Genomic DNA, 57,671 nt, shown 5'->3' with positions numbered 1-57,671 from the left:
GGCCGTCGTGTGCGGCGGCATCCCCAGGACCGACTCCACCTGTCCCGGCGCCGCGGGCCCGAGCACGACACGCGCGCGTGTGTGCTGCCGTACCGCGTCGCTCAGCGCGTCCGCGCCGTCGATCTGCTCGGCCACCACCACGGTCACGTTCGCCGCGCGGCCGTGCCGCAGTGGCAGCTGGAGCAGTGCCTGCGGGTCCTTGCGGCCGTCCGTCGCGGCGAGGTGCGCGAAGACGCTCGGGCGGTCCAGCACGATCCACAGCGGTCGCCGGGTGTCCTCGGGCGGCGGGTCGCCCGCCTGCCGGGCCAGGTTGATGGCGACGAGCCGCCGCTCGGTCTCCTGGGCGGCCCATTCCAGGCTGGCCAGCGCCCCGGGGAGGGCGCACTCCACGGCCAGGACGCCGTCCCGGCCGGTCAGGCACGCGTACTCACCCGTGCCCCCGCCGTCGACGATCAGGACGTCGCCGTACTCCAGGGCCTGCAGGGCGATGGAGCGCAGCAGGGTGGAGGTGCCGCTGCCGGGGTGGCCCATGGCCAGCAGATGCGGCTCGGTGGAGCGGATGCCGGTGCGCCAGACGACCGGGGGGACGTCGATCTCCTCCTCCGCGAAGGAGAGGGGGAGCGTGCGCTGGACCTCGCCCGGGTCGGTGAAGCCGAGGACGGTCTCGCCGGGCGCGGTGACGAAGCGCTGGGCGGTGATGTCGGTGGGCAGCGGGGCGAGGACGGTGACCGTGAGCTGGTTGCCCTCCTCGTCCCATGAGAAGCGGTACTCGCGGCCCCGCCCGGCCTTCGCGGTGAGCACCTGCTCGACCCGCGCGCGGGCCGCGGGCTCGCCGTCGGGGAAGTAGGCGGGGTAGCGGATCACGAGGTGGCCGATGCGTCCGCCGTCCTCGAACTCGTGCTCGGTGAGGGCCTTCTGCCAGTCCCCGCCGTGCAGGTAGAGCGGCGCGGGGTCCTCGGGGCCGGTGAAGTACGGCACCAGCGCCTCGTACAGCGCCTGGAGCCGCTCGGTCTGCGACTCGTCGGGCCCCTCGGGCTCCGGCGGGGTGCGGTCGCGGCCCTGCCAGGCCGCCGCCGCCATCACGGTGATGACGGCGAGCAGCGGCCCGTACGGCACCAGGGCCACGACCAGGAACACGGAGGCCGCCAGGAACAGCAGGGGCCCGCGTCGGTCCTTCGGGGTGTCCGCCCACCTGCGCCGCCCGGCCGTGGCCAGCCGGCGCAGTCCGCGCGAGACGGTGATCAGCGGGTGGAGGACGTCGGTGGCGCTGTCGGCCGCCGTCCGGGCCAGCTCCCGGCTCCGGGCGATCTGCGTCCGGGCGATCTGCGCGCTGTCTTTGCTCAGAATGCGGGGGAGAGGGCGCCGGGCCACTGCTGTCTCCTGATCGTGCGTGCGGGCGTGACGGTCGGGGTCAGAACTTGAGGCCGCCGAGGAGGCTGGCCAGACTCTCGCCGCCTGCCTTGATGCTCGGGGCGATGGCCGTGCTCGACAGGTAGAAGCCGAACAGGGCCGAGACCGTGGCGTGCGAACCCTTCAGTCCGTCCTTGCGGAAGAAGAGGAAGACGATGACGCCGAGCAGGAACACGCCTGACAGGGAGAGGATCATTTCGGGCCTCCTGGTGTCGAAGGTGGGGGACAGTCACCATGAGTTGTTCCAGGATCACAGCATGTATCCATACGATTAAAGGTGCAACTGGGTGAAATGCGGCTGATTTCCCCCACTCGGCGGAGCCGATCCGACCCGGTTGACCAGGATTGATGCCGCCAACGGAGCCTGTCGGTGATCTTTACCTCGGGCAGATCGGGTCATGTGCCGCGAGAGCCAGTACGCTGGCGATTCACTCGTACGGCGGCGTACGGCCGCGTCCCGCGCGCTGCCGTACGCTGCCTGACGTTCACCGAAGTTCCGAGGAGAGGCGGTCCGGCCGATGAGCGAAGCCCCCGACCCCGAGGTCGTGGAGCTGGCCACCAAGATCTTCGATCTGGCCCGACAGGGGCAGACCGAGGCGCTCGTGGCGTATGTCGACGCGGGCGTGCCGGCCAATCTCACCAACGACCGCGGCGACTCCCTGGTGATGCTCGCCGCCTACCACGGCCACGCCGATGCGGTGAGGGCGCTGCTCGCCCGGGGCGCGGAGGCGGACCGGATCAACGACCGGGGCCAGACCCCGCTCGCGGGCGCCGTCTTCAAGGGCGAGACGGACGTGATCAAGGTCCTTCTCGAAGCCGGGGCGGACCCCGCCGCGGGCACGCCGTCGGCCGTCGACACGGCCCGCATGTTCGGCAAGGCGGAGCTGCTGGAGTTGTTCGGCGTCAACTGAGCCGGACGTCCTGATCAGGTACACACGGAAAACGGGGGAGGCGGTAACAGGCCGCCGTAAATACGGTCGCGGCAGCACACACCGCGGGTCATCATGACGTCGTGATTCACGGACGCGATGGCTGGGCAGGTGTTGCCGCACCGCGCGGGCCGTGATGCGGTCCGCATGGGCCACCGACGAGAGGCAGAGAGAGATGGTCTACAGCAAGCAAGAGACGGCGGGCGCTCCGACGTTGTGTCACGTGGCCAGGTAGTGCGTGTTCCCCGGTTGCGTCGACGCTTGATGTGAGGCTGTTTCCCATGTTCGATCCGGTCATAGCGCCCAGCGGTACGCTGCTCGGGCTGCTCCAGCGCGGTCGCGGCGACGGCACGCTGCACGCGCTCACCGCCCCGCGCGCCGAAGCGCTCGCGGCCCTCAACCACTGTGTGCTGCGCGATCCCCGCCACGACTGGCAGGTGGAGAACCGCTCCCTGTACTACGCCCGGCTCTACCTCGACCTGAACGGCGAGCTGGACGCCGTCGAGGCGCACCTGTTCGACGCCGAGGACGTCCTCGACACCGAGGACTCCCGCACCGGCCTGGCACTGGCCGTCCTCGGGCACCTCGCCTCCTACGGCAGGCGGGACGCCCTGGAGCTGCTGCGCAGGTACGCCGCCCACGGCTCCAACTGGGCCTGGGCCCTGGACGAGCTCGCCCTGCGGGACGACGACGCGGGCCTGCGCGCCCTCGCCGCCCCCGTCCTGGCCCGCTTCCCCGCCGATCCCGAGGGCGACGCCGAGCTGGCCGCCACCGTGCGGGACGCCTTCGAACCGCGGCCCTGGCGGCTGTGGGCCGAGGATCCGCGCGAACCGATCGCCACGCGCGTGCGTGCCGCCCACGAGGCCGGCTGTTTCGACCGCTGGCAGCGGCAGATGCGGCCCACCGGGCCGCGCCCCGGCTGGAGCGTGCGCGCCGTCTTCGAATGGGCCCAGCAGGGCATGGAGCGCGGCGCCGCCCTCCACGTCCCGGCCGCCCGCTGCCTGGTCGCCGTGGCCGGCCCCGAGGACCGGCCCGAGATCCTCCGGGCCGCCCGGGACGGCGACGACGGCGCGCGCTGCACCGCACTGCGCTACCTCGCCGACAGCAACGATCCGGACGCCCTGGACCTCGTCGAGGCCGCCGTCGTCGACGGCACGGCTCCCGTCGTCGAGGCCGCCGTGGACGCCTTCGAGCGGATGCAGAGCGTCGCCGCCGTCGACCGCGCACGCCGCTGGGCCCAGCGCCCCGACGCCCTCGGCGCCGCCGCCGGACGCGTGCTCGCCTGCCGGGGCGGCACCCAGGACCGTGAACTCGTCCTCGGGGCCCTGCGCGAGGCCGTACGCGGCGAGGGCCCCGACGCACCCACCCTGTGGACCCTCGTCGACGGCGCCGGACGCCTCGGCATCGCCTGCGCGGCCCCCGTGCTGCGCCACGTCTACCGCGAGACGGCCTCCTCCCATCTCCGCGGCCGCGCCGCCCGTGCCCTGGCCGCCACCGATCCCTCCTTCGCCACCGGATTCGCCGTCGAATGCCTGTGGGACTGCGAGGAGACCACCCGCGAAGTGGCCGCCCGGCACGCCGAGACCGGCGACGCCCGGGTCGTGGAGCGACTGCGCCGCCTGGCCGTGGACCCGGCCGAGGAGGACGAGGTGCAGACGGCGGTGCGCAGCCGCTTCGGCCCGGACCTCGCCGCCGGCTGACCTCCGCGCACGCACACGGCCGCGGCGCACGACCGCCCGCCGGGTGAACAACCGGTGACCCGCGGGTCAGGCGACCATGACGGCCGTCTGACCCGCTCGGGTGTGCGGTTCAACGCTCATGGGACGTTTCCCGCGCGGAAAGATCGAAGTCGACGCGGCCACGTCCGGCACGGCGACAACACCCGTATGCGTGTCGTCATCGTGACCGAATCCTTTCCCCCCGACGTGAACGGCGTGGCCCACTGCGCGTTCCAGACCGCCCGGCACCTCGTAGATCGCGGTCACCTTCCGCTCGTCGTCGCGCCGGCCACCGCCCCCGGCAGCCCGCCGGACACGGATGCTCCGTGCCCGGTCGTCCGAGTCCCCTCCCTCCCCCTCCCCGGCTACCCCCAGGTCCGCGTCGCCCTGCCGAGCCGGCGTCTCGCCGCAGCCCTCACCGAGCACCGCGCCGACGTGGTCCACCTGGCGAGTCCCTTCGTCCTCGGCGTCCGCGGCATGGCGGCCGCCGCCCGCCTCGGCATCCCCGCCGTCGCCGTCTACCAGACCGACCTGGCCGGCTACGCCCGCACCTACATGGGCGCCGGAGAGGCCGCGGCCTGGCGCCGGATCCGCTCCGTGCACTCCGCCGCCGACCTCACCCTGGCCCCGTCCAGCGCCGCACTCGACGATCTGGAGGCACACGGTGTGCCCCGGGTACGGCTGTGGCCGCGTGGCGTCGACACCGTACGATTCCGGCCAGAGCACCGCGACGAGTCCCTGCGCCGCGAACTCGCCCCGAACGGCGAGCTGATCGTCGGGTACGTCGGCCGGCTCGCCCCCGAGAAGCACGTGGAACTCCTCGCCGGGGTCGGCGCCATGACGGGCGTGCGGCTGGTGGTCGTCGGCGACGGACCCAGCCAGGCCCAGCTGACCGAGGCCCTGCCCGGCGCGGTCTTCCTCGGCCGCCGCACCGGCGGTGAACTGGCCCGGATCTTCGCCTCGCTGGACCTGTTCGTGCACACCGGCCCCTTCGAGACGTTCTGCCAGACCGTCCAGGAGGCCATGGCCAGTGGTGTCCCGGTCGTCGCGCCCGCCGCCGGCGGCCCGCTCGACCTGGTGGCCCACGGCCGCACCGGCCTGCTCGTCCCGCCCCGCGACGCCTCCGCCGTGCACGACGCCGTCCGCGAACTGGCCGCCGACCCCGCGCGGCGGGCCGCCTACGGCGCCGCCGCCCGCACGATGGTCGAGGGCCGCACCTGGGCCGCCGTCGGCGACCGGCTGATCGCCCACTACGACGACGTCCTCGCGACGCGGAAGACGGCGGTGGCGGCATGACCGGCCAGTCCCTGCGCATCGTCCGGCTCGCCAACTTCGTCGCCCCCGCCTCCGGCGGCCTGCGCACCGCCCTGCGTGAACTGGGCAGGGGCTACCGGGCCGCCGGCCACGCGCCCGTGCTGATCGTGCCCGGCGAACGCCACACCGACCGCGACACCGAGCAGGGCCGGGTCATCACTCTCCCCGGCCCCCTGCTGCCCGGCACCGGCGGGTACCGCGTCCTCACCGACAGGCGGCGCGTCGCCGCCCTGCTGGAGGACCTCGCCCCGGACCGCCTGGAGGTCTCCGACCGTACGACCCTGCGCTGGACCGGCCGCTGGGCCCGCCGCGCGCGCGTGCCCTCCGTCATGGTCTCCCACGAGACCGCCGACGGCGTCCTGCGCACCTGGGGCCTGTCCGAGCAGCTGTCCCGCCGGGCCGCCGACGCCCTCAACACCCGTACGGCGCACGTCTACTCACGGGTCGTGTGCACGACGGAGTTCGCCGAGCGCGAGTTCGTCCGCATCGGCGCGCGCAATGTCGTACGCGCCCCCCTCGGCGTCGACCTGATGGAACGCCACCCCGGGCTGCGCGACCCGGGGCTGCGGGGACAGCACGCGCGCGGGGACGAGGCGCTGCTCGTGATGTGCTCCCGGCTGTCCGTGGAGAAGCGGCCCGGCACGGCCCTGGACGCCCTGGAGGCGCTGCTGCGGCGCGGACGACGGGCGGCGCTCGTGGTGGCCGGGGACGGACCGCAGCGAGCCCGGCTGGAACAGCGCGCGCGGGAGCGCGTTCTGCCGGTGACCTTCCTGGGACACGTCTCCGACCGGTCCCTCCTCGGCGCGCTCCAGGCGTCCGCCGACGTCTGCCTCGCACCCGGACCCGCCGAGACCTTCGGGCTGGCCGCCCTGGAGGCCATGGCCTGCGGCACACCGGTGGTCGCCGGCGCGTCCTCCGCGCTGCCCGAGGTGATCGGATCCGCCGGCGTGGCCGCGGCCGGTAGCGGGGAGGCGTTCGCGGACGCCGTCGAATCCCTCCTGGAGCGCGGCGAGTCCGTGCGGCGGGACGCGGCACGCGCGCGTGCCGAGTGCTTCGGCTGGGGAACGGCCGTCGAGGCGTTCCTGGCGGCCCACGACACGGAGGTGGTGCGCCACCCGGAGCCCCGCCGCACCGTCGCGGAGGGCGTGGCATGAGACCCGTCCGCTTCGTGGCCCTCGGCGACTCGCTGACCGAGGGCGTGGGCGACCCCGCCGGGGACGACTGGCGCGGCTGGGCCGCGCTCCTGGCGGCCGCACTGCCCGTGGAGTTCACCAACCTCGCGGTCAGCGGGGCCCAGACCCGGGACGTGCTCGCGTCGCAGACCCCCGCCGCCCTCGACCTGCGGCCCGGCCTCGTCTCCGTGGTCGTCGGCGTCAACGACACGCTGCGGCACACCTTCGACATCCACACCGTCGCCGCCGACCTCGACCAGACCTACGCGGCCCTCACCGGCCAGGGCGCGACCCTGCTCACCGCCTGCCTGCCCGACCCCGGTGCGATGCTCGGGCTCCCGGGCGCGCTGGCCCGCCCGCTGGCCCGGCGGCAGCGGGCGGTCAACGACGTCGTGCACGCGCTGTCCGAGCGGTACGGCGCCGTCCACCTGCACGCGGCGGACGGCGACTGGGTGAGCGACCGCACGCTGTGGAGCGCCGACCGGCTGCACCCGGGGGAGCGCGGTCACCGGCAGTTCGCGGTCCGCTTCCACGCCCTGCTCGCCGAGGCGGGCCGGGCGACCGGGGAGCCGCCCTCGCCCGAACCGGAGTTCCCCGCACCGACCCGGACGGCGAGCCTGTGGTGGCTCGCCACCGCCGGCACCGGCTGGGTGGCCCGGCGCTGCAGGGACCTGCTCCCGCAACTGCTGCGCCTCGCCGCCGACGAACTCCACCACCGCGCCCGGGGCACCAGCTCCCGGCTCGACCTGAGCGCGTCGGCGGCCGTGTCCGCGGCCCTCGCGGCCCTGCCCGAGCGCACCGTCGACGGGGCCGGGGCTCAGCGGCGCCGTACCGGCACGAAGCGCACCGGGGTGCCCGGCAGCGCCTGCGCCACCGCCGGGAGGTCGCCGGCGCGGACCACCGCGATGACCGGGTAGCCGCCGGTCGTCGGATGGTCCGCCAGGAAGACCACCGGACGTCCGTCCGGCGGGACCTGGACCGCGCCGAGGACCATGCCCTCGCTGGGGAGTTCACCGGGCCGGGCCCGCTCCAGCGGGGGCCCTTCGGTGCGCAGGCCGATGCGGTTGCTCGCCGGGGAGACCCGGTAGGCGCTCGTGGTGAGCGTCCGGACGGCGCCGGACGTGAACCAGTCCGCGCGCGGTCCGGGGGTCACCCGGAGCACGAGACCGGCCGGCGGGCGGGGCTGCGGGACGCCGTCCACGCGCGCGGGCGGCCCGGCCGGCGCGCCCAGCGGCAGCACCGTGCCGTCGGTGAGCGGCGCCGGGCCGAGGCCGGACAGCAGGTCCGTGGCCCGGCTGCCGAGGACCGGCTCCACGGCGATGCCGCCGGAGACGGCCAGGTACCCGCGCACCCCGGCGGTGGCCGCCCCCACCTCCAGCAGCTCGCCCTCACGCACCAGGACGGGGGCGCCCCACGCGGCCGGCCGGCCGCCCACCCGGACGGGGCAGGGCGCACCGCCCACCGCCACGGTCACCGTCGAACGGGGGCGCACCGCACAGCCGTCGAGCGTGGTCTCCAGGACGGCCGCGTCCGGCGGATTGCCGACCAGCCGGTTCACGAGCGCGGCCGCCGGCGGGTCCAGGGCGCCGGAGCGCGGCACCCCCAGGTGGGCGTACCCCGCCCGGCCGCGGTCCTGCACGGTGGTCAGCGCCCCGGAGCGCACGACGACGAGCGCACGGTCGGTCATGCGCCCTCCCCTGCCGCGCGGGTGTCACGCGTACGCGCGCGTGGCCGGTCGTGGGGCCCGCCGTCGGTACGCCGTGCACGCGCGCGTGGCCCGTTCACGGGCCCTCCGCCGGGACGAACCGCACGCGCGCTCCCGGTGACAGCAGGGCGGCCGGTACGCGCGTGTGGTCCCACAGCACGGCGTCCGTCGTTCCGATCAGCTGCCAGCCGCCCGGCGAGGAACGCGGATAGACGCCGGTGTAGGGGCCGGCCAGGGCGACCGCGCCGGCCGGGACCGTCGTGCGCGGGGTGGCCCGGCGCGGCACGTCGTAGCGGCCCGGGAGTCCGGTGAGGTACCCGAAGCCCGGTGCGAAACCGCAGAAGGCCACCGTGAATTCGGTGCCCGCGTGGATGCGGCCCACCTCCGCGCGGGGCACACCCCAGTGCGCGGCGACCTCCGCGAGGTCCGGGCCGTCGTAGCGCACGGGCAGTTCGATCGGTCCCCGCGCGCGGGGCGGCGCCGACGGCACCGCGGCGGAGGTCAGTTCGGCGGCCCGGCGGACCGGGTCGTCCAGGCCGTCGAGGAGGACCGTCCGGGCCGCCGGCACGATCTCGCGCACGGCCAGCGAGCCCTCCGCACGGCGCCGCAGCAGCTCCGCATGGAGGGCCTGCGCCTCCTCGCCCGAGGCCACCTCGACGAGGAGCGCGTCGTCGCCGACGGGAAGCGTCCTCACGCGAAGGCCTCCACCCGCACCCCGGCCGCCAGCAGTCGCTCGCGCACCCGGCGGGCCAGGTCCACCGCGCCGGGCGTGTCGCCGTGCAGGCACAGCGAGCGGGCGCGCACCTGGACGCGCGCGCCGGAGTGCGCGGTGACCTCGCCGGAGCGCGCGAGGCCCACCGAGCGCTCCACGACGGCCTGCGGGTCGGTCACCACGGCGCCGTCCCGGCCGCGGGGCACCAGCGTGCCCTCGTCGGTGTACGCGCGGTCCGCGAACGCCTCCGTGACGGCCGGCAGCCCCGCCCCGGCGGCCAGCTCCAGCAGCCGCGAGCCGGGCAGGCACAGCAGGGGCAGTGAGGCGTCCGCGAGCAGCACACCGTCGATCACCGCCCGGGCCTGCTCCTCGTCGTGCACGACCCGGTTGTAGAGCGCGCCGTGCGGTTTGACGTACGCCACGCGCGCCCCGGCGGCCCGCGCGAACACCTCCAGGGCGCCGATCTGGTAGGCCACTTCGGCCGCCAGCTCGGCGGGCGGCACGTCCATGGCGCGCCGCCCGAACCCGGCGAGGTCCCGGTAGGAGACCTGCGCGCCGATCGTCACCCCGCGCTCGGCCGCCAGTTCGCACACGCGGCGCATGGTCGCCGCGTCCCCGGCGTGGAACCCGCAGGCCACGTTGGCGCTGGTGACGACGGACAGCAGCTGTTCGTCGTCGGTCAGCCGCCAGCGGCCGAAGCCCTCGCCGAGGTCGGCGTTCAGATCGATCGCGGTCATGGTGCTCTCGTGTCTCCGGTTCGTGTGCGCTCAGGTGCGGTCGGGCCCGCGGGTCGGCGGCACCGGTGTCAGTCGACGCCGACCAGCCGGTACTGCTCGTCGCGGGCGTCGGTCAGGAACATCTGCCCCGGTGCGTGGGTGATGGCGAACGGCGGCCTGGAGGCCATGACCGCCGCCTGCGGAGTCACCCCGCAGGCCCAGAACACCGGGATGTCGTCGTCGTCGAGGACGACCGGGTCCTCGAAGTCGGGCCGGTCCAGGTCCTCGATGCCGAGGGCGGCGCAATCTCCGCAGTGCACGGGGCCGCCGTGCACGGCCGGCAGGAGGCTGCTCTCCCGGATCGCGGCGCGCAGGTGCTCGGGCGGCACCGGGCGCATCGACACCACCATCGGGCCGCGCAGCCTGCCCGCCTCCCGGCACGCGCGGCCGGTCGCGTACATCGGCACGTTGCGGCCCTGCTCGACGTGCCGGATCGGCACGCCCGCCCGGGCCAGCGCCCACTCGAAGGTGAAGCTGCACCCGAGCAGGAACGACACCAGGTCGTCCCGCCAGTACGCGCGCGCGTCCGTCGGCTCGTCGACGAGTTCGCCGTCCTGCCACACCCGGTAGCGGGGCAGATCGGTGCGCAGGTCCGCGCCCTCGGCGAGGACGGTCGTCGCGGAGCCGGCGTCGGTGACGTCGAGCAGCGGGCACGGTTGGGGATTGCGCTGGCAGAACAGCAGCATGTCGTAGGCCCAGTCGGCGGGTACGGCGATCAGGTTGGCCTGCGTGTGGCCCGCGGCGACCCCGGCCGTGGGTCCGGCCAGGCCCTCGCGGAAACGGGCCCGCGCGGTCTGCGGGCTCCACGCGTGCGCGTGCTCCTGGGCCGTGGCGACCGGTCGGTCCTCGGTACGATGCGGCCGCGTCACGCCAGTTCCCTTCCACGGGTCTCCGGGAGCCCGAGCAGCGCGAGGGCCGCGAGCCCGTAGCCGAGCGCCCCGAAGACCAGCGCACCGCCCACGCCCCAGCTGTCCGCGAGGAAGCCCACCAGGGTCGGGAACACCGCGCCGACCGCGCGCCCGGTGTTGTACGTGAAGCCCTGGCCGGTGCCGCGCACCGCCGTCGGATACAGCTCGCTCAGGTAGGACCCGAAGCCGCTGAAGATGGCCGACATGCAGAAACCGAGCGGGAAGCCGAGCACCAGCAGCAGGGTGTCGGCACCGTGCGGGATGTTCGCGTAGGCCAGGACGCACACCGCCGACAGCAGCGCGAACAGCCAGATGTTGTTCCGCCGGCCGAGCCGGTCGGTGAGGTGGCCGCCGGTCAGGTAGCCGAGGAACGCGCCCGAGATCAGGAACGTCAGGTAGCCGCCCGTGCCGACGACCGACAGGCCGCGCTCGGACTTCAGGTACGTGGGCACCCAGGTGGCCAGCGTGTAGTAGCCGCCCTGCACGCCCGTGGAGAGCAGGCTCGCGAACACCGTGGTGCGCAGCAGACCCGGGGCGCCGTTCCGGCCCGGGCGGAAGATCGCCGCGAACGAGCCCCGCGCCGGGTCCTGTTCGCGGGCCGCCGTCGCCGTGGGGGCGTCGTGGACCCGGCGCCGCAGCCAGACCACCAGCAGCGCGGGCAGCGCGCCGGTCCAGAACATCACGCGCCAGGCCAGGTCGTCCCCGACGAAGGTGAAGACCAGCGTGTAGACGCCCGCGGCCAGCGCCCAGCCGACCGCCCAGGAGCTCTGGACCGCGCCGAGCGTGCGCCCCCGGTGCCGGGCGCTCGCGTACTCGGCGACCAGGATCGCGCCCACCGCCCACTCGCCGCCGAAGCCGAGCCCCTGGAGCGCGCGGAAGACCAGCAGCGTCTCGTAGCTGGGCGCGAAGCCGCAGGCCACCGTGAAGACCGCATACGTGATCACCGTGATCATCAGGGCCCGGACCCGGCCGACCCGGTCCGCGACCACCCCTGCCACGGCGCCGCCGACCGCGGACACCACCAGGGTGACCGTGGTGAACAGGCCGGTCTGGCCGCTGCTGAGGCCGAAGTACGCGGAGAGCGCCACCATGCTCAGCGGCAGCGTGAAGTAGTCGTAGGAATCCAGGGCATATCCGCCGAAAGCTCCGGCGAAGGCGCGTCGGCCACGCGGACCGAGGGCGCGGAGCCAGCCGAACGCGCCGTCGTCGGCGGTGTGTTCGCCGTGCGCCGGCCGTACGCCGGAGGGGGCCGGCCGGGGCGGTGGTGTCGTGCTCATGGGCACCTCGCAGTAGGGGGACGGAGGGTGCTGAGAAGTGAGCCGTGCGGAGCACCGTAGGGGATCGTTCAACGATCCTTCAATACCTACGTTGTTTCGTTCCGGTGCGTGCGATTGAATTCCGGGCATGGCAGAGCAGCTGGCGGGACTGGCCGACGACCGCGCCCTCCTGGGGCGCACGAGCACGGCGGAGCGGGTTTCGGACATCCTCAGAAGCCGCATCGCCGACGGGTACTTCCCACCCGGCACCCGGCTGTCGGAGGACGGGATCGGCGGGGCGCTCGGCGTCTCCCGCAACACCCTGCGCGAGGCGTTCCGGCTGCTCACGCACGAGCGCCTGCTGATCCACGAGCTCAACCGGGGCGTGTTCGTCCGGGTGCTGACCGTCGAGGACGTCGAGGACATCTACCGCACGCGCTCCCTCGTCGAGTGCGCCGTCGTCCGCGGCCTGGGCGAGCCGCCCTACCCGCTGCACGGACTGGCCTCCGCGGTCGCCGAGGGCGATGCGGCGGCCGCCGACAATGACTGGAAAGCGATGGGCACGGCCAACATCCACTTCCATCAGGAACTGGTCGCCCTCGCCGGCAGCGAACGCACCGACGAACTGATGCGCAGCGTCTTCGCCGAGCTGCGGCTGGCCTTCCACGTCGTCGACGACCCGCGCCGGCTGCACGAGCCGTACCTCGCCCGCAACCGCCGGATCCTCCAGGCCCTCCAGGCCGGTGAGCGGACGACGGCGGAACACCTGCTGCAGACCTACCTCGCGGACTCCCTGGAACGCGTGGTCGAGGTGTACCGGCGCCGGGTCGGCGAAGAGGGCGCCGAGTAGGAGCACCCCGACTCCAGGGGGGGCCAAACCGGCGGAGCCTCTCGTTTGGGTCGATGTCAGACCGAGGACCTAGTCTGTGCACCGTGACTTCGCCTGCATCGACGGACAGCGTTCCGCCCCAGCTCAGCGTGGGGCCGCGCCCGGCGCCGGGCCCGGCCGCCGACGAGGGGCTGGCGCGTCGGCTGCGCGCGCTCGCCTGCACCGCGCCGCTGCACGACCTCGACGCACGCAAGGCCAACCTGGCCGGCGAGTACTCGGTGTACGGGATGGCCGAGGTGGCACTGGCCGCCATCGACCTGGTCACGCTCAACATGGACTTCGACACCGGCGCCGACCACGAGCAGATCGTGGCCCGGCTCGTCCCGCGCATCGGCGCCCAGGCCCCCCACCGCCCCACCGCCGAGCACGAGCGCGTGGCCCGCTGGGTCCTGGAGAACCTGATCAACGTCGGCAGCGTCGACCGCGGCTTCCGCGCGGTCTACGGCACCTTCGCGCCGGACGGCAGCTACGTCCGGCGGGACTACGACTTCAAGCTGATCGAAGAGGTCCCCGGCCCCGGCGGCACGGTCTACCTGCGGACCACCGACGAGGCGGTCAACGTCCTGGTCGGCGCCCTCGACACCGACGTCACCAGCGCCCAGATCGCCGCCGAGGTCAAGCTCGAGGTGCTGATCAACCGCGGCCGCCTCGCCGACGCCCAGCTCGCCGCCGAGCAGGCCCGCTACCGCACGGTGCAGTACTCCGAGACCCTGCGCCGCGCCCTCGACGCCACCCGGCGCAACGTCCGCGCGGTGGACTGGCTGGGCGCCGTGCCCGACATGATCGCCGAGGCCCTGGACCACGTGGCCGAGCGCTACCGCCACGAGAACGCCATCCTCACCAACATCCGCAAGGCCCGGGACGAGACCGAGGACGCCGAGCACAAGCGCCGCGCCGCCGAACTGGTCGACATCGTCAAGGACTGCATCCGGCGCCACACCCAGCTCCAGTCGCGCCTGCTGGAGGCCGGCCCGCTGTTCCGCGCGGAGCAGGACCGGCAGGCCTTCGCCACCCCCGCGACGACCTCCGGAACGGATCTCTACGGCCACCTCGTCGCCCCCCTGCTGCCGCTGCCCCTGGAGCAGGCGATCCGGGTCACCGACGCGTTCTTCGCGCACGGCACCGGCCTGCGGACACCGGTGTCGGTGCGCGTCGCCGACCTGGTCGACATACTGCTGACGCCGCCGGTGGAGCGGGAGCACCTGGGCGCGGAGATGCCCGAGCCGGACCTGATCGCCACACCGGACGACAGCCGCTTCAGCGAGGAGCAGCTGGCCGCCGCGACGGACCTGCTGGACCTCCCGGCGGACGCGCCCCGGAGACTGTCCGGGCTGCTCGCCGAGGCACGCCGGACGGGCGACCCCGATCTGGCCTACCTCGTCGCCCTGCTGGCGGTCCACGCCGCCAGCCCCGCGGTGGGCACCGCCTACCGCCAGGGCGAGGAGAAGCTGCTGTTCGCCGTGGACGACGGGACGGAGCTGGACGACCCCGAGTTCGGCGGGGCGGACCTGATCGTCGGGACGGCCCTGCTGGACGCGGCGGGGATGGCGGCCGACAGGACGGAAGCAGCATGAGTGACCGAGAACGTGACAAGGAGTCAACGCCGTGAGCGAGCACGTCGAGTGGAGTGACACGGAGGCCCCGGGCCCGTCGGCATCCGCCGCCGTCACCCCCGCCGACGCCGCCGACGCGGCGCGGCTCGTCGCCTTCGGACTGCAGCCCAAACTGCAGCCCGCCCGCGACCAGGAGTACGCGGACCTGCTGCGCCGCTACCGCGACGACCCGCCCTTCGCGCGGCTCGCGGACGCGGTCGCCGCCGGCCTGGGACTCGTCGTGCTGGAGGTGTCCCCGCGCGCGGGCATGGCCGTGACGGCCGCCGAGGACTCGGTGTTCGCCGTCCGCATGGGCGACTACGCGCGTCGCACCGCCGCCGACGCCGGCGACCGCTTCCTGCACGGACTCGCCCATCTCGCCGTCGCCGCCCTGGCGTTCCCGCGCCCCGAGGACCTCGCCGACGACACCTACATCGGCCGCGTCTCGGTCAACGGCGTCGACGCCTTCGTCCGGCAGGCATGCCGGCGCCTGGAGGAGCGCGCCGAGGAACACGGCGTGAACACCGACCCGGCGACGGACGCCCCCGGCCTGGAGGCCGCCTGGCGGATCTGGGCCCGCCGCAGCGCCACCGGCGCCACCAAGGACGCCCGCCGCCCGGCCGCCTCCACCACCGGCATGGTCGCGAAGGCGGTGGTCTTCCTCACCGACTCGGGGTTCCTCCAGCGCACCGGCGACGACAACGGCGGCACCTACCGCACCACGGCCCGCTACCAGCTCCAGGTGCGCGACATGGCCGGTGGCGCCGCCATGGCCGAACTGCTCGACCTGGGTGTCGTCCCGGTCACCGACGGCACCGCCAGCCTGCTGCCGGCCGAGGACACCGACGACCTGGAACTGGTGGCCGACGCCGGTCTCCCCTTCCACGCGCCCTCGCACCCCTGAACCCCCTGAACCGCCAGAAGACTGACGAGAGTCCGCCATGTACGAGCTGTCCCGGGTCCGCCTCTACTCCATCGGTCCCGCCGGTGCGCGCTACGCCGACACCGTGCTTGACCTGCGGGGCGTGGGCCAGCCCGTGCCCGACCCGGCGCCCACCCAGGCGGAGTTCTTCGCGGAGGAGCCGTCCGGGCCGCCGCGCCGGCCGGCCCCCGCGGGCGTGCTGTTCCTGGAGAACGGCGGCGGCAAGTCCGTCCTGCTCAAGCTGATCTTCTCGGTGATGCTGCCGGGCCACCGCAACACCCTCGGCGGCGCCAGCTCCGGCGTGCTGCGCAAGTTCCTGCTCGCCGACGACTGCGGGCACGTGGCCCTGGAGTGGCAGCACGTGCAGACCGGCGAGTGCGTCGTCGTCGGCAAGGCCAGCGAATGGCGCGGTCGGCAGGTCTCCAACGACCCGCGGAAGTTCGCCGAGGCCTGGTACTCCTTCCGGCCCGGCCCCGGACTCAGCCTGGACAACCTGCCCGTGGCCGAGTCCACCGCCGTACGGCCGCCCGTCGAGGGCGCCTCCGGCGCCCGGGGCCGCCGCCGCACCATGAAGGGCTTCCGCGACGCCCTCACGGAGGCCGGCAAGGCCTACCCGCACCTGGAAGTGCACTGGGAGGAGATCCACGACCGATGGATCGAGCACCTCGGCGACCTCGGCCTCGACCCCGAACTCTTCCGCTACCAGCGCGAGATGAACGCCGACGAGGGCGAGGCGGCCGGTCTCTTCGCCGTCAAGAAGGACTCCGACTTCACCGACCTGCTGCTGCGCGCGGTCACCGACACCCGCGACACCGACGGCCTCGCCGACCTCGTCAGCGGCTTCGGCAACAAGCTCGGCAGGCGCGCCGAACTGATCGCCGAACGCGACTTCACCGCGGGCTCGGTCGACCTGCTCGGACGCATCGTCGAGGCCGCCGGCGCCCGCGGACGCGCGCGTGACGTCCACGCGGGCGCCGAGCGCCGTACCCGCACACTGGCCCGACGGCTGTCCGCGCGGGCCGTGCGGGAACGGGTACGCGCCGCCGACCTCGCCCAGCGGGTCACCGCCGCCGCGTACAGCGTCACCCACTCCGAAGGCGCACGCGAGCGCAGCGCCCTGATCGCCGCCGAACTCGCCTACCGGCACGCCTCCCTGGCGCTCGCCGCCGCGGAGAGGTCCGCCGCGGCGCAGAAGCGCGAGCTCGCCGACGCCCGCACCCTGCACTCCGCCTGGCAGGCCGCGGAAGCCGTACTGCGCCACCGCGCCGCCGCCGACCGCGCCGCGCGCGTGTCCGCCGCCATCCAGGAGGCCGAACGCGACGCGGCCCCCGCGCTCGCGGCCCGCGCCAAGGCCGCCGTGGACCTCGTACGGGCCCTGCAGGCGGCCGCGGAGAGCGCCGAGGCCCTCGCCAACGAGGAGGAGGAGCGCTCCGCCGCCCTCCAGGAGGTCAGCGACTGCGCCTACCGGGACTCCACCTCGGCCGCCACCGAGGCGCAGCGCGCCCGCAGCGAGGCCGGTCACCTGCGCCAGCGCCTCATCGAGGTCGAGCAGGAGACCGCCGAGGCCGTCCGCGCCGGCTGGCTGGACGACAGCTCCCCGGACGCCGACCCGGCACGCGCCGCGCTCGCCGCCAGCGACGCCGAGAAGACCGCCGTGGCCGCCTGGGACGCGGCCCGGGAGGCCGCCCGCAGGACCACCGAGCACGCGCGCGAGGCGGCCTCCGCCGAGTCCCGCGCCGAACTGACGGCGGCCCGCGCGGCCGACGCCGGTACGGCTGCCGAGCGCGCCCACGAGGCCGAGCGGCGCCTGGCCGAGTCGCTGGCCACCGAGGAGCGGCTGGCGGAACTGCTGAGCCTGCCGGGCACACCCGGGGCGGCACGCGTGGGTGTGCCCGCCCCCAGGACCGGAGCGGACGACGGCGCACCGGACACACCGGCCGCGGACCCGGCGGCCCCGGCCGAGAGTCCGCTCACCGCCGAGGAACTCGACCGGTTCGCCGACGAGTTGCGCGCCCTCCTCGACGACGCGGTGTCCGCCGCCGAACGGCACCTCTTCGAACTGCGCACCGCAGCCGCCGACGACTCCCGGATCCTCGGCGCCCTCGGCGACGGCGGACTGCTGCCGCCCGGCCCCGACGTCCTGGCCACCGTCGAGTTCCTCGGCGAGCACGGCATCCCCGCCCTGCCCGGCTGGCGCTACCTCGCGCAGGCCGTCGACCCCGCCGACCACGCGCGCGTGCTCGCCGCCCGCCCCGAACTCGTCGACGGCGTGATCATCACCGACCCCGGCACCCACGCGCGGGCCCGCGAGGCCCTCGGCGACGCCGCCCTGCTGCCCCGCTCCGCCGTGGCCGTCGGCACGGCCGCGGCCCTGCTCGCCCCGACCCCCGCCGACGACGCCGGCCCCGGCGACGTCTTCCTCGTGCCGCCGAACCCGGCCATGCACGACGAGCACGCCGCCGACGAGGAACGGCAGGCCCTGCGCGCGCGGGCCGGCGAACGCGACGAGGAGATCCGCACCCTCGCCACCCGGCTCGGCAAGGACCGTGAACTGGCCGCCCGGCTCGCCTCCTGGCGCACCGGCTGCCCCGCGGGGCGCCTCACCGAACTGACCCGCGCCGCCGAGGAGGCCCGCGCCTTCGCCGAGGAGACCGAGGCCGAACTCGCCGAGGCGCGGACCGCGCGCGCGGAGGCCGACGAGGCCGCCGCCGAGGCCGCGCAGATCCGCGACGAACGGCAGGAGGCCGCGCAGAAGGCCCGCCGCGCCGCCGACGCCCTGGCCGGACTCGCCTTCCGGCTCCGCGAACGCGCCGGCTGGCAGGCGAAGCTGCGCGAACTCGCCGACGACGCCACCGAGTCCGAGGCCCGCGCCCAGACCTGTCTGGACCGCGCCCGCGCCGCCGACGAGGACCGCCGGGGCGCCCAGCGCGCCGCCGACGACGCCCGCCGCACCGCGCGCGCCCTGCGTGCCGAGCGCTCCGAGATCGCGGGCGCCCCCGACGAGGTACCCGACGACGGCGCGGACGCCCCCGAGGCGTCCCTGCCCGCCCTGCGCGAGGCCTACCGGGCCGCCTCCCAGCTGTACGAGAAGGTCGGCGTCGGCGCCGACCTGCGGGCGGAGCAGGCCCGCGCGGAGAGCGACGAGAGCGCCGCCCGCGCCGAACTCGACCGGCTCAGCAACAAGGTGCGCACCCGAGCCGAGCAGCTGCTCCAGTCGCCCGACGGCTCCGACGGACCCTCCCGGCAGGCGGCCGCCGCCCGCGCCGAGGAACTGGTGCAGCTCCTGGAGACCCGGATGTCGACCGCGAGCGAGCAGCTCGGCCGGCTGCGCGGCGAAGCGGAGCGGCACGCGCCCGAGGACGGCGAGGCGCACACCGAGCTGCCCGAGGAACTCCTCCCGCGCGACGCCGAGCACGCCCAGGCGCTGCTGCGCACGGCCACGGCCGAACTGGCCGCGCGCGCCGAGGCGCTGGCCGGGGCCCGCGAGGCGCACGCGGAGCTGCTGGAGGCCCACCGCGCCGCCGAGGACGCGGCCGGCGGCTTCGACGAGATCGCCGCCATGCTCCGCGACCTGCTCCGCGAGCACACCCCCGACGAGGAGCAGGAGGAGCCGGAGCCGTACCCCGGCAGCCTGGAGGAGGCCCGGCACTCCGCCGCCGAGGCCCGCCGCTCGCTGCGCGGCTGTGCCGCCGACCTGTCCGCCGCCGAGGCCGGCGTGCGCGAGGCGAGCGACGTCCTCGTCCGGCACGCCAACTCCACGCGCTACGAACAGGTCCGCACGCCCGCCCGGCAGCAGATCCGCGAACTGCCCGCCGCCGCGCTGCCCGAGCACGCCCAGAAGTGGGCGGACGCCTTCGCGCCCCGGCTGCGCGTCCTGACGGACGAGCTCGCCCAGCTGGAGCGCAACCGGGACTCCATCGTGGACCGGCTGCGCGGACTCGTGGAGTCGGCGCTGGCGACCCTGCGGTCCGCCCAGCGGCTCTCCCGGCTGCCCGAGGGCCTGGGCGAATGGTCCGGGCAGGAGTTTCTGCGCATCCGCTTCGAGGAGCCCGACCAGGCCACGCTCACCGAACGGCTCGGCGACGTCATCGACGACGCCACGCGCGCGGCCGTGAAGAAGAACTCCGACCTGCGCCGCGACGGCATGTCCCTGCTGCTGCGCGGCGTCGGGGCGGCCCTCCAGCCGAAGGGCGTCGCCGTCGAGATCCTCAAGCCGGACGCGGTCCTGCGCGCCGAACGCGTCCCCGTCGGCCAGATGGGCGACGTCTTCTCCGGCGGCCAGCTGCTCACCGCGGCCATCGCCCTGTACTGCACGATGGCCGCCCTGCGCTCGAACGACCGGGGCCGCGACAAGCAGCGGCACGCGGGCACGCTCTTCCTGGACAACCCCATCGGCCGCGCCAACGCCACCTACCTGCTGGAGCTCCAGCGGGCCGTGTCGGACGCGCTGGGCGTCCAGCTGCTGTACACCACCGGCCTGTTCGACACGACGGCGCTGGCCGAGTTCCCGCTGGTCATCCGACTGCGCAACGACGCCGACCTCAGGGCGGGCCTGAAGTACATCAGCGTGGAGGAGCACCTGAGGCCCGGCCTGCCGCCACAGCCGCAGGCGGGCGAGGCGGGCCACAGCGAGATCACGGCGACCCGGATGTACAAGAAGCCGGCCGGCAGCACGTCGTGAGGGGCGCGGGCGCGGCCACCGCCGTCCGGCGGCCGCCCCGCGACCTCAGGTGCCGAGTCGGTGCGCGTCCTCCTTCAGGAGGTCCGCGCACTTCTCGCCGATCATCATCGTCGTGATGCACGGATTGACGGCGATCAGGTCCGGCATCACCGACCCGTCGGCCACCCGCAGCCCCTCGACGCCCTTGACCCGCAGCCGCGCGTCGAGCGGGGCCGCGGGGTCGTCGTCCGCTCCCATCCGCACGGTGCAGGACGGGTGGTAGACGGTGTTGTGCGTGCGGCGGATGTAGTCCAGCAGTTCGTCGTCCGTCCGGACGTCGGGCCCCGGCGCCAGCTCCGCGCCCGCCCAGCCGCTCAGCGCGGGCTGGGCCGCGATGCGGCGCGCCAGCCTCAGCCCGTACGTCATCACCCGCACGTCGTGCTCGTGCGTGAAGTACCGGGGGTCCACCTTCGGCTTGTCCCGGTAGTCCCGGGTCCGCAGCCGTACCGTGCCGCGCGACCTCGCCCTCGTCACGTTCGGCGTCAGGCAGAACGCGTTCTCGGACGTGGGGTAGCCCCAGCGTGCGGTGTTCATGTCGAACGGCACCGAGCCGTAGTGGAACATCAGGTCGGGCCGGTCGAGTCCGGGCTCGGTGTCGTAGAAGACGCCCGCCTCCCACCACTGGCTGGACGTGGCGGTCATCGGGCGCTTCGCCTCCCACATGATCACGCCCTCGGGGTGGTCCTGGAGGTTCTCGCCGACGCCCGCGGCGTCGACGACCACGTCCACCCCGACCTCCCGCAGATGGGCGGCCGGGCCGATGCCCGAGAGCATCAGCAGCTTCGGGGAGTCGATCGAGCCGCAGGAGAGGATCACCTCGCGCCGCGCCCGCACCGTGCGGGTGTGCACCAGGTCGGGGTCCAGGTACTCGGCGCCCACGCACCTGCGCCCCTCCAGCACCAGCTTCCGGGCCCGCACCCCGGTCCGGACGTCGAGACGGGGGCGCTTGCCGAGCACGGGGTGGAGGTAGGCCACCGACGAGGACTGACGGACGTTGTTCTCGTCCGAGTTGATCTGGAACCAGTTCGCCCCGCGCACCACGGTCCTGCCGGTGTTGAACGGGACCGTCGGGATGCCGGCCTGCGCACACGCCTCCAGCAGCGCCGCACCGCACGGGTCGCCGCCCTTCAGCGTGCGCAGCCTGACGGGGCCGGTGCGGCCGTGGTGGTCGCCGGGCGCGTCGTTGTTCTCCAGCCGCCGGTACAGCGGGAACAGGTCGGCCGCGCTCCAGCCCGTACAACCACGGGCCGCCCAGTCGTCCAGGTCCTCCGCCGGCGCCCAGAAGGCGATGCAGGAGTTGTGCGAGGAGCAGCCGCCCAGCACCTTCGCGCGCGCGTGACGCAGGAAACTGTTGCCGGTGGCCTGCGGTTCGACCGGGTAGTCCCAGTCGTACCCGGACTCCAGCAGGCCCATCCAGCGCTCCAGCCGCAGCACGGCGTCGTCGCCGACGTCGCTCGGACCCGCCTCCAGAACGCACACCGTCACCGCGGGGTTCTCGGTCAGGCGTGCCGCCACGACGTTGCCCGCGGTTCCGCCGCCCACCACCACGTAGTCGAACTCGTCGATGCTCATATGACCTCCTGGCCGGCCGGGAACGGGGGAATCAGTCGGACGCCGGAGCGGCGAGGGGAGCGGCGGGCGCGCCCGGCGGCACCTCCGAGCGGTGCTCGGCGAGGACGCCGGTGCGATGGCGCTGGACGAACCAGTAGTAGGCGAAGCCGCCGCCCGCGATGACCGCGACGAACAGCACCGCGCCCCAGCGCAGGTACCAGTGGTAGGGGGCGCTCGCGTTGTAGACCGCGGTGCGGGGCCAGATCAGGTTGACCGTCATGGCGGCGCCCCACACCACCGCGACGATGTTGACCGGCAGCCCCCAGCGGCCCAGCGAGAACCTGCCCCCGCCCGCCGGCTGCCACTTTCCGCGCAGCCGGGCCACCAGCATGGGCGCGGTGACGCCCAGGTAGGCGAGGTAGATCATGACGATGCCGATGCTGGTGACGACCGTGAAGATCTGCGGCTGGCGGATGTTGACCACGAGGATCGCCAGCGCCAGCACACCGATGATCACGGCCGGCAGGACCGGGGTCCGGAAACGGGGGCTGACCCGGGCCAGCAGCGAGGACGCGGGCAGGTTGTTGTCCCGGGCCATCGCGAACGCCAGGCGGATCGCCGCCGTGTGCACGGCCAGCGCGCACACCGTGACCGCGATCAGCACGCACCAGAGCATCGCCTTGCCGGCCGTCGGCCCGAGCACGTCGAGCACCACGTACTGCAGCCCGTCCGTGGACAGCTTGTCGCCCTTGAGGCTGGAGACGCTCATCAGGGCGAGCAGCAGCACCAGGCCGCCCAGGACGAAGGAGGCGACGATCGCGCGGATGATGGCGCGCGGGGCGTTGCGGGACGGGTCCAGGGACTCCTCGCCGAGCGAGGCGGCCGTGTCGAAGCCGTACATGACGTACGCCGACGCCAGGGAGGCCACGAGGAAGGCGCCGAGGTAGCCGGTCGAGTACCCCGCGCCGGTGTGGTTCGTCTCCATGACGACCTGCGGGCCGCGGGTGATGTGGACGGCAAACAGGACGATCAGTACGACGGTGGCGATCAACTCGATGAACACGCCCGCCGTGTTGATCGTCGCCATGAGCTTGACGCCGAACGCGTTGACCAGCGTGGTGAACAGGATCAACACGGCCGCCAGGACGACGGCGTTGGTCGCCACGTCGTACTTGCCGGTGCCGTCCCCGACGAACTGGAACGTGGCGGAGATCTGCGGCAGCGTCAGCTGGTAGGCGAGCGCGACCGCCGCGATGGACACGATCAACGCGATCAGCATCATCCACCCGGCGAGCCAGCCGAGATGCGGATTGCCGATCTTCTTCGACCAGTTGTAGACCGAACCGGCCACGGGGTAGCGGGCGGCCAGTTCCGCGAAGCACAGGGCCACCGCGAACTGCCCGCCGAACACCATGGGCCACGACCACCAGTAGGCGGGGCCGCCGCTGCCGTAGCCGAAGTAGAACAACTGGAAGGTGCCGGTCAGGATGGAGATGTAACTGATCCCGGCCGCGAAGGTGTGGAAGGTGCCCAGAGTGCGCTTGAGTTCGGGCCGGTAGCCGAACTCGGCGAGTTCGGCGTCGTCCCGGTGGTGCGGGCCTGGCGATTGCTCGGTGGTCGTCATGAGCGGACTCCTCTGGCTGTCAGTCGAACCAGCCCTGTGGTGCCGGCGCCGTGTTGCGCCAGATGTGTTTCGTCTCGCGGTACTCGGCGAGCCCCGCCGGTCCGAGTTCACGCCCGAACCCGGACTGCTTGTAACCACCCCACTCGGCCTGCGGCACGTACGGGTGGTAGTCGTTGATCCAGACCGTGCCGAGACGCAGCCCCGCCGCGACCCGGGCCGCCCGGCCCTCGTCGCCGGTCCACACGGCGCCCGCGAGGCCGTAGACCGTGTCGTTGGCTAGGCGCACGGCCTCCTCCTCGGTGGTGAACCGCTCGACGGTGAGCACCGGCCCGAAGGATTCCTCCCGGACCACCGACATCCCGCTCGTGCACGCGTCGAGGACGGTCGGCAGGTAGTAGAAGCCCTCGTCGAGGCCGGGTCCGGAGGGCCGGGCGCCGCCGCAGCGCAGTACCGCGCCCTCCGCGAGCCCCTTCGCCACATGGGCCTCGACCTTCGCCCGGTGGGCCGCCGAGATCAACGGTCCGGTCCGCGCCCGCTCGTCGAACGGGCCGCCCGGCCGGATGCCCCGCGCCCGCCGGACGACCTCGGCCGTGAACCGCTCGTGCAGCGAGTCCTCCACCAGCAGCCGGGCCCCGGCGGAACACACCTGGCCGGAGTGCAGGAAGACGGCGGTCAGCGCCATGTCGACCGCCGCCTCGAAGTCGGCGTCGGCGAAGACGACGTTCGGGTTCTTGCCGCCGAGTTCGAGCGCGACCTTCTTCACCGTGCCGGCCGCGGCCGCCATCAGCAGGCGCCCGGTCGCCAGACCGCCGGTGAAGGAGACCAGGTCGACGTCCGGATGGTCGCCGAGCGGTGCGCCCGCTTCCGGACCGGCGCCCAGCACGAGGTTCCCGGCACCCGCCGGCAGTCCCGCCTCCGCCAGCAGCCGCAGCAGATGGATCGCGGTGTGCGGGGTCAGCTCGCTCGGTTTGAGCACGAAGGTGTTCCCCGCGGCCAGCGCCGGGGCGACCTTCCACGCGGTCTGCAGCAACGGGTAGTTCCAGGGCGTGATCAGGGCGCACACGCCGACGGGCTCGTGCACCACGCGGCTGTCGACACCGTCCCGGCCGGTGTCGATCACCCGCCCGCTCTCGCACGCGGCCAGCCGCCCGAAGTAGCGGAAGCAGCCGACGACGTCGTCGATGTCGTAGGCGCTCTCCACCAGCCGCTTGCCCGTGTCCAGGGACTCGGCGCGGGCCAGGGCGTCCTTGTCGCGGAGGAGGAGATCCGCGACCCGCAGCAGCAGATCCCCGCGCTCCGAGGGCGCCGTGCGCGGCCAGGGGCCGGTGTCGAAGGCCCGCCGGGCCGCCGCGATCGCCTCCACCGTGTCCTTGCCTCCGGCCTCGTCCACGACCCCCACCAGGGAGCCGTCGGCGGGACAGCGGATCTCCCGGGTGCGCCCGTCCAGGGCGCCCCGCCACACTCCGTCGACGAAGAGGTCAGGCACGGGAGCCTCCCAGCCGGTCCAGCAGCCACTCGTGGAAGATCCCGATGTGATGCTCGTTGGGGACCAGCACACCGCCGTCGCGGTACGCGCGCGACGACATCGCCGGCTGGGTGCGCTCGCAGGCCGCGAAGTCCTGGACGTTGACGCGGTGGAACAGCTCCACCGACTTGGACACGTCCGCGCCCGACGCCACCACCTCCGGCGCGTACAGCCAGTCGCACTCCACGGCCGTGCGGTCCTCGGCCAGCGGGAACATGCGGTGCAGGATGACGTGGTCGGGCACGAGGTTGACGAACACCGTCGGCTTGACCGTGATGGCGTAGTAGCGGCGGTCCTGCTCCTCGCCCAGCTCCGGCAGTCGGGTGAAGCCCGCGCTGCCGTCCACCGTGAAGCCCTGGACCTCCTCGCCGAACCGCGCGCCGTGGCCCACGTAGTACTGGGCCGCGTATCCGTCCGCGAACTCCGGGAGCACCTCGGTGAGTTCGGGGTGGATCGTCGCGCAGTGGTAGCACTCCATGAAGTTCTCGACGATCAGCTTCCAGTTGGCCCTCACGTCATAGGTGATGCGTCTGCCGAGCGCCAGGTTGTCCGTGCCGTAGTGCTCGATCGCGGCCGCGTCGCCGAGCCGTTCGACGGCGGCGTGCATCACCGTGTCCTCGAAGGAGGGCGGCGCGTCGGCGAGGCACACCCAGGCGTAGCCGAGCCATTCGCGCAGGGCCACCTTGATCAACCCGTACTCGACCCGGTCGACGTCCGGCATCTTGATCAAGCTGGGTGCGGCGATCAACCTGCCGTCAAGGTCGTACGTCCATGCGTGGTACGGGCATTGCAGGCCGCGCCGCACCTCGCCGGACTCCTCGGTGCACAGCCGGGCCCCCCGGTGCCGGCACACATTGAGGTACGCGCGCAGGTCACCGGTCCGGGTGCGGGTGACCAGGACGCTCTCGCGGCCCACCTGGACCGTACGGAAGGCGCCCGGCCCGGCCAGGTCGGCGCTGCGGACCGCGCAGAACCACAGGGACTCGAAAAGGGCCTCCTGTTCCTGCCGGAAGACGTCCGGGTCGGTGTAGTAGCGACCCGGCAGCGTCGCGATGAGGCTCGGGGGGATCGGGGTCGTCGTCACGGGCGTGCTCCTCGTTCGGATGAGCCTCAGGCGGGCGCGGCGGCGAGGCGGGCGGGGTCGAACAGGCCGATCGGGTGCGCGGTGGAGCCGGTCAGGGCCGGGGCGGCCAGGATCTCGCCGACGACCGGGACGAACTTGACGCCGTGCCCGGGAAACCCGCAGGCGACGGTCACCGACGCCGGGTGTACCGGGTGCCGGGCGATCACGAAGTGCGTCCGACCGTCACCCCGCCGCAGAGCACGGCGATCTCCCGGCCGGTGGCACGCGCCACACGACTGCCCGGTGGTCCGGGAACCGCCGTGGCTGGGGCCGCGGCTGTGCACCGGACCGAACCTCTCCGGGCCGAGGACGCGGGCGCCGCGCGCGGACAGGTGGTGGGCGGCGCCGACCGTGCCGCCGAGACCGATGACGACGACGTCGTAGGACGGTGACACGGGGCCTCCTAGCGGCGGATGCGGGTCATCTTCGGGTCGAACAGCGGCTCGTCGGCGACGGTGGCCGCGACCTTCTCGCCGAAGTAGACGACCTGGACGCCCGTGCCGGTGGGCAGCCCCGCCGGGAGCCAGGCGTAGGCCACACAGCGGCCGAGGGTGTAGCCGTACGACGCGCTGGTCACGTAGCCGGCGGGGACGCCGTCGACGTGGACGGGCTCCTTGCCGAGGACGACGGCCGCGGGGTCGTCGAGCAGGAGCGGGGTGAGCCGCCGGGTGGGCTCGGGCAGTCCACTCAGGGCCTCCTGGCCGACGAACTCCTCCTTGTCCATGCGGACCGCGAAGCCGAGGCCCGCCTCGAAGGGGGTGTGCTCGTCGGTCATGTCCGTGCCCCAGGCCCGGTATCCCTTCTCCAGCCGCAGGGAGTCGAAGGCGGAGCGGCCGGCGGCGATCACGCCGAGCTCCTGTCCGGCCTCCCACAGCGTGTCCCACAGCCGCAGGCCGAGGTCGGCCGTGGTGTACAGCTCCCAGCCGAGCTCGCCGACGTAACTGAGCCGCATCGCCGTCACCGGCACATGCCCGACCCAGGTCCGCCTCACCCGGAAGTAGCCGAAGCCCTCGTGCGAGAAGTCGTCCGCGGTCAGCGGCTGGACCAGGGCGCGGGCGAGGGGGCCCCAGACGCCGACGCAGCAGGTGCCGGAGGTGATGTCCCGGATCCGCACGTCGTCCGGCGCGTACCTCAGCAGCCGGTCCAGATCGGCGGGGGAGTTGGCGCCGATCTGGAAGCGGTCGGGCGCGAGGCGGGCGACGGTGAGGTCGGAGCGGATGCCTCCGGTCTCGTCGAGCAGCAGGGTGTAGGTGACGGCGCCGGGTTTCCGGCGGAGGTTGTTGCTGGTCATCCGGTCGAGGAAGGCGAGGGCACCGGGGCCGGTCACCTCCAGGCGGCGCAGCGGGGTCATGTCGTACAGGGCGACCTTCTCCCGGGTCGCCATGGCCTCGGCGGCGGCGATGGGGGACCAGTAGCGGGCCGACCAGGCGTCACGTTCGGGAAGGCCGCCGTGGTCGCCGTGGTCGCCGTGGTCGCCGGGACCGTCGAGGCCGCCCGGGCCGTCGAGGAGCGCGGCGTTCGCCTCGTACCAGTGCGGGCGCTCCCAGCCCGCCCCCTCCAGGAAGAAGGCGCCGAGCTGCTGTTGACGGGCATGGAAGGGGCTGACGCGCAGCGGCCGTGGACGCTCCATCGGCTGGAGGGGGTGGAGCACGTCGTACACCTCGACGAACTGCTGTGAGCCGCGTTCACGCACGTACGACGGTGAACGCTGCACCTCCTCGAACCGCGTGTGGTCGCACTCGTGCACGTCGAGGGACGGCCGTCCGTCGACCATCCACTCGGCCACCGCCCTGGCCACACCGGCGGAATGGGTCACCCAGACCGCCTCGGCCAGCCAGAAACCGCGCAACTGCCGAGTCTCCCCGAGGACGGGCATACCGTCCGGCGTGAACGAGAAGACCCCGTTGAAACCGGCCTCGATCCGCGACTCCCGCAGGGCGGGCAGCAACCGCCGGCAGTCCTCCCAGCTCGGCGCCCAGTCCTCGGCGGTGAACGGATACGAGGACGGCATCGGCATGTCCCGGGCACGTGCTTCGTCGTACGCCGGTACGGCGAACGGGTCCACCGGCATCGGCCGGTGCGCGTACGAGCCGATGCCGATGCGGTCGCCGTGCTCGCGGAAGTACAGGTCGCGGTCCTGGAAGCGGAGGATCGGCCGGGTCGCCTCTGCCGCGGCACCGCTCAATTCGGGCAGTGGAGCGGTCTTCGCGTACTGGTGGGCGAGGGGTTGCAGCGGTACGTCGACACCGGCCATGGCGCCGACGACTGGGCCCCAGAAGCCGGCCGCCGAGACCACGTGGTCGGCCGGGAAGGTGCCCCGGTCGGTGACGACCGCGGTGACCCGGCCATGCTCCCGCTCGATACCGGTGACCGTGTGCCGCTCCAGGAAGCGGGCGCCGCGCGCGGTGGCCCGGTCCATCTGGGCGCGGGCCGCGAGCAGGGCCCGGGCCAGGCCGTCGTCCGGGGTGTGGAGCCCGCCGAGGACCATCGACTCGTCCAGCAGGGGCCAGAGTTCCTTGCAGCGGGCGGTGCTCACGACCTCGGCGCGGATGCCCCACGAGGCGGCGTAGCCGGCTCTGCGGTGCAGCTCCGCCAGACGCTCGGGGGTGGTGGCCAGTTCCAGGCCGCCGACCTGGTCGAAGCAGGCGACACCGTCCACCTCGAGGGAACGGAACTTCTCCACCGTGTACTTGGCGAACTCCGCGAGCGTCTTCGAGGGACTGGTCCGGAAGACGAGCCCGGGTGCGTGCGAGGTCGACCCGCCCGGGGCGGGCAGGGGGCCCTGTTCCAGGACGGTGACGTCGGTCCAGCCCCGGCCGGTCAGCTCGTCGGCGAGGGAACAGCCGACGATGCCGGCACCGATGACGACGACGCGCGGGCTGGGGGCGGGCTGGTGGTCGGGGGTGCGGGCGGCCTGGTGGGCGGGGTGGCGGAAGTCCTCGGCTGTGCTGGACATGCCCCTCCTCGTGGTGGCGGGGAACGGGAATGGTGGCGGGACGGCGGCCGCGGGAAGCCGTTCAGACGGCGGGGAGGTGCGCCCGCTCCGCGGCGGTTGCCGCGAAGGTGCGGGACCGCGGTTCGTGCTCCTCGGACGGCAGCAGGACTGGCGCACCGGTCGGGACGGAGGGCACGGGCGCCTTCCGCGGCCTCGGTGCCCCCGTGCTCACAGGACCACCACCGAGCGCAGCACCTCACCCCGGTGCATCTTGCCGAACGCCTCCTCCACCTGGTCGAGGGCGATGGTCTCGGACACGAACGCGTGGAGATCGAGCAGGCCGTACAGGTACTGGTCGATCAGGTACGGGAAGTCCCGGCTCGGCAGGCAGTCGCCGTACCAGGAGGACTTGATGGCGCCACCGCGCGAGAAGACGTCGATCAGCGGGAGTTCGATCCTCGTCCCGGGGGAGGGGACGCCGACCTGGACCAGCAGCCCCGCGTGGTCGCGCATGTAGAAGGCCTGCTCGAAGGTCTCCGGGCGGCCCACCGCGTCGATCGCGATGTCCACACCGTGTCCGCCGGTGAGTTTCCGGACCGCCTCGACCGGGTCCACGCCCCGGGAGTTGACGGTGTGGGTGGCGCCGAACCTCTCCGCCCGGTCCAGCTTCCTGTCGTCGATGTCGACGGCGATGACCTTCATGGCACCGTTCAGACAGGCTCCCGCGATGGCCGCGTCGCCGACACCGCCGCAGCCGATGACGGCGACCGAGTCGCCCCGGCCGACCTTGCCGGTGTTGACCGCCGCGCCGTACCCGGCCATCACCCCGCAGCCGACGAGACCGGCCGCCTCGGGCCGTGCGGCCGGGTCGACCTTCACCGCCTGACCTGCTGCGACCAGCGTCTTCTCCGCGAAGGCACCGATCCCCAGGGCGTTGCTGAGCGCAGTGCCGTCCGGCAGGGTCATGGGCTGGGCGGCGTTACGGGAGTCGAAGCAGTACCAGGGCCGGCCACGGCGGCAGGAACGGCAGCTGCCGCAGGGTGCGCGCCACGCGAGGACCACGTAGTCGCCGGGCTTCAGATCGGTGACACCCGTTCCGACCTCGGCGATGGTGCCGGCCGCCTCGTGCCCCAGCAGGAACGGGAAGTCGTCGGTGATCGCGCCCTCCCGGTAGTGGAGATCCGTGTGGCACACCCCGCAGGCCTGTACGTCGACGAGGACCTCGCCGGGTCCCGGATCGGGAACCACGATCGTCCGCACCTCCACGGGTGCGCCCTTCTTCACGGCGACTACGGCACGGACCTCGTGTGGCACGACAAGCTCCTCTGCTGTTGCGCATTGCACGATGGGTTGCGTGATGGGGAACATATTGAGAACGCCGTCACGGAGCCGTCAAGAGGTGCGTGCCAACCCTTGGGCAAAGGGAACCCGCGGGACGAGACCCGTCGGACGCACAACGGCGCGGGACCAGGTACGTCCTGGTCCCGCGCCGCGGTCCGAGCGTGGTGAACGCCCCGCCGTGTCCGCCTGCCGCTCCGTCAGAAGCCGTACCCCATACGGCGCGAGAGCACCGCGCCCGCCGCCACCGTCCGCTTCGCCACCTCCGGCAACCGGTCCGCGTTCAGCCGGTACACCGGTCCCGAGACGCTGATCGCCGCGATCACCTTCCCGTCGTGCGCGCGCACCGGTGCCGCCACGGCCGCGAGACCCAGCTCCAGCTCCTCGACGGTGAGGCCGTAGCCCTGCTCGACGACGGCCTCCAACTCGGCGCGCAGCATCGTCGCGCCGGTGACCGTCCGTTCCGTGAACCGCGGCAACGACCGCGCCAGCAGTCCTTCACGCAGGGTGGGCGGCATGTGTGCGAGCAGCACCTTGCCGCTTGAGGTGGCGTGCAGGGGGGTGCGTCTGCCCAGCCAGTTCTGCGCGGTGACCGACGCGGTGCCGCGGGCCTGCATGATGTTGACCGCCGCATCGTCGTCCAGTACGGCGATGTTCACCGTCTCGCCCAGCTCGTCGGCGACCTCGCGGCAGACCGGGACACCCTCCTGGGAGATGTCCAGCCGCACCGCCGCCGCGCCCGCCAGACGCAGGACGCCGGCGCCCAGGTAGTACTTGCCGCGGTCCTTCGCCTGGGCAACCAGGCCGCGGTTCTCCAGGACGCCGAGCAGCCGGAAGGCCGTGGACTTGTGCACGTCCAGCTCGTCGGCGATCTCGGTGACGCCCGCCTCGCCGTGCCGGGCGAGGATCTCCAGCACGCTCACGGCGCGGTCCACGGACTGCACCGCACTGGCCGTGCCGCGGCCGCCCTGCCTCCCGGCGGGCCCCGGGTTCTCCGTGGTCTCCTCGTTGCGGTCGGACTGCTTGTGCGCGCGGGTCATGGCTGAACTCTCACCACCTGGGGGCCCGGTTCGGGCCGCATCTGCGGGAAGTGCTTGACGCGACGGTCGTCCCGCCCGGATTCTGTTGCGCATGGCGCCGACTGATGCGCCATGCGAAACATCATGGTACCGAAGTGTCCGGATCCCGGTAGGATCCCGGACCACCGGGACCACCTGCACGACCCGGGCGGGCGAGGTCCCGCACCCGGACCGGCCAGTGTCCGCCACTCCCGCACCGCTTCCTCGGGCCGGACCGGCCGACGGCCGGATTCCCGCCCGCACCCTGACGCCTGCATCGAGCAGGTCCCGGACCCGGCGTCCGGGACCGAGAGGGGGGCCCGTGATTCCCGTCTGCCGCCTCGAAGACCTCCCCGAGGGGGAGGCCCTCCGCGTCGAAACCACGCCACCGATCGCCGTGTTCCACACCGAGCACGGCGAGCTGTACGCCATCGACGACACCTGCACCCACCAGGACGCGTCGCTCTCCGACGGCTGGCTGGAGGGCTGCCAGGTCGAATGCCCGCTGCACGCCGCGTCCTTCGACCTCCGCACCGGCGAGCCGACCTGCCTCCCGGCCCGGCGCTCGGTCCGCACCCACCGCGTCACCGTCGAGGACGGCGTGATCCACGTCCACCTCACGGCGGAGGAGGGCACGGCCGCATGAATCCCGCCGAGCACCGGCCGAGTCCGCCCGCCCCGGCGTACACCCCCGTCTCCCGGGCCTCCGTTCCGTCGGGAGGGGCGCCGGTCAGCGCGGCTCCTTCCGCCCGCACCGCGAGGAGCCGCCCCGCATGAGGACCGTGACCGTCGTCGGCGCCTCCCTCTCCGGTCTCCACGCAGCCCGTGAGCTGCGCGCCCAGGGCTTCGACGGCCGACTCGTGATCGTCGGCGAGGAACCCCACCGCCCCTACGACCGCCCTCCCCTCTCCAAGGACTTCCTCACCGGCCGCACCGGCGAGGAGCAACTGGCCCTCACCGACGCCGAGGAGACCGCCCACCTCGACGCCGAGTGGCTCCTCGGCGTCCGCGCCCGCGGACTCGACGCCCGCGGCCGCGCCGTCCTTCTCGACGACGGACGCACCGTGTCCACTGACGGCGTCGTCATCGCCACCGGAGCCGCCGTCCGCAGGCTGCCCGGCGACCCTCCGGCCGGCGTGCACACCCTGCGCACCCTCGACGACGCCCGTGCCCTGCGCGCCGACCTCACCGCCGGCCCCCGCCGGGTCGTCGTCATCGGCGGCGGTTTCATCGGCGCCGAGACCGCCTCGTCCTGCGCCCGGCTCGGCCACGCGGTCACGGTCGTCGAGGCCGCACCGCTGCCGCTGCTGCCCCAGCTCGGCCCGCGGATGGCCGCCGTGTGCGCCGCCCTGCACCGCCGCGGTGGGGTGGAGTTGATCGCCGGCACCGGGGTGGCGGGACTCCGCGGCCCCGGCACCGTCACCGGCGTGCACCTCGCCGACGGCCGCACCCTGCCCGCAGATGTGGTCGTGGTCGGCATCGGCGCCCGTCCCCGCACCGACTGGCTGGACGGATCGACGCTCGCCCTGCACGACGGCGTGCTGTGCGACGACGGCTGCGTGACCGCCCTCCCTCAGGTCGTCGCGGTCGGTGATGTCGCCCGGGTCGGCGGCACCCGCGCCGAGCACTGGACCTCCGCCACCGAGCAACCCCGCGTCGCCGTCGCCAACCTGCTCGCCGGCCGCACTCGGGAGACCTTCCGCCCGCTGCCGTACTTCTGGTCCGACCAGTACGGCAGCCGCATCCAGTTCGCCGGCCGGTGCCGCGACGGGGACACCGTCCAGGTCACCGAGGGCGACCTCACCGACGGCCTGCCCGGCCACGGCGGGTTCCTGGCCCGCTACGAGCGCGACGGCCGCACGGTCGCCGTGCTCGGCGTGGACCGGCCACGCGCCTTCACCCGAGCCCGGCGCGAACTCCATCGGGATGTACGGCAGCACGGCCAACGCGGGCGGACCGAGCAGGCAGTGCTCTGAGCACATGAACCGTGCGCGCCGGGCCGGGACCGCCCCTCCGCTTGCCGGGTTCGTACCCGTGCGCGTGCCGCGCGGGTACGAACCCGGGCGGGTCAGGAATGGGACAACTGCCCGGCGCCACGCCCGCGTATCCGCCCCTGCGCGCGCACGGCCGCCCGCTCCTGACGCCTACGGGCGCGCCGCTCGCGCCGGAGCGTCCGGGCCGTGCTGCTCGGCTCCGAGACCACGCCGTTCCGCTGGTTCCACACCTGGCGGGTCACCCACACGTCGACCACGGCCCAGGTCGCCAGCACCGTGCTCGCCACACCGCTGATCACCATGGGGAACGCCAGCCACGACCCCGCCAACGTGCACAGGAACGCCACCATCGCCTCGATCAGCGTCACGGCGATCACGATGACCGCCCGCACCGCCGCCGTGCGCACCGGATCGGGCAACGGGTGCCGACGCGCCGGCTCCTCGACCCACAACGGCCGTGCTGTCTCCAGCTGTTCACCACGTGTGCGTTCCGAGGTGCGCGCAGGCCCCGGAATGTCGCGATCCGGCGCCTCCCGTACCTGTCGTACCACTGAGCGTCCCGCCACGCTCTCCTCAGACGCCCTGTGCCGCTCCGCCGTGCCCATCACCGTGTCACTCCCCACCGCCGGCATGCCGCTCGCCCGGCGTCCTAAGACTCCGACTCCCCAGTGGCTGCCCGGCTTGCGCTGTTTTACGCCGCCGGGATGCGGGATGCGGCTCCTGTGTCCCATTCCGCCCCCATCTCCCACACGTAGGACGATCGAGATCCCACGAAGATTCCCCAGCGGCGAAAAAATCCAGCCAACCGCCTGTCCGACCCGTCGTGTCCGGTCCTTCCGTGTCCCCACGAATCACGGTGGCAATCTCCCGCAATGCCCGGACAACTCGCCATGTCTCGCCGTCCCCGCGGAAGTTCGCCCTCCGGACATGCCTTCGAGTTATCTGTGGGGCGGTAGTAGGCTCGCGCCGTTTGTTGACGCACATGTGCACCCCCGACCGGCGGGGGTCGAGCTGGGGGAGGCCATGCGCTTTCGCGGGAAGTCGATCCGCCGGAAGATCGTGGCGCTGCTTCTCGTGCCGCTGGTGTCCCTGACCGCCGTCTGGGGCTTCGCCACGGTACTGACGGGTCGCGAGGTCGCCCGGCTGTTCCAGGTGTCCAACGCCGTGCAGGACATCGGCTATCCCACCGAGGACACCGTGCGTGTCCTGCAGCAGGAGCGGCGCCAGACCCTCGTCTACCTCGCCGACCCGAGGGCCGCCGACGCCCTCACCGCGCTGCACCGCACCCGCAGCGCCACCGACGGGGCGATCGCCAAGGTTCGCAAGAACGCCCAGGACCGCGACCTGCGCGACGGCATGGACGCCGAGGACGGCGAGCACATCACCGCCGTCCTGGACGCCCTCGACGGCCTCGACTCCCTGCGCCGCGGCGTCGAGCAGGGCATGGTCACCCGCGCCCAGGCCCTCGACCGCTACAACCGACTCGTCGACCCCTGCTTCGCGCTGCTCGCCGCCCTCGACGGCATCGACGACGTCGACATGGACCAGCAGGCGCGCGCCATGGTCAACATCACCCGCGCCCGCGAACTGCTCTCCCGCGAGGACGCCCTCCTCGGCTCCTCCCTCGTCGTCGGCCGGCTCACCCCCGCGGAGACCCGGGACATCTCCGACCTCGTCGCCCAGCGCACCCTCCTGTACGACATCAGCCTGCCACTGCTGCCCGCCGCGGAGCGCGAACGCTACGAACGCTTCTGGACGAACGCCACCACCGCGTCCCTGCGCATGGCCGAACAGACCGTCGTCGACACCGACGACGGAACACCGCGCGGTGTCGACGCCAAGAGCTGGGACACGGCCGCGGCCGGCGTCCTCGACGAACTCGGGTCCCTCGACGACCAGGTGGGGGACGGCTTCCAGGACCGTGTGCGCCCGGTGGCCATGAACGTCATCGTGCAGGGCGCCGTCGTGGGCATCCTCGGCCTCGTCGCCGTCCTGTTCTCCCTCGTCCTCTCCGTCCGCGTGGGCCGTGCGCTCATCCGCGACCTGAGGCAGCTGCGCCTGGAGGCGCACGAGGCGTCCGGCGTCCGGCTGCCCAGTGTCATGCGCCGCCTGTCCGCCGGTGAAGAGGTCGACGTCGAGACGGAAGTGCCACGGCTCGAGTACGACAAGAACGAGATCGGAGAGGTGGGCCAGGCCCTCAACACCCTCCAGCGCGCCGCCGTCGAGGCCGCCGTCAAGCAGTCCGAACTGCGGTCCGGTGTCTCCGAGGTGTTCGTCAACCTCGCCCGCCGCAGCCAGGTGCTGCTGCACAAGCAGCTCACCCTGCTGGACACCATGGAACGCCGGACCGAGGACACCGACGAACTGGCCGACCTCTTCCGTCTCGACCACCTCACCACGCGCATGCGCCGGCACGCCGAGGGCCTGGTGATCCTGTCCGGCGCGGCGCCGTCCCGGCAGTGGCGCCGCCCCGTGCAGCTCATGGACGTCGTCCGCGCCGCCGTCGCCGAGGTCGAGGACTACGAGCGCATCGAGGTACGGCGGCTGCCGCGCGTCGCCGTCACCGGCCCCGCCGTCGCCGACCTCACCCACCTCGTGGCCGAACTCCTCGAGAACGCCACGGTGTTCTCCCCCCCGCACACCGCCGTCCAGGTCCTCGGCGAACGCGTCGCCAACGGGTTCACGCTGGAGATTCACGACCGGGGTCTCGGCATGACGGCCGAGGCACTGCTGGACGCCAATCTCCGCCTCGCCGAGACGCCCGAGTTCGAACTGTCCGACACCGACCGGCTCGGCCTGTTCGTGGTCAGCCGCCTCGCCCAGCGGCAGAACGTCCGCGTCTCCCTCCAGCCGTCGCCCTACGGCGGCACCACGGCCGTCGTCTTCATCCCCGACGCGCTGCTGACCGACGACGTCCCGGACACCAACGGCATCGGCTTCCGCCTCGACCGGGAACGCCCGGCCAAGGACAAGGGGCAGGTGGCGGGAGGCGCCGCCGGCCGGTCCACCGCACCGGCGCAGTTGCCGGGTCTGCCCACCTCCTTGCTGGACGGCCCGGTCGAACTGGAGGCGCCCGTCGATCTCGACGCCCTCGACGGCTTCCCGGGCGTCCTGGCGGACGAGGACAGCGAGCGCGGCGGACTCTTCCGGCACCGCCGGACCCTCGCCGGCACCGACGACCGGACGGGCGCCCTGCCCGGCGGGCAGCCCTCGGCCGACGAGCCCCGCGAACCCGGCCCCGTCCCACTGCCGCGACGGCAGACGCCGAAACTGGTCAGCTCGCACGGCAGGCCCGTCACCGACCAGCGTTCCCGTCGCCAGGAACCGGACCAGCAGCCGTCCGCCGGGCCGCGCCGCGCCGACACCAGCGGTCTGGCCCCCCTGCCCGCCCGTCGCCGAGGTGCGACCTCCCGGCGCTCGGCGGACCTCGCCGACCTCACGGATCGCGTCGCGGAACCCGGCACGGCCGCGGCCGGCGGCGCTCCCGAGACGGCCGAGCCCCCGGCACTGCCCAGGCGGACCCGGCCCAAGGCGATCGCCTCCGGCAGCCCGGAGGACACGCCCACGGCCGCGCCCAGGGGGGCGGCGGCACCGATCGGTGGCGAACAGCCCCCGTTCGGCGGCAGCGCACCCTGGGTGCCCGGTGAGCGCATTCCCAGCGGCGGCGAAACGGCCCCGACCGGCGGCGAAACGTCCCGGGCCGGTGGTGAGCAGTCCCCGCTCGGCGGCGAGCGCGTCCAGACCGGCGGCCGGGCAGCCCCCGCCGGCGGCACCACCGCCTCGCCCCTCGGGGGGACGGGCACGGAACCGGCCACCGGTGCCCTGCCCCGACGCGTCCGCCAGGCCAACCTGGCGCCCCAGCTCAAACAGGACACCCAACGACGCGCCGAGCGCGCGGACCGGCCTGCCGACCGCGACGCCGACGAGGTCCGCGGCCGGATGGCCTCCCTCCAGCGCGGATGGCAGCGTGGCCGGGAGGAGAACGCCGCGGGCGACGGGGCCCGGAACGGCACAGCACCAGGAACGAACGAGGGGGACGGTCGATGACCGCACCGAACGCGACCGGCCACACAGGGACCGACAAGGTGGAGCTGAACTGGCTCCTGGACGACCTCGTCGACCGGGTCGCCAGCATCCGCAAAGCCGTCGTCCTGTCCGGCGACGGGCTGCCCACCGGCGTGTCCAAGGACCTGTCCAGGGAGGACAGCGAGCACCTCGCCGCCGTCGCCTCCGGCTTCCACAGCCTCGCCAAGGGCGTCGGACGCCATTTCGAGGCGGGCAGCGTGCGGCAGACGGTGGTCGAGCTCGACGACGCCTTCCTGTTCGTCACCGCCGCCGGTGACGGCAGCTGCCTTGCCGTGCTCTCCGACGCCGACTCCGACGTCGGTCAGGTCGCCTACGAGATGACCCTGCTGGTCAAGCGGGTCGGTGTGCATCTGGGTGCCGCCCCGCGCACCGATCTGCCCGCAGGCGGGTAGTGGGATGACATGAGCGGAGACGGTCAGGGAAGACACCACTGGTTCGACGACGAGGCCGGACCGGTCGTCCGCCCGTACGCCATGACGCGCGGCCGCACCACGAGTGCGGCCCAGCACCGCCTCGACCTCATCGCGGTGGTCGTCACGGAGCCCGACGCGGGCGACCCGGAAGCGGACCCGACGCTGTCGCCGGAGCACGTGGAGATCGTCGGGCTGTGCCGCGACACGCCGCAGTCGGTCGCCGAGATCGCCGCGGAACTCGACCTGCCCGTCGGCGTGGTCCGCGTCCTCGTCGGCGACCTGGTCCACGCGGAACTCGTCCACGTCACTCGCCCGGTTCCCCCGGCCGAACTGCCCGACGAGAGTATTCTGCGCGACGTGATCAACGGCCTCCGGGCGCTGTGACCGGCGCGGAAGCGGAGTACTGACGTGACTGGCTGGCAGTTCTGGGTCGACCGAGGGGGCACGTTCACCGACATCGTCGCCCGTCGCCCGGACGGCCGGCTGCTCACCCACAAGCTCCTGTCCGACAATCCGCGCTACGCCGACGCGGCCGTCACCGGCGTACGCGAACTCCTCGGCACTTCGCGGGAGCCCGTCGAGGCCGTTCGCATGGGTACCACGGTCGCCACCAACGCCCTGCTGGAACGGAAGGGCGAACGGACCCTCCTCGTCATCACCCGCGGCTTCCGCGACGCCCTGCGCATCGCCTACCAGAACCGCCCGCACATCTTCGCCCGCCGTATCGAACTGCCCGGTCTGCTCCACGAACGGGTCGTCGAGGTGGACGAACGGGTGGCGGCCGACGGCACCGTCCTGCGCGTCCCCGACCTGGACGCCCTCGCGGAGCCGCTCCGGCGGGCGTACGACGACGGGATCCGCGCGGTCGCCGTGGTCTGCCTGCACAGCCACCTGTACCCCGCCCACGAACAGGCGATCGGGGAGCTCGCGGCCCGCACCGGCTTCCCGCAGATCTCCCTGTCCAGCGAGGTCAGCCCGCTGATGAAACTCGTCCCGCGCGGGGACACCGCCGTCGTCGACGCCTACCTCTCGCCCGTGCTGCGCCGCTACGTAGAGCACGTCGCCGACGAACTGCACGGCGTGCGCCTGATGTTCATGCAGTCCAACGGCGGCCTGACGGAGGCCGGGCAGTTCCGCGGCAAGGACGCCATCCTCTCCGGCCCGGCCGGCGGCATCGTCGGCATGGCCCGCATGTCGCAGCGCGCCGGCTTCGACCGCGTCATCGGCTTCGACATGGGAGGGACCTCCACCGACGTCTCGCACTTCGCCGGCGAGTACGAACGCGTCTTCACCACACAGATCGCGGGCGTCCGGCTGCGCGCCCCCATGCTGGACATCCACACGGTGGCCGCCGGCGGCGGCTCGGTCCTGCACTTCGACGGCTCCCGCTACCGGGTGGGCCCCGACTCCGCCGGCGCCGATCCGGGCCCCGCCTGCTACCGCGCCGGCGGCCCCCTCACCGTCACCGATGCCAACGTCATGCTCGGGCGCGTCCACCCCGGCCACTTCCCGGCCGTCTTCGGCCCCGGTGGCGACCAGCCCCTGGACGCGAACCTCGTCCGGGACCGGTTCACCGCCCTCGCGCGCGAGATCCACGAGCGCACCGGCGACGACCGGACCCCGGAGCAGGTGGCCGAGGGATTCCTCCAGATCGCCGTCGCCAACATCGCCAACGCCGTCAAGCGGATCTCCGTCCAGAAGGGTCACGACGTCACCCGCTACGCCCTGACCACCTTCGGCGGAGCGGGCGGCCAGCACGCGTGCCGGGTCGCCGACTCGCTCGGCATCCGCAGCGTGCTCGTACCCCCCATGGCCGGTGTGCTCTCCGCCCTCGGTATCGGCCTCGCCGACACCACGGCCATGCGCGAACAGTCCGTCGAGGCACCCCTTCAGACGGCCGCCATGCCCGGCATCCGCAAGACCGCCGACGACCTGGAGACCGCGGCCCGCACCGAACTCCTCGCCGAGGACGTCCCCGAGGACCGCATCGAGATCACCCGCCGGGCACAGCTGCGCTACGACGGCACCGACACCAGCCTCACCGTCGAGCTGGCCGAGCCCGAGGCCATGACGCACGCCTTCGAAGAACGTCATCGCGCCACGTACTCCTTCACCCTCGACCGCCCGATCGTCGTCGAAGCCCTCTCCGTCGAAGCCACCGGCATCACCGCACCCCCCGATCTGTCCGCCCTCGCCCCGTACGAGGGCCGCCCCACCGCACCCGACACCGTCCGCCTCCACACCGGCGGTGCCTGGCGCGACGTACCCCTCCACCGCCGGGAGGGCCTTCCTCCCGGCGAGACCGTCACCGGCCCTGCGATCGTCACGGAGGCCAGTGCGACGACCGTCGTCGACGACGGCTGGCGGGCCGTGGCGACCGACGACGGGCATCTGGTGATGGAACGCACGGCGATTACGCAGAGTTCCCGACTCGACACGGAAGTCGACCCGGTCCTGCTCGAGGTCTTCAACAACCTCTTCATGTCCATCGCGGAACAGATGGGCGCCCGGCTGGAGTCCACGGCCCAGTCCGTCAACATCAAGGAACGCCTGGACTTCTCCTGCGCCCTGTTCGACCCCGACGGAAACCTGGTGGCCAACGCCCCGCACATCCCTGTCCACCTGGGCTCCATGGGCACCAGTGTCAAAGAGGTCATCCGCCGGCGCGGCACCGCGATGCGCCCGGGGGACACCTACGCCGTCAACGACCCGTACCACGGCGGGACGCACCTGCCCGACGTCACGGTGATCACCCCCGTCTTCGACACCGACCGGGCGACGGACACGGAGAGTGAACCGGCGATCCTCTTCTACGTCGCCTCACGCGGCCACCACGCGGAGATCGGCGGCATCGACCCGGGCTCCATGCCGGCCGGCAGCCGCACCATCGAGGAGGAGGGCGTCCTCTTCGACAACTGGCTCCTGGCGGAGGACGGCCGGTTCCGCGAGCAGGAGACCCGCCGCCTCCTCACCGACGCGCCCCACCCCTCCCGCAACGTACGCACCAACCTCGCCGACCTGCGCGCCCAGATCGCCGCCAACCGGAAGGGCGTCGACGAGGTCCGCCGCATGATCGCCGAGTTCGGCCTCGACATCGTCCAGGCCTACATGCGGCACGTGCAGGACAACGCCGAGGACGCCGTCCGCCGCGTCGTCGACGCCCTGGCCGACGGGGAGTGCGCCTACGAGACCGACTCGGGCGCCGTCATCCGGGTCCGGGTGCGCGTCGACCGCGCAGGACGCCGGGCGACCATCGACTTCACCGGCACCTCGGCGCAGCTGGCCACCAACTTCAACGCCCCCTTCGCGGTGGTCAACGCCGCTGTCCTGTACGTCTTCCGCACGCTGGTCGCCGACGACATCCCGCTCAACGACGGCTGTCTGCGCCCCCTCGACATCGTCGTGCCGCCCGGTTCGATGCTCGCGCCCGAACCGCCCGCCGCGGTCGTCGCGGGCAACGTCGAGACCTCCCAGGCCATCACCGGCGCCCTCTACGCCGCACTCGGCGTCCAGGCCGAGGGTTCCGGCACGATGAACAACGTCACCTTCGGCAACGAGCGCCACCAGTACTACGAGACCGTCGCCTCCGGATCCGGAGCGGGCGACGGCTTCCCCGGTGCCGACGTCGTGCAGACCCACATGACCAACTCCCGGCTCACCGACCCGGAAGTCCTGGAGTGGCGGCTGCCGGTCAGGCTGGAGGAGTTCGCCGTCCGGCGGGGGAGCGGCGGCGCCGGACGGTGGCCCGGCGGCGACGGCGCCGTACGCCGGCTCCGCTTCCTCGAACCCATGACCGTCTCCACGCTCTCCCAGCACCGCCGCGTGCCCCCGTACGGCATGGCGGGCGGCGAACCCGGAGCGCTCGGCGCCAACCGGGTCGAGCGCACCGACGGCACGGTCACCGATCTCGGCGGCAGCGGCTCGGCCGACGTCGGGCCGGGCGACGTTCTCGTCATCGAAACCCCCGGTGGCGGCGGCTACGGCCGACCGTCGCCCGATTCCCATCAAGCAGGAGAAGAGATCGATGATCTTCGGGCGTTCTGAGCGCGGCAAGCCCCCGGTCGAGCCCGTCACGCTCAAGATCCTCGTGGCCGGCGGCTTCGGCGTGGGCAAGACGACCCTCGTCGGCGCGGTCAGCGAGATCAGGCCGCTTCGCACCGAGGAACTGCTCACCGAAGCCGGTCGTCCGGTCGACGACACGAGCGGGGTCGAGGGCAAGCACACCACCACCGTGGCCATGGACTTCGGCAGGATCACGCTGCGCGAGGACCTGGTGCTGTACCTCTTCGGCACGCCCGGGCAGGAACGGTTCTGGTTCATGTGGGACGAGCTGTCCGAGGGCGCGCTCGGCGCCGTCGTCCTCGCCGACACGCGGCGTCTGGAGGACTGCTTCGCCGCCGTCGACTACTTCGAACGGCGTTCCATACCGTTCGTCGTGGGTGTCAACTGCTTCGAGGACGCGGCGCGTTATCCCGCCGACGCCGTCCGTCAGGCCCTCGACCTGGACGACGACGTGCCCGTCCTGTTGTGCGACGCGCGCGACCGCGAGTCGGTCAAGGACGTGCTCATCGGCGTCGTCCAGCACGCCATGGAGTACGCCGCGGGCAGCCGTCGGGCCGCCGCCACCTGAACCGGCGAGCACGGCCCGTACCCCCGCCGACAGGGGTACGGGCCGTGGTCCGGTGAGGCCACCACGCGCGCGTGCGGCGCCCGTCTACGCGCCGTCCTCCTCCAGCCAGCCGAAGCTCTTCTCCACCGCCTTGCGCCAACTGCGGTACTCGCGGTCGCGCACCGACGCCTCCATCGCGGGCGCCCACTCGGCGTCCTTCTGCCAGTGCGACTTCAGCTCGTCCAGGTCGTTCCACACGCCCGTGGCCAGACCGGCCGCGTAGGCGGCGCCGAGGCAGGTCGTCTCCGACACCCTCGGGCGGATCACCGGAACGCCCAGCACGTCCGCCTGGTGCTGCATCAGCAGATTGTTCTTCGTCATGCCGCCGTCGACCTTCAGGGTCGTGATCCGTACTCCGGAGTCCTGGTACATGGCGTCCACGACCTCACGCGTCTGCCAGCTCGTCGCCTCCAGCACCGCGCGCGCGAGATGGGCCTTGGTGACGTACCGGGTGAGCCCGGTGACGACCCCGCGCGCGTCCGAGCGCCAGTAGGGCGCGAACAGGCCCGAGAACGCGGGCACGATGTAGGCGCCTCCGTTGTCCTCGACACTCGCCGCCAGTGGCTCGATCTCGTCGGCGGTGCGGATGATGCCGAGCTGGTCGCGGAACCATTGGACCAGGGCGCCCGTTATCGCTATCGACCCCTCCAGGCAGTACACCGGCGCCTCCTCGCCGATCTTGTAGCCCATCGTCGTCAGCAGCCCGTTCTTGGACGGCACCGGCCGGTCGCCGGTGTTCAGCAGCAGGAAACTGCCGGTGCCATAGGTGTTCTTCGCGGTGCCGACGTCGTAGCAGGCCTGCCCGAACACGGCGGCCTGCTGGTCGCCCAGCGCCGAGGCCACGGGCACGCCCGCGAGCTGCCCGACCGCGGTGCCGTACACCTCCGCGGAGGACCTGATCTCGGGGAGCACCGCCTCGGGGATGTTCATGGCGGAGAGGATGGAGGAATCCCACTGGAGGGTCTCCAGGTTCATCAGCATGGTGCGGCCGGCGTTCGTGACGTCGGTGACGTGCCGGCCGCCGTCGGTGCCTCCCGTGAGGTTCCAGATCAGCCAGGAGTCGATGGTCCCGAAGGCGATCTCGCCGTGCTCGGCCCGTTGCCGCAGCCCGGGCACCTGGTCCAGCAGCCAGGCCGCCTTGGGGCCGGAGAAGTAGCTCGCCAGCGGCAGCCCGGTCTGCTCGCGGAAGCGGTCCTGGCCGTCCGTGCCGCCGAGTTCGTGGCACAGGGCGGCGGTGCGGGTGTCCTGCCACACGATCGCGTTGTGCACGGGCTTGCCGGTGGCGCGGTCCCACAGGACCGTGGTCTCCCGCTGGTTGGTGATGCCGAGCGCGCTCAACTGGTCGGCGCGCAGCCCGGCTTTCGCCAGCGCCCCGGCGACGACGGCCTGCACCTTGGACCAGATCTCGGTGGCGTCGTGCTCCACCCAGCCCGGCTTGGGGAAGATCTGGCGGTGCTCGCGCTGGTCGACGGCGACGATCGCGCCGCTGTGGTCGAAGACGATGCAACGGCTGGAGGTGGTGCCCTGGTCGATGGCGGCGACGTACTTCTCGGCGTTGTCCGTCATGGCTGTCCCTGGGTCGAGGGTCGGGTCGCTGGTCGTAGGGCGAGGCAGGCCCGCGTGGGGGTGGCGGGCCGTGCGCGGGTCAGAAGGCGACGTTGTAAAGAAGCCCGGCGAGCGCTCCGCCGATGAGGGGGCCGACGACCGGGATCCAGGCGTAACCCCAGTCCGACGTGCCCTTGTTCGGGATCGGCAGGAAGGTGTGCACGACACGCGGGCCGAGGTCGCGGGCCGGGTTGATGGCGTAGCCGGTGGGGCCGCCGAGGGACAGGCCGATGCCGACGACGAGCAGGGAGACGATCAGCACGGTGGTGCCGGACTCTCCGAGTCCCTTCGTCAGCCCGAAGGCGAGCACGGGCAGCACCAGTGCGACGGTCGCGATGATCTCGGTGATGAGGTTGGCGACCGGGTTCCGTATCTCCGGGATGGTCGAGAAGATCCCGAGGGTCGGCACCGGTTCGTCGGCCGTGCCCTCGGTGGTGCCCGTCTTGCGGACGTTGGCCTGGAACTGGGCCAGATACACCAGGTAGGCCAGGACGGCGCCCAGCATCGCGCCGACGATCTGCCCCAGCAGATACACCCAGACCTTGTCCCACTTGCCGGTGTCCACGGCGATGCCGATGGTCACCGCGGGATTGAGATGGCCGCCGGACAGGGGGGCCGCGGTGTACGCGCCGGCGAGCACACCGAAGCCCCATCCGAAGGCGATCACCACCCAGCCCGCTGCCCGCGCCTTCGAATATCTGAGGGTGACGGCGGCGCAGACACCGGCACCGAACAGGATCAGGATCGCGGTGCCGATGATCTCCCCGACGAAGATGTCTCCATTGCTCATGGGCGGCTCCTTTGACGCCGGTCGGGACGATCAGCCCCGACCTCCTGTGCAGGAACGATGCGCGTGGCGACTTCAGCCGACGGCAGGGAGGCCCCGCGCCCCGCCCGGCGTCCGTGACGAGCGTGCCTCGCAGCCGGATCGCCTTGAGCGGACGGGCCGTGGAGCAGGACAGACCCGTGGCACAGTGCCTGATAACGCCGAGAATGTACGGCGATGTCGGCTGACACCGGGAAGTGTTCACCGGTGTCACGGGGGCGTCAAGGTTGCCGACGGGGACGGTGACAGCCACGCGGTCTCGCGCGGCGGGAATTCCTCAACGGCGGTACGCGGGGGAGGGGTTCACCACCGTGGCTCGGCTGCCGCGTAATCTGCCTGCGCCGGTGCCGCCCCCGAGCCGCCGCGTCGCACCTCGTGACCCGGCAGCCCCGCGCGCCCCAGCACCCAGCTCGCACCGCTGAGTGCCTTGGCCGCCTTCTTCAGCGGAGCGAGGTGGGCGGCGGCCTGACGATGGTCGCGCACGCTGCCCGGTGCACACACCACCGTCGCGAGGGAGAGTGTGACCGGCCGCCCGCCCGCCGCCCAGGGCACGTCGAGCACGGCGGCGGCCAGCGGGTCGAGCGCCTCCACATCGGCCAGCACCAGGAAGTCGTCGCCGCCGATGTGCCCCACGCGCGCGTGTCCGGCGGCCGCCTCCTGCAGCGCACGCCCCACCGACCGGATCAGCTCGTCACCGGCCGCGAACCCGGCGCCGTCGTTGACCTGCTTGAAGTGGTCGATGTCCAGCCAGCTGAGGGCGAACACCCGTCCGTCCGCGATCCGCCGGTCGACCTCACCCGTGATCGCGTCCGAACCGGGCAGCCGGGTCAGCGGATTGAGCCCGGCCGCCTCCTCGACCCTGCTCTCGGCCAGTGCCCGCACGAGATCCGCGAGCCGTACGACCCCCACGCACCGGCCGTGCTCGTCGACCACCGCCACATCGTCGGAGGTCCGGTCCCGGCCGCCGACCGCGACCACGTCCAGCACCTCCCAGGCGGTCGCGCCGATGCCCACCGTCCGCGGCGCGTCACCCAGCTTGAACGCCGGCCGGTCCGCGTACAGGGCGTGCCCGTAGCGGCCGGACATCGACAGCAGGAACCGCGACCGGTGCACCGACCGGACCGGCCGGCCGGCCTGGTCCACCAGCAGCACCCCGGAGACGTCGGGCGATCCCGTCAGCAGCGCCCGCACCCGGCCCGCCGGAGCGGTCACGGGCAGGACGGCGGCCGGACGGACGAACTCCCGCACCGACGGCCCGGACCGGGGCACGGCGAGGAATCCGCGCGAGAGCGGCGGAACGTACACGTCCGCCACGGGAATCCGGGCCGGAGGCGCGAACAGCTCACCCTGCGCCAGTTGCGCGCCCGCCGACACCGCGGCCGCACACTGCAGTTCGGTCTCCACTCCCTCCACCGCCACCAGGGCACCCAACTCCTCGCACAGCGCCCGCATGGCCCGCACGGCGGCCGGCCGGGCCAGCAGCGAGGCGTCGAGCTTGACCAGGTGGGGGGCGAGATCGATGAGCAGTCTGAGGGGTACGTCGCCGTCGCCGATGCCGTCCGCGCTGATCCGGAAGCCCTGCTCGCGCAGTGCGGCCACCGCCTCCAGCAGCGCCCGGTGGGGGACGTGCGTGAAGGGCGGGACGATGTCGAGGGTCACCTCCCAGGGCATGCGCCCCGCGGCACGTACGGCGTCGTGCAGCGGTGTGAGACCACCGAGGTCGGCGAGCGTGGCCGCGAACACGTTCAGGTGCAGCGGCAGCAGCGTCTCCTTGCGTGTTGCCGCACGGAGCGCCAGCACGGCGAGCATGCCGTCGAGTTCGGGGTCACGGCGCGCCTCGGCCAGGATGTCACCGGTCTCCGGACGGGCCAGTGTCTCCAGTGCGGCGACCGCGCCCGTCCTCAGGTTGACCACCGGCTGGAAGGCGAAGCGGAGAGTATCCGTCCAGGAGTGCACGGGAGCATGATGGCTCCGCCCGGAAACGCCCAGGGCCAGTTCATAAGACGTTCACGCAGGATTCCTACCTGATCACAGAGCGTGTGGATCTCCTGAGTCCCTCGTGCCGCAGGAGACGCGTCGCCGAGCCGGTCATCTCACCGCGATCACCGACGATCCGTGCCCGAAGAGCCCCTGGTTGGCGGTGATGCCCACACGCGCCCCGGTCACCTGCCGCTCACCGGCGGCGCCCCTCAACTGCCAGGTGAGCTCGCAGACCTGAGCGATGGCCTGGGCCGGCACCGCTTCCCCGAACGAGGCGAGCCCGCCGCTGGTGTTGACGGGTATGCGGCCGCCCGGTGCCGTCGCCCCCTCCCTGAGCAGCTTCGCCCCCTCTCCCTCGCCGCACAGCCCCAGATCCTCGTACCACTGCAACTCCAGGGCGGTGGACAGGTCGTACACCTCCGCCAGGGACAGGTCCTCGGGCCCGACGCCCGCCTCTTCGTAGGCGGCCCGGGCGATGGACGCCCGGAAGGTCGCGGGTCCGGGTTCCACCGCGACCGCGCAGTCCGTGGCGATGTCGGGCAGGTCCAGGACCGTGCTCGGGAAGCGGGGGGTCACCGTGGACACCGCCCGGATCAGCACCGGACGGGACACGCCGTGCCGGCGCGCGAAGTCCGTGCTGCACAGCACCAGGGCGGCGCCGCCGTCAGAGGTGGCGCAGATGTCGAGGAGCCGCAGCGGGTCGGCGACCACGGCGGAGGCGGCGACCTCCTCGACGGTGACCCGTTTGCGATAGCGGGCGTACGGATTGAGCGCCCCGAGCGCCGCGTTCTTCACCTTCACCAGCGCGAAGTCCTCCGCGGTGTCCCCGAGTACCGCCATCCGCCGTCGGGCGTACAGCCCGAAGTACGTCGGATTCGTCGCGCCCAGTACACGGAAGCGCAGCCAGTCCGGGTCGTCCGGGCGATCACCGCCCGCCGGCCGGAAGAATCCCTTGGGTGCGGCGTCCGCCCCGACCACGAGGACGACGTCCGCGAGACCCGCGAGGATCTGGGCCCTTGCGGTCGCGATCGCCTGCGCCCCCGACGCGCAGGCCGCGTACACACTGGAGACCCGCGCGCCCTGCCAGCCCAGCGCCTTGGCGAAGGTCGCTCCCGCCACGTACCCGGGGTAGCCGCCGCGCACCGTGTCCGCGCCGACGACGGATCCGACGTCCCGCCACTGCAGCCCGGCGTCCGCGAGTGCCGCCCGGGCCGCTGCCGTGCCGTACTCGACGAAGCCTCGGCCCCATTTGCCCCAGGGGTGCATGCCCGCGCCGAGCACCGCCACGTCCGCCGTCATGCCGTCACCCCCGTCGGCCGCCAGTGCCAGGTCGTCCAGGTCGTCTCCGCGTCCTCGTGGAGCACGCCGGGGACGACCTCCACCTCCATGCCCACCGTCAGATCGGCGACGGTGACCCCGGGGGCCGCCTGGCCCAGAACGACCATCCGCTCGGCCTCCAGCTCCACCGCGATCAACGCGTAAGGCTCCCAGGGAAGTTCCGGGTTACTCACATAGGGTGACGGAGGACGGTAGCGGCTGTCCGTGTACGACCAGATCCGCCCCCTCCGTGACAACGGGGTCTCCTCCAGGGCTCCGCCCGCGCAGTGCGGGTTGCGGCAGTGGGTGTCCTCGCGCGGGAAGAAGACGGACGCGCAGGACGCGCAGCGGGTCCCCAGCAGGCGGAAGCCGTCCCCCTCGCCGGTGAACCAGCCGGCGACCGCGGGTGTCGATGCGTGCGGCAAAGCCCCTCCCTCAGGCGATCTGACGAAGCGTCAGAAGTCTGCCACGGGCCACGGGAAAAGGGCAGGCCGTCTCTGTGAACCGAAACGGCCCCCACGGCGTCGTGTTACCTGAGAGGCGGCCGGGATCGACGGGGGTGATTCCGGCCGCCTCTCCTGTCACTCGTCACACCTTGCGCGCCGATGCCGGAAGACGCCCTTCCTCTGATCGGATACAGTCCGCGCGTGTCCGAAATTCAGCACCCAATTGCCAACTCCGCACCGAACTCGCATTGTTCGAACTGCGGAGCGCCCTACGGGGAGGGCGTCTCCGGCTGGCCGCGCAGCTGCCCGCACTGCGGAACGGTCGCCTACCGCAATCCGCTGCCGGTCGCGGTCGCGCTCCAGCCCGTGTACGACACCAAGGGCACGGCCTTGGTCGTCATCACCCGAACCATCGCCCCCGCACGCGGAGGCATCGCCCTGCCCGGTGGCTACATCGACGACCGGGAGGACTGGAAGCAGGCCGTCGTACGCGAACTCAAGGAGGAGACCGGAATCGACGCCGCCGCGCGCGACGTCCGGCTCGTCGATGCCATGAGCTCGCCCGACGGCCACCTGCTGCTCTTCGGCCTGCTCCCGGAACGCCCCGCCGAGGGACTCCCGCCGTCCGACGCCACCGACGAGACCGAGGGCTGGCACCTGCTGCGCAGGGCCGAGGAACTCGCGTTCCCGCTGCACACCCTGGCCGCACGGGCCTGGTTCGAGGGCCGCTACGTCTGAGCCGCACGACTCGGCCGGGCCGCCCTCACGCGACACGGCTCAGCCGAGCCCCCGCACCCGCACCGGACAGGACGGCTCGGCCGAGCCGTCCTCCTGCTCCCGGGTGACCACCACCCGCCGGCCCTGCATGCGGGCGACGTAGCGCTCGATCTCCGGGTCGTCCCAGCCGTCACCCGCGTCCCGCACCACCAGGCCGCCGCCCGTCCGCCCGCGCGCGGGCGCCCAGACCTCCAGCTCGAGACCGTCGTCGGCCCCGCGCACGGGCACGACCGCACCCGCACGCGCGAACACCGGTATCCGCGACAGCGGCGCGTCGACGAGGACCTGAGCGGGCCCCTCGTACGCCTCCTCCGTGGCCGTGTCGTACCAGCGGCCCCGAGGCAGCTGCACCGCACGCCGGTCGGCACCCGGATCGAGGACCGGGGCCACCAGCAGGCTGTCACCGAGCAGAAACGTGTCCTCGCAGTCCCGGAGCGACCGGTCCTCCGGAGCCCCCCACCACAACGGCCGCACATAGGGTGCGCCGGTCCGCCGCGCCAGATGCGCCAAGGTCACGAAGTACGGCAACAGCCGCCGCCGCTCCAGCAGCGCCACGCGCGCGTGCTCCAGCACGTCGGCACCGAACTCCCAGGGCTCCCTGCGTCCCGCGCGCAGACTCGCGTGCGTACGGAACAACGGCAGGTACGCGCCGAGCTGGAACCACCTCAGGTACAACTCCGGCGACGGACTGCCGTCGAAACCGCCCACATCCGGACCCGAGTACGGAACACCGCACAGACCCAGCCCCAGCACCAGCGACAAGGACGCGCGCAACCCCGGCCAGCCCGTCGCCACGTCCCCCGACCAGGTTCCGCCGTACCGTTGTGTCCCCACCCACCCGGAGCGCGAGAACAGGAAGGGCCGCTGCTGCGGCGACAGCTCACGCAGCCCCGCGTAACCGGCCTGCGCCATGCACAGCCCGTACACGTTGTGCGCCTCACGGTGGTCACCGTCGCGCCCCTCCAGCGCATGCCGGGCCGAACGCGGCAACGTGGCCTCACCGAACGCACTGAACGACGTCGGCTCATTCATGTCGTGCCAGAACCCGGCGAAGCCCTGCCCCAGCCGCTCCTCGTACAGACCGCCCCACCACTTGCGCACGCGCGCGTGGGTGAAATCCGGAAAGACCGACTCACCGGCCCACACCACACCCCGCACCGTCCGGCCCGCAGGGTCCCGCACGAACGCGTCCACGTCCGAACCGCTGTCGTACACGGCGTTGCCCGGCACGGCCTTCACCGCCGGATCCACGATCGACACCAGCCGGATCCCGTCCCGCCGCAACTCGTCCGCGAGAACGGGCAGCTTGGCGAAGCGCTCACGGTCGACGGTGAACACCTGATGCTCGTCGTAGTGGTCGATGTCCAGGTGAACGGCGTCCAGGGGCAGACCGCGCTCCTGGTAGCCCGCGACGACCCGGCGCACCTCCTGCTCGCTGCCGAACCCCCACCGCGCGTGATGGTGGCCCAACGCCCACGCCGGCGGCAGGGCGGGCGCCCCCGTCAGCGAGGCCCACGTGTGCAGCACACGCGCGGGCGTACCCACCATCACCCAGCAGCGCAGCGGCCCGCCGTCCATCCGCACCTCGCAGCGGCCCGCCCGGTCGTGCCCGGACCCCGCGCCCTCCTCACCCTCCCGCAGCACCACCGTGCCGTCCCACGTGGAGTCGTGGAACACGAGATGCGTGCCCGCGTCGGCCACCACGAGCTGCACCGGCATCGTCAGGTAGAGCGGATCGTCACCGGGCCCGAACGCACGGCCCGGATCGGTGTTCCACAGCCGGTACGACCCGTCCCGCAGCCGAGGCCCCGACGCCCGCCCGCCAAGACCGAAGAACCGCGCGTCCGCCGCCACCTCCGACCGCTGCATCCACCGGGCCGCGCCTCCGCCGACCGGCTCCCACCAGCGCGGCGGAAGATCCCGGCGCAGCGTCACCCCGCCCGGAGTGCACACCTCCACCGCACCGTGCCGGGAGACGACGACCGTCACCCGCTCGGCGACCACCCGCCAGCCCCCGTCCTTGTCCGGCTCCAGTACCGCACGCGGATCCGGCTCCGGACTGTTCCCGGCGAGCGCGTACGACGGCTGCGGACCGGCCCCGTCCCACCCCCAGAAGACGGCACCGTTCACGGCGACGGTGATCCGCAGCTCCGACCGGCCGAACCGGATCAGACCGCCCCCCGGCCCCGGCTCCACGCCCTGCACCTGCCCCGGGACCCGCGCCCGTTCGGCCCCCCGCTGCGGCAGACCGGCTGCGTCGATGCGCCTCCTGCGCCACGCGGCCCGCACGGTACGCAACCCCCGAGCCGCCATCCCCCCACCGACCTCACTCACCGAACGCACCAGGTCACGACCGTCCATGCTGCTCACCCTGCCACTGAGCGCCCCACGCGTGCGTGTCGTTCAACTGCCGTTCACCCGTGCCGAGCCCACATCTTCACGACACGGACTATGTGGGGCGCGCCCTGGTGCGGAAGTCGATCACATGGCATCGTCCCTGTCAGCCGCGTCACGCGCACACCCCAGCCGTGCGCGGACCGACGCACACGACGCGCACAGCCCGGGAGCCGCCCCATGTCGACCGCGAACCCCCAGCCGCTCTGGCAGCCCGATCCCGAGCGGATCGCCCAGGCACGCATCACCCAGTTCCAGGCATGGGCAGCAGAGCACCACGGCGCACCGGCCGAGGGAGGCTACCCGGCACTCCACCAGTGGTCCGTCGAGCAGCTGGACACCTTCTGGAAAGCCGTCACCGAGTGGTTCGACGTGCGGTTCTCGACGCCCTACGCGCGCGTGCTGGGCGACCGCTCCATGCCCGGCGCCGAGTGGTTCCCCGGAGCCACCCTCAACTACGCCGAACACGCCCTGCGGGCCGCCGACGACCGCCCCGGCGAACCCGCCCTCCTCCACGTGGACGAGACCCACGAGCCGCGCCCGGTGACCTGGTCCGAGCTGCGCCGCCAGGTCGGCGCCCTCGCCGCCGAACTCCGCACCCTCGGCGTACGCCCCGGCGACCGCGTCAGCGGCTACCTGCCGAACATCCCCCAGGCAGTCGTCGCCCTTCTCGCCACGGCCGCCGTCGGTGGCGTCTGGACCTCGTGCGCCCCCGACTTCGGCGCCCGCAGCGTGCTGGACCGCTTTCAGCAGGTCGAGCCCGTCGTCCTGTTCACCGTCGACGGCTACCACTACGGCGGCAAGGAGCACGACCGCCGCGAGACCGTCGCCGAACTGCGCCGCGAACTGCCCACCCTGCGCGCAGTCGTCCACATCCCGCTCCTCGGCACCGACACGCCCGACGGCGCCCTCGAATGGTCGGCACTCACCGCCGGGGACACCGAGCCCGTCTTCGAGCAGGTCCCGTTCGACCACCCCTTGTGGGTGCTCTACTCCTCCGGCACCACCGGCCTGCCCAAGGCCATCGTCCAGTCGCAGGGCGGCATCCTCGTCGAGCACCTCAAGCAGCTCGGGCTGCACTGCGACCTCGGCCCCGAGGACCGTTTCTTCTGGTACACCTCCACCGGCTGGATGATGTGGAACTTCCTCGTCTCCGGCCTGCTCACCGGAACCACGGTCGTGCTCTACGACGGCAGCCCCGGCTACCCGGACACCGGCGCCCAGTGGCGTATCGCCGAGCGCACCGGAGCCACCCTCTACGGCACCTCCGCCGCGTACGTCATGGCCTGCCGCAAGGCCGGCGTGCACCCGTCCCGCGACTTCGACCTCTCGAAGGTGCAGTGCGTCGCCACCACGGGCTCGCCCCTGCCCCCCGACGGCTTCCGCTGGCTGCACGACGAGGTCCGCGACGACCTGTGGATCGCCTCCGTCAGCGGCGGCACCGACGTCTGCTCCTGCTTCGCCGGCGCCGTACCGACCCTGCCCGTGTACACAGGCGAACTGCAGGCGCCCGGACTCGGCACCGACCTGCGGTCCTGGGACCCCAGCGGAAAGCCCCTCATCGACGAGGTCGGGGAACTGGTCGTCACCAACCCCATGCCGTCCATGCCCATCCACTTCTGGAACGACGGCGACGGCAGCCGCTACCACGACAGCTACTTCGACACCTACCCCGGCGTCTGGCGCCACGGAGACTGGATCACCGTCACCGAGCGCGGTTCCGTGATCATCCACGGCCGCTCCGACTCCACCCTCAACCGGCAGGGCGTACGGATGGGGTCGGCCGACATCTACGAGGTCGTCGAGCGCCTCCCCGAGATCAGGGAATCCCTCGTCATCGGCATCGAACAGCCCGACGGCGGCTACTGGATGCCGCTGTTCGTGCACCTCGCACCCGGTGCCGACCTCGACGAGGCGTTGCTCGGGCGGATCAAGCAGGCCATCCGCGAGCAGCTCTCGCCCCGCCACGTGCCCGACGAGGTCATCGAGGTGCCCGGCATCCCGCACACCCTCACGGGCAAGCGCATCGAGGTCCCGGTCAAGCGCCTCCTCCAGGGCACACCGATGGAGAAGGCCGTCAACGCCGGATCCATCGACAACCTCGCCCTGCTCGGGTTCTACGAGGAGCTCGCCCGCAAGCGAGGCTGACCAGACCCGGCACGTCACCCACCGCACATGCTTCACGGACCCCGCCGCACACGGTCGCGGGGTCCGGAGCCGCGGCATGCGCTGCCCCGCACCTCACAAGCCTCTGACCTGCACATTCGCCCGGTGTTCCCCCTTCGACCCCTCGCCCGTGATCCCGTTGTCAGTGGGGCCGATTACGGTGAGTGAGCATTGATCGACCGCGCACTTGGGGGAAACATGGCGCACACCGACCACCAGACCATGCGACGCGACCTGCGCCGCGAGATCGCCGGCACGATCGGTCTGCTCACCGACGAACACGACTTCCGCACCATGCGGCGCTACCGCAGCTTCACCTTCGACGACCACACCACCTACCTGCGTCAGGTGGAGGCCGTCCTCAGGTCCCGGGCGGCCCAGGGCACCCACACCACCCTCGCCCTGTTCGACCCGGAGGACTACGCCGTCTACTGCGCGGAAACCGGCCTCGACCCGGAATCCCCCACCAGCAGGACCCGGTTCACGGCGGAACTCGCGTCCACCGGCCCCGCCATCCCCTACGACGGCAGTCCTCTCGCCACACTCCTGCCGGCCCTCGTGGACGAAGCCGTACGCCAGGCCACCTGGGAGTACGCCACCACCCTCCTGACCCGCCTCGGCCCCTGCCCCACCTGCGGCGAGGACATCGGCAGGGCCGCCTTCACCCGTGCCTCCGATCTCCTGGTCCGCATCCTCGACACGGCACCGCCCGGCGACCGGCACCTCGTCTGCAGCGTCTCCGGCCCACCGGACACCCTCGTCGCCGTCCTGCACGGAGACCAGGACGGCCAGGGAGACACCCGACTCGACGAGGCAGAAGCCCTCGAATTCACCAGCGTGCTCGCCCTCGGCCTCGCCACCCGCAGCCCCGGTGGCCTCGTCATGCGCACCAGTGCCCCCGGAACCGCCGACCAGGTCTACGGATGGCGGCTGCGCACGGGCGCCTTCGAACCGCTCACCGCCTCGCAAGTGTTCGACGCCTACTGCACCGACGCCGAATCCGGCGACCTCATCTCCCCGGAGCCCGGCGTCGACTACTGCGAGCCACCCGACCTCGGAGAGGACCGCACCGGACAAGGACACCACCACTGACCCCGAGCACCGGCGGCCGAACGCACCAGGGGCGCCCCACCGAAGGCGGGACGCCCCTGCACACCTCGTGCGCCGTACAGACCGCGGCTACTCGCCGGACAGCACCGCCTGAGCCGCGCTCCGCGCATCCTCGGCGCTGTCCGCCGCACGGGCGGCCGCCGCGGCACGCTCGCACTGCGCCAGCGTGAACTTAGCCAGCGTCGCCCGCACATACGGAAGGGAAGCGGAACCCATGGACAGGGAGGTGACACCCAGACCGGTCAGCACACACGCCAGCAACGGATCGGACGCGGCCTCGCCGCACACGCCGCAGCTCTTGCCCTCGGCCCTGGCCGCCTCGGCGGACAGCGCGACCAGATCGAGCAGCGCCGGCTGCCACGGGTCCTGAAGCCGCGAGACCGCACCGACCTGCCGGTCCGCCGCGAAGGTGTACTGCGCGAGGTCATTGGTGCCAAGAGACAGGAACTCGACCTCCTGAAGGATCGAACGCGCCCGCAGCGCGGCGGAAGGGATCTCCACCATCGCGCCGAACTTCGCACGCAGCCCCGCCTCACGGCAGGCGTCCGCGAACGCCTTGGCGTCCGCCCGGTCGGCCACCATGGGCGCCATGACCTCGAGGTAGACGGGAAGCCCCTCGGCGGCCCTCGCCAGCGCGGTCAGCTGCGTACGCAGAACCTCGGGATGGTCGAGCAGTGTACGGAGGCCACGGACACCGAGCGCGGGGTTCGGCTCGTCCGCCGGCGTCAGGAACTCCAGCGGTTTGTCCGCACCCGCGTCCAGCACGCGCACGACCACACGGCCCTCGGGGAACGCCTCCAGCACCTGCCGGTAGGCCTCCACCTGCTTCTCCTCGGAAGGAGCGTTCTTGCTGTCGTCCAGGAAGAGGAACTCGGTCCGGAAGAGACCGACACCCTCGGCACCGGCCTCCACAGCCGCCGGCACGTCCGCCGGACCGCCCACGTTGGCCAGCAGCGGCACCTTGTGCCCGTCCGCGGTCGCGCCCGGACCCGTCGACGCGGCGAGCGCGGCCTTCCGCTCGGCGGCCGCGGCCTCCAGTTGCGCCTTCTTCTCCTCGCTCGGGTTGACGAAGACATCACCGGTGCTGCCGTCCACGGCCACCACGGTGCCCTCGGCCAGTTCACCGGCACCGGGCAGAGCGACAACGGCCGGCACGCCCAGCGCACGGGCCAGGATCGCGCTGTGGCTGGTCGGACCGCCCTCCTCGGTGACGAATCCGAGCACCAGGGAGGGGTCGAGCAGTGCCGTGTCCGCCGGAGCCAGGTCCCGCGCGACGAGTACATAGGGCTGGTCACTGTCCGGAACACCCGGCATCGGAACGCCCAGCAGCCGGGCGACGATGCGGTTCCGCACGTCGTCGAGGTCGGCCACCCGGCCGGCGAGGTACTCCCCGGCACCGGCCAGCAGCTCCCTGTACGCCGCGAACGCGTCGTACACCGCACGCTCGGCCGTGCTGCCGACAGCGATGCGCCGCTCCACGTCGGCCATCAGCTCGGGGTCCTGGGCCATCATGGCCTGCGCCTCGAGCACCGCCTGCGCCTCGCCCCCGGCCAGGTTGCCGCGTGCCATGAGGTCGGCGGCCACGGCGTCCACGGCCTGGCGCGCGCGGCCCTGCTCGCGCCCGGCGTCCTCGGTGGGGATCTGCTTGGCCGGCGGCTCCAGAACCGCCGTCCCCATGTGCCGCACCTCGCCGATCGCCACACCATGGCTCACGCCGACGCCTCGCAGCGTTGTCTCCATCTCACCCGTCTCCGTTAGTGCGGCGGGTCCCGCCGCCGCGGTGGTTGTCCTGTCGGCCGTCCTGCGACGGCGCCGCCGTCAGTTCCAGGCGAAGAGGCTGTCGCCGGCCTTCACGTCACCGCTGTCACGAAGGTCGGCGAGGGAGTCGGCCGTGGCCTCGAGTGCGACGACGGGACACACCGGTGACTTGCCGGCCGCCTCGATCGCGGCGGGGTTCCAGCGCACGATGGCCTGGCCGCGCCGGACGGTGTCGCCCTTGGCCACGAGGAGCTCGAAGCCCTCACCGTTGAGCTGGACGGTGTCGATGCCGAGATGGGTGAGCACGCCGTGTCCGTTGTCGTCCACGACGACGAAGGCGTGCGGGTGCAGGGAGACGATGACGCCGTCCACGGGTGCCACGGCCTCGGAGGGTTCACGTACGGGGTCGATCGCAGTGCCCGGGCCGACCATGGCCCCGGAGAAGACCGGATCCGGCACGGCGGCCAGTCCGATGGCGCGTCCGGCGAGAGGGGACGTCACGGTGGTCATGGGAAGCCTCCCAGGAGTGGAGCTGCAGGTAGGGCCGTCACTGCCTGTCCCTGACGGCGCACTGAGCAGCAGGGTATGTCAAAGGAAGTGGCGGTTCCGTATGGAACCTACCAGTAAGTGGTCTAGACCACCAACCCTATCGATTTGCACGGGCTCCGAGGCCGCGTGTACAGTCGTACTCCTGCTTGGGACGGAGCGGCGCGAAAGTGCGTCCGTCCGGCAGCACCCAAACTTGTCAGATCCTATCTCGGGATCACCTTCCGCATGTCTGCGGGGCGGTGGTCAGGGAGACGGAAAAACCCTGATAGAGTTTGAAACACCGAAGGGAAGCCCGGAGGAAAGCCCGAAAGGGTGAGTACAAAGGAAGCGACCGTTCCTTGAGAACTCAACAGCGTGCCAAAAATCAACGCCAGATTAGTTGATACCCCGTCTCCGGTCATCAC

The 57,671-nt window shown here is 72.8% G+C and carries 43 protein-coding genes and 1 pseudogene (1 of these 44 running past the window's edge); 19 read left to right on the top strand and 25 right to left on the bottom strand.

Annotated features, from left to right (window positions below):
- Both ACF08B_RS34155 and ACF08B_RS34150 read right to left on the bottom strand, forming a co-directional pair.
- Nucleotides 1–1,371: the 5' portion of a hypothetical protein gene (locus ACF08B_RS34155; protein ID WP_392320935.1), read on the bottom strand. It extends 249 nt beyond the left edge of the window; 1,371 of the gene's 1,620 nt are visible here — the first part of the coding sequence; its start codon is at nt 1,369–1,371; its stop codon lies off the left edge, out of view.
- Between the two features lie 40 nt (nt 1,372–1,411).
- On the bottom strand, nt 1,412–1,606 hold the full coding sequence (locus ACF08B_RS34150; RefSeq protein ID WP_073899278.1) for a hypothetical protein: 195 nt from the start codon (nt 1,604–1,606) through the stop codon (nt 1,412–1,414).
- Nucleotides 1,607–1,928: 322 nt separating this feature from the next.
- On the opposite strand from ACF08B_RS34150, the gene ACF08B_RS34145 reads away from it, so the two are divergent.
- From ACF08B_RS34145 to ACF08B_RS34125, 5 genes are all read left to right on the top strand, one after another.
- Nucleotides 1,929–2,321: an ankyrin repeat domain-containing protein gene (locus ACF08B_RS34145; protein ID WP_392320934.1), complete on the top strand. Its 393-nt coding sequence runs from the start codon at nt 1,929–1,931 to the stop codon at nt 2,319–2,321.
- Nucleotides 2,322–2,620: 299 nt separating this feature from the next.
- Nucleotides 2,621–4,039: a HEAT repeat domain-containing protein gene (locus tag ACF08B_RS34140; protein WP_392320933.1), complete on the top strand. Its 1,419-nt coding sequence runs from the start codon at nt 2,621–2,623 to the stop codon at nt 4,037–4,039.
- 186 nt (nt 4,040–4,225) lie between these two features.
- Nucleotides 4,226–5,353 carry a glycosyltransferase family 4 protein gene (locus tag ACF08B_RS34135; protein WP_392320932.1) on the top strand — a complete coding sequence of 376 codons (1,128 nt, stop codon included), beginning with the start codon at nt 4,226–4,228 and terminating at the stop codon, nt 5,351–5,353.
- Nucleotides 5,350–6,525, top strand: a complete 1,176-nt coding sequence (locus ACF08B_RS34130) for a glycosyltransferase (protein WP_392320931.1) — start codon at nt 5,350–5,352, stop codon at nt 6,523–6,525. The genes ACF08B_RS34135 and ACF08B_RS34130 overlap by 4 nt, the downstream gene beginning before the upstream one ends.
- Entirely contained in the window at nt 6,522–7,460 is a 939-nt protein-coding gene (locus tag ACF08B_RS34125) for an SGNH/GDSL hydrolase family protein (RefSeq protein WP_392320930.1), read from the top strand. Before ACF08B_RS34130 ends, ACF08B_RS34125 begins: the two co-directional genes overlap by 4 nt.
- On the opposite strand, the gene ACF08B_RS34120 is transcribed toward ACF08B_RS34125, so the two are convergent.
- The 5 genes from ACF08B_RS34120 to ACF08B_RS34100 all read right to left on the bottom strand — a co-directional run bounded on the left by ACF08B_RS34120 (nt 7,361) and on the right by ACF08B_RS34100 (nt 11,921).
- Complete coding sequence (locus ACF08B_RS34120; protein ID WP_392320929.1) at nt 7,361–8,230, bottom strand: biotin-dependent carboxyltransferase family protein; 870 nt, start codon at nt 8,228–8,230, stop codon at nt 7,361–7,363. The genes ACF08B_RS34125 and ACF08B_RS34120 overlap by 100 nt on opposite strands.
- A 94-nt stretch (nt 8,231–8,324) precedes the next feature.
- Nucleotides 8,325–8,942, bottom strand: a complete 618-nt coding sequence (locus ACF08B_RS34115) for an allophanate hydrolase subunit 1 (protein ID WP_392320928.1) — start codon at nt 8,940–8,942, stop codon at nt 8,325–8,327.
- Nucleotides 8,939–9,697 (bottom strand): LamB/YcsF family protein, encoded by a 759-nt coding sequence (locus tag ACF08B_RS34110; RefSeq protein ID WP_392320927.1) that lies wholly within the window; start codon nt 9,695–9,697, stop codon nt 8,939–8,941. The genes ACF08B_RS34115 and ACF08B_RS34110 overlap by 4 nt, the downstream gene beginning before the upstream one ends.
- 68 nt (nt 9,698–9,765) lie before the next feature.
- Nucleotides 9,766–10,605, bottom strand: a complete 840-nt coding sequence (locus ACF08B_RS34105) for a putative hydro-lyase (RefSeq protein WP_392320926.1) — start codon at nt 10,603–10,605, stop codon at nt 9,766–9,768.
- Nucleotides 10,602–11,921 carry an MFS transporter gene (locus ACF08B_RS34100; protein ID WP_392320925.1) on the bottom strand — a complete coding sequence of 440 codons (1,320 nt, stop codon included), beginning with the start codon at nt 11,919–11,921 and terminating at the stop codon, nt 10,602–10,604. The genes ACF08B_RS34105 and ACF08B_RS34100 overlap by 4 nt, the downstream gene beginning before the upstream one ends.
- A gap of 127 nt (nt 11,922–12,048) precedes the next feature.
- Here ACF08B_RS34100 and ACF08B_RS34095 point away from each other — a divergent pair, with 127 nt between their 5' ends.
- From ACF08B_RS34095 to ACF08B_RS34080, 4 genes are all read left to right on the top strand, one after another.
- Entirely contained in the window at nt 12,049–12,750 is a 702-nt protein-coding gene (locus tag ACF08B_RS34095; protein ID WP_093479260.1) for a GntR family transcriptional regulator, read from the top strand.
- Between the two features lie 83 nt (nt 12,751–12,833).
- Nucleotides 12,834–14,363 carry a hypothetical protein gene (locus ACF08B_RS34090; RefSeq protein WP_392320924.1) on the top strand — a complete coding sequence of 510 codons (1,530 nt, stop codon included), beginning with the start codon at nt 12,834–12,836 and terminating at the stop codon, nt 14,361–14,363.
- A gap of 31 nt (nt 14,364–14,394) precedes the next feature.
- A complete protein-coding gene (locus ACF08B_RS34085) occupies nt 14,395–15,285 on the top strand; it encodes a hypothetical protein (RefSeq protein WP_392320923.1) in 891 nt (296 codons plus the stop codon).
- Between the two features lie 37 nt (nt 15,286–15,322).
- On the top strand, nt 15,323–19,984 hold the full coding sequence (locus ACF08B_RS34080; RefSeq protein ID WP_392320922.1) for a hypothetical protein: 4,662 nt from the start codon (nt 15,323–15,325) through the stop codon (nt 19,982–19,984).
- A 45-nt stretch (nt 19,985–20,029) separates the two neighbouring features.
- On the opposite strand, the gene ACF08B_RS34075 is transcribed toward ACF08B_RS34080, so the two are convergent.
- The 8 genes and pseudogenes from ACF08B_RS34075 to ACF08B_RS34040 all read right to left on the bottom strand — a co-directional run bounded on the left by ACF08B_RS34075 (nt 20,030) and on the right by ACF08B_RS34040 (nt 31,159).
- Nucleotides 20,030–21,595 (bottom strand): GMC family oxidoreductase, encoded by a 1,566-nt coding sequence (locus tag ACF08B_RS34075; RefSeq protein ID WP_392320921.1) that lies wholly within the window; start codon nt 21,593–21,595, stop codon nt 20,030–20,032.
- 31 nt (nt 21,596–21,626) lie between these two features.
- Complete coding sequence (locus tag ACF08B_RS34070) at nt 21,627–23,198, bottom strand: APC family permease (RefSeq protein ID WP_392320920.1); 1,572 nt, start codon at nt 23,196–23,198, stop codon at nt 21,627–21,629.
- 19 nt (nt 23,199–23,217) lie between these two features.
- Complete coding sequence (locus ACF08B_RS34065; protein WP_392320919.1) at nt 23,218–24,684, bottom strand: aldehyde dehydrogenase family protein; 1,467 nt, start codon at nt 24,682–24,684, stop codon at nt 23,218–23,220.
- On the bottom strand, nt 24,677–25,807 hold the full coding sequence (locus tag ACF08B_RS34060) for an aromatic ring-hydroxylating dioxygenase subunit alpha (protein WP_392320918.1): 1,131 nt from the start codon (nt 25,805–25,807) through the stop codon (nt 24,677–24,679). The genes ACF08B_RS34065 and ACF08B_RS34060 overlap by 8 nt, the downstream gene beginning before the upstream one ends.
- A gap of 26 nt (nt 25,808–25,833) precedes the next feature.
- A pseudogene (locus tag ACF08B_RS34055) lies at nt 25,834–26,019 on the bottom strand (N-methyltryptophan oxidase); the annotation flags it as partial.
- A gap of 230 nt (nt 26,020–26,249) precedes the next feature.
- Nucleotides 26,250–28,802: an FAD-dependent oxidoreductase gene (locus ACF08B_RS34050; RefSeq protein WP_392320917.1), complete on the bottom strand. Its 2,553-nt coding sequence runs from the start codon at nt 28,800–28,802 to the stop codon at nt 26,250–26,252.
- A 207-nt stretch (nt 28,803–29,009) separates the two neighbouring features.
- Entirely contained in the window at nt 29,010–30,095 is a 1,086-nt protein-coding gene (locus tag ACF08B_RS34045) for an S-(hydroxymethyl)mycothiol dehydrogenase (protein ID WP_392320916.1), read from the bottom strand.
- A gap of 224 nt (nt 30,096–30,319) precedes the next feature.
- The gene (locus ACF08B_RS34040; RefSeq protein ID WP_392320915.1) at nt 30,320–31,159 is read right to left on the bottom strand and encodes an IclR family transcriptional regulator; all 840 of its coding nucleotides are present in this window, start codon (nt 31,157–31,159) and stop codon (nt 30,320–30,322) included.
- Between the two features lie 340 nt (nt 31,160–31,499).
- Here ACF08B_RS34040 and ACF08B_RS34035 point away from each other — a divergent pair, with 340 nt between their 5' ends.
- Both ACF08B_RS34035 and ACF08B_RS34030 read left to right on the top strand, forming a co-directional pair.
- Nucleotides 31,500–31,823, top strand: coding sequence for a bifunctional 3-phenylpropionate/cinnamic acid dioxygenase ferredoxin subunit (locus ACF08B_RS34035; RefSeq protein ID WP_392320914.1), 324 nt, complete (start codon nt 31,500–31,502; stop codon nt 31,821–31,823).
- A 127-nt stretch (nt 31,824–31,950) separates the two neighbouring features.
- The gene (locus ACF08B_RS34030) at nt 31,951–33,153 is read left to right on the top strand and encodes an NAD(P)/FAD-dependent oxidoreductase (protein ID WP_392320913.1); all 1,203 of its coding nucleotides are present in this window, start codon (nt 31,951–31,953) and stop codon (nt 33,151–33,153) included.
- Between the two features lie 92 nt (nt 33,154–33,245).
- Here the strand turns inward: ACF08B_RS34030 and ACF08B_RS34025 are convergent, their stop codons facing one another.
- Nucleotides 33,246–33,776, bottom strand: coding sequence for a hypothetical protein (locus ACF08B_RS34025; RefSeq protein ID WP_392320912.1), 531 nt, complete (start codon nt 33,774–33,776; stop codon nt 33,246–33,248).
- Between the two features lie 418 nt (nt 33,777–34,194).
- Between ACF08B_RS34025 and ACF08B_RS34020 the strand changes: the two genes are divergently transcribed.
- From ACF08B_RS34020 to ACF08B_RS34000, 5 genes are read left to right on the top strand one after another with little or no spacing between them, the layout of a single operon-like run.
- A complete protein-coding gene (locus ACF08B_RS34020; protein WP_392320911.1) occupies nt 34,195–37,218 on the top strand; it encodes a nitrate- and nitrite sensing domain-containing protein in 3,024 nt (1,007 codons plus the stop codon).
- Complete coding sequence (locus ACF08B_RS34015) at nt 37,215–37,649, top strand: roadblock/LC7 domain-containing protein (RefSeq protein ID WP_073899232.1); 435 nt, start codon at nt 37,215–37,217, stop codon at nt 37,647–37,649. The genes ACF08B_RS34020 and ACF08B_RS34015 overlap by 4 nt, the downstream gene beginning before the upstream one ends.
- A 9-nt stretch (nt 37,650–37,658) precedes the next feature.
- A complete protein-coding gene (locus ACF08B_RS34010; RefSeq protein WP_392169318.1) occupies nt 37,659–38,054 on the top strand; it encodes a DUF742 domain-containing protein in 396 nt (131 codons plus the stop codon).
- Nucleotides 38,055–38,078: 24 nt separating this feature from the next.
- Nucleotides 38,079–41,714 carry a hydantoinase B/oxoprolinase family protein gene (locus ACF08B_RS34005; RefSeq protein WP_392320910.1) on the top strand — a complete coding sequence of 1,212 codons (3,636 nt, stop codon included), beginning with the start codon at nt 38,079–38,081 and terminating at the stop codon, nt 41,712–41,714.
- Nucleotides 41,695–42,300: an ATP/GTP-binding protein gene (locus ACF08B_RS34000; RefSeq protein WP_392320909.1), complete on the top strand. Its 606-nt coding sequence runs from the start codon at nt 41,695–41,697 to the stop codon at nt 42,298–42,300. Before ACF08B_RS34005 ends, ACF08B_RS34000 begins: the two co-directional genes overlap by 20 nt.
- A gap of 84 nt (nt 42,301–42,384) precedes the next feature.
- On the opposite strand, the gene glpK is transcribed toward ACF08B_RS34000, so the two are convergent.
- The 5 genes from glpK to ACF08B_RS33975 all read right to left on the bottom strand — a co-directional run bounded on the left by glpK (nt 42,385) and on the right by ACF08B_RS33975 (nt 48,492).
- The gene (gene glpK, locus ACF08B_RS33995; protein ID WP_392320908.1) at nt 42,385–43,905 is read right to left on the bottom strand and encodes a glycerol kinase GlpK; all 1,521 of its coding nucleotides are present in this window, start codon (nt 43,903–43,905) and stop codon (nt 42,385–42,387) included.
- A 79-nt stretch (nt 43,906–43,984) separates the two neighbouring features.
- Nucleotides 43,985–44,734 carry an MIP/aquaporin family protein gene (locus tag ACF08B_RS33990; protein WP_392320907.1) on the bottom strand — a complete coding sequence of 250 codons (750 nt, stop codon included), beginning with the start codon at nt 44,732–44,734 and terminating at the stop codon, nt 43,985–43,987.
- Between the two features lie 339 nt (nt 44,735–45,073).
- Nucleotides 45,074–46,726: an EAL domain-containing protein gene (locus ACF08B_RS33985; RefSeq protein ID WP_392320906.1), complete on the bottom strand. Its 1,653-nt coding sequence runs from the start codon at nt 46,724–46,726 to the stop codon at nt 45,074–45,076.
- A gap of 132 nt (nt 46,727–46,858) precedes the next feature.
- Complete coding sequence (locus ACF08B_RS33980) at nt 46,859–48,049, bottom strand: lipid-transfer protein (protein WP_392320905.1); 1,191 nt, start codon at nt 48,047–48,049, stop codon at nt 46,859–46,861.
- On the bottom strand, nt 48,046–48,492 hold the full coding sequence (locus ACF08B_RS33975; RefSeq protein WP_392320904.1) for a Zn-ribbon domain-containing OB-fold protein: 447 nt from the start codon (nt 48,490–48,492) through the stop codon (nt 48,046–48,048). The genes ACF08B_RS33980 and ACF08B_RS33975 overlap by 4 nt, the downstream gene beginning before the upstream one ends.
- A gap of 222 nt (nt 48,493–48,714) precedes the next feature.
- Here ACF08B_RS33975 and ACF08B_RS33970 point away from each other — a divergent pair, with 222 nt between their 5' ends.
- Nucleotides 48,715–49,251 (top strand): NUDIX domain-containing protein, encoded by a 537-nt coding sequence (locus ACF08B_RS33970; RefSeq protein ID WP_392320903.1) that lies wholly within the window; start codon nt 48,715–48,717, stop codon nt 49,249–49,251.
- Between the two features lie 39 nt (nt 49,252–49,290).
- Here ACF08B_RS33970 and ACF08B_RS33965 read toward each other — a convergent pair whose 3' ends face one another.
- Nucleotides 49,291–51,651, bottom strand: coding sequence for a glycoside hydrolase family 31 protein (locus ACF08B_RS33965; protein WP_392320902.1), 2,361 nt, complete (start codon nt 51,649–51,651; stop codon nt 49,291–49,293).
- 213 nt (nt 51,652–51,864) lie between these two features.
- On the opposite strand from ACF08B_RS33965, the gene ACF08B_RS33960 reads away from it, so the two are divergent.
- Both ACF08B_RS33960 and ACF08B_RS33955 read left to right on the top strand, forming a co-directional pair.
- Nucleotides 51,865–53,832: an acetoacetate--CoA ligase gene (locus ACF08B_RS33960; RefSeq protein WP_392320901.1), complete on the top strand. Its 1,968-nt coding sequence runs from the start codon at nt 51,865–51,867 to the stop codon at nt 53,830–53,832.
- Nucleotides 53,833–54,048: 216 nt separating this feature from the next.
- Nucleotides 54,049–54,942: a hypothetical protein gene (locus ACF08B_RS33955; RefSeq protein WP_392320900.1), complete on the top strand. Its 894-nt coding sequence runs from the start codon at nt 54,049–54,051 to the stop codon at nt 54,940–54,942.
- Between the two features lie 87 nt (nt 54,943–55,029).
- Here ACF08B_RS33955 and ptsP read toward each other — a convergent pair whose 3' ends face one another.
- The 3 genes from ptsP to ACF08B_RS33940 form a co-directional block, all read right to left on the bottom strand.
- Nucleotides 55,030–56,700: a phosphoenolpyruvate--protein phosphotransferase gene (ptsP, locus tag ACF08B_RS33950; RefSeq protein ID WP_392320899.1), complete on the bottom strand. Its 1,671-nt coding sequence runs from the start codon at nt 56,698–56,700 to the stop codon at nt 55,030–55,032.
- Between the two features lie 78 nt (nt 56,701–56,778).
- The gene (locus ACF08B_RS33945) at nt 56,779–57,228 is read right to left on the bottom strand and encodes a PTS glucose transporter subunit IIA (RefSeq protein WP_093479285.1); all 450 of its coding nucleotides are present in this window, start codon (nt 57,226–57,228) and stop codon (nt 56,779–56,781) included.
- Nucleotides 57,229–57,470: 242 nt separating this feature from the next.
- On the bottom strand, nt 57,471–57,671 hold a 201-nt coding region (locus ACF08B_RS33940), incomplete at its 5' end, for a hypothetical protein (protein ID WP_392320898.1).

Source organism: Streptomyces sp. NPDC015139 (assembly GCF_043079785.1).
Taxonomy (GTDB): Bacteria; Actinomycetota; Actinomycetes; order Streptomycetales; family Streptomycetaceae; genus Streptomyces; species Streptomyces albidocamelliae.
Note: the sequence above shows the minus strand (reverse complement) of the source record. Positions and strands in the feature narration are given on the sequence as shown.

Coding starts and splice junctions, on each gene's coding strand:
- ACF08B_RS34070 (WP_392320920.1), bottom strand. CDS start 23,198: ATGACGACCACCGAGCAATCGCCAGGCCCGCACCACCGGGACGACGCC.
- ACF08B_RS34020 (WP_392320911.1), top strand. CDS start 34,195: ATGCGCTTTCGCGGGAAGTCGATCCGCCGGAAGATCGTGGCGCTGCTT.
- ACF08B_RS34025 (WP_392320912.1), bottom strand. CDS start 33,776: ATGGGCACGGCGGAGCGGCACAGGGCGTCTGAGGAGAGCGTGGCGGGA.
- ACF08B_RS34150 (WP_073899278.1), bottom strand. CDS start 1,606: ATGATCCTCTCCCTGTCAGGCGTGTTCCTGCTCGGCGTCATCGTCTTC.
- ACF08B_RS34075 (WP_392320921.1), bottom strand. CDS start 21,595: ATGAGCATCGACGAGTTCGACTACGTGGTGGTGGGCGGCGGAACCGCG.
- ACF08B_RS34000 (WP_392320909.1), top strand. CDS start 41,695: ATGATCTTCGGGCGTTCTGAGCGCGGCAAGCCCCCGGTCGAGCCCGTC.
- ptsP (WP_392320899.1), bottom strand. CDS start 56,700: ATGGAGACAACGCTGCGAGGCGTCGGCGTGAGCCATGGTGTGGCGATC.
- ACF08B_RS34040 (WP_392320915.1), bottom strand. CDS start 31,159: ATGACCCGCGCGCACAAGCAGTCCGACCGCAACGAGGAGACCACGGAG.
- ACF08B_RS34145 (WP_392320934.1), top strand. CDS start 1,929: ATGAGCGAAGCCCCCGACCCCGAGGTCGTGGAGCTGGCCACCAAGATC.
- ACF08B_RS34130 (WP_392320931.1), top strand. CDS start 5,350: ATGACCGGCCAGTCCCTGCGCATCGTCCGGCTCGCCAACTTCGTCGCC.
- ACF08B_RS33990 (WP_392320907.1), bottom strand. CDS start 44,734: ATGAGCAATGGAGACATCTTCGTCGGGGAGATCATCGGCACCGCGATC.
- ACF08B_RS34135 (WP_392320932.1), top strand. CDS start 4,226: ATGCGTGTCGTCATCGTGACCGAATCCTTTCCCCCCGACGTGAACGGC.
- ACF08B_RS33960 (WP_392320901.1), top strand. CDS start 51,865: ATGTCGACCGCGAACCCCCAGCCGCTCTGGCAGCCCGATCCCGAGCGG.
- ACF08B_RS34050 (WP_392320917.1), bottom strand. CDS start 28,802: ATGTCCAGCACAGCCGAGGACTTCCGCCACCCCGCCCACCAGGCCGCC.
- ACF08B_RS34030 (WP_392320913.1), top strand. CDS start 31,951: ATGAGGACCGTGACCGTCGTCGGCGCCTCCCTCTCCGGTCTCCACGCA.
- ACF08B_RS34010 (WP_392169318.1), top strand. CDS start 37,659: ATGAGCGGAGACGGTCAGGGAAGACACCACTGGTTCGACGACGAGGCC.
- ACF08B_RS33955 (WP_392320900.1), top strand. CDS start 54,049: ATGGCGCACACCGACCACCAGACCATGCGACGCGACCTGCGCCGCGAG.
- ACF08B_RS34015 (WP_073899232.1), top strand. CDS start 37,215: ATGACCGCACCGAACGCGACCGGCCACACAGGGACCGACAAGGTGGAG.
- ACF08B_RS34095 (WP_093479260.1), top strand. CDS start 12,049: ATGGCAGAGCAGCTGGCGGGACTGGCCGACGACCGCGCCCTCCTGGGG.
- ACF08B_RS34110 (WP_392320927.1), bottom strand. CDS start 9,697: ATGACCGCGATCGATCTGAACGCCGACCTCGGCGAGGGCTTCGGCCGC.
- ACF08B_RS34125 (WP_392320930.1), top strand. CDS start 6,522: ATGAGACCCGTCCGCTTCGTGGCCCTCGGCGACTCGCTGACCGAGGGC.
- glpK (WP_392320908.1), bottom strand. CDS start 43,905: ATGACGGACAACGCCGAGAAGTACGTCGCCGCCATCGACCAGGGCACC.
- ACF08B_RS33965 (WP_392320902.1), bottom strand. CDS start 51,651: ATGGACGGTCGTGACCTGGTGCGTTCGGTGAGTGAGGTCGGTGGGGGG.
- ACF08B_RS33945 (WP_093479285.1), bottom strand. CDS start 57,228: ATGACCACCGTGACGTCCCCTCTCGCCGGACGCGCCATCGGACTGGCC.
- ACF08B_RS34120 (WP_392320929.1), bottom strand. CDS start 8,230: ATGACCGACCGTGCGCTCGTCGTCGTGCGCTCCGGGGCGCTGACCACC.
- ACF08B_RS34080 (WP_392320922.1), top strand. CDS start 15,323: ATGTACGAGCTGTCCCGGGTCCGCCTCTACTCCATCGGTCCCGCCGGT.
- ACF08B_RS33980 (WP_392320905.1), bottom strand. CDS start 48,049: ATGACGGCGGACGTGGCGGTGCTCGGCGCGGGCATGCACCCCTGGGGC.
- ACF08B_RS34100 (WP_392320925.1), bottom strand. CDS start 11,921: ATGAGCACGACACCACCGCCCCGGCCGGCCCCCTCCGGCGTACGGCCG.
- ACF08B_RS34140 (WP_392320933.1), top strand. CDS start 2,621: ATGTTCGATCCGGTCATAGCGCCCAGCGGTACGCTGCTCGGGCTGCTC.